Here is a 55,940-nt window from a genome sequence, read left to right as displayed (position 1 = left end):
AAGGGTTGCCCGATCGCCAGCCCGATCGCCGGGAGGCGGTGAAAGGGCCGCCGGCCAGTGCTGCCTTCAAGGATGGGCAACCCACCAAGGCCGCCGAAGGATTTGCGCGCAAAAACGGTGTGGCCCTGAGCGATTTGGAGTTGCGAGCCACGGACAAGGGTGAATTTGTTTTTGCGGAAGTGTTCACGGCGGGGCGATCGACCCCCGATCTCTTGCAGGAATTGGCTCCCCAATGGGTGCTGGCCCTTGAAGGCAAGCGGTTTATGCGCTGGGGAGATGGAGAATTTCGATTCCCCCGGCCCATTCGCAGCCTGATTGCCCTTTGGGATGATCAAGTATTGCCGGTGTCTTTGACCGTGCGAGCGGCCACCGAAACGCGCTCGGCGGAAGTGCTGACGGCCGATCGAGTCACGACCGGCCACCGGGTGTTGCATCCTGCATCGGTTTCGATCGCCCAGGCCACGGACTATGTGGCTACCTTGGCAGCGGCTTCCGTGCTGGTGAATCCCGAGCAGCGGCAGGCGCTGATCATTCAGCAGACCCAGGCCGCTGCGGCCCAACTGGGTGGAGAAGCGGAAATTGACCCCGATTTGCTGGAAGAAGTGCGGGACTTGGTGGAGTTTCCCACGGCGGTGATTGGTGGTTTTGATCAGGAATTTTTGGAGTTGCCGTCGGAGGTGACCAAAACCGTCATGGTCACCCATCAGCGCTATTTCCCCGTCCATCAACCGGGCCAGCCCGATCGACTGTTGCCCAACTTCATCACCATCAGTAACGGGGATCCGACCAAGGCCGCCATCATCGCTGAGGGCAATGGACGAGTGGTGCGGGCCCGCCTCAGCGATGGCCAGTATTTCTACAAGGCCGATATTGCCAAGCCGTTAGAAAGCTACTTGGCCAAGCTGGAAACGGTCACCTTCCAAGACCAATTGGGCAGTATGCGGGCCAAGGTCGATCGAATCGTGTCCATGGCCGATCGACTCTGCCACCAACTGCAACTGTCGGCGGACGATCGGGACTTGGTGAACTGGGCCGCCCTGCTCTGTAAAGCAGACTTGGTGACCAGCATGGTCTTCGAGTTCCCAGAGCTGCAAGGCATCATGGGCGAGAAGTATGCCCGGGCCAGCGGGGAACCGGAAGCGGTGGCGGTGGCGATCGGGGAACATTACCTACCCAAGGGCGCGGGCGATGCTTTGCCCACCAGTCAAACCGGGCGTATTGTGGCCCTGGCCGATCGCCTCGATACCCTGTGCAGTCTGTTCCGAATTGGCCTGTTGCCGAGCGGATCCTCCGATCCCTTTGCCCTGCGCCGGGCCGCCAACGCTGTGGTGAACATCATTTGGGATGCCGGTTGGTCTCTGAATTTGGAATCGCTGATTGAGCCGGAATCGGTCGATCGTTGGGCAGATTCTGGCATGGGCACGCAACTGGCAGAATTCTTTGTGCAACGGTTCCGCAGCCTGCTCGAAGATGAACAGGGCATTGATTACGACCTGGCCTTGGCAGTGGTCGGGGAACCGGGCGATCGCGATGCGGCCCTACGCGCCCTCTACGACCCCGCCGACGTGCTGCAACGGGCACAGTTCTTGCAATCCCTGCGGCGATCGGGGCAATTGGCCAACCTCTATGCCACCATCAACCGCGCCTCCAAACTGGCCGCCAAAGGCGATCTCAACTTCAGCGATTTGGATCCCGCTGCTTCCGTGAAATCTGCCTTGTTTGAGCAACCCTCAGAACAGGCGTTTTATGATGCCCTGGTTGCCCTGTTGCCCATCACCCAAGCCACGCGCCAAACCCGTAACTACCAGCCCCTGGCCGATCAACTGGCGCAGGCGGCGGCCGTGGTGGCGAACTTCTTTGATGGTTCCGAAAGTGTGATGGTGATGGTGAATGATGAAGCGGTGCGGCGTAACCGGCTGAACCTGCTGGGCCTGTTGCGGAACCATGCCAGGGTGCTCGGAGATTTCGGGGCGATCGTGAAGGGGTAAAGCATTCATCCCCATTTCCGGCCTAAGGGCCAAGGGGTGTGCTGCCAGTTTTGTAGCAAAATCATCAATTGCTAGACAAAAGACGGCCACACCCCTATAATATTGAACCGTTGCCAAAACTGTGGTTCCCTGCGCTACGCAACCTTAAAACCGCAACATTTGCCGATCTGGCAAATTTTCCAGGCAACTTTTGCTGAACCGGATACTGAGCAGGTCGCTGCTTAAGTCCTAGCAAGCAAACGCGCTGCAACGATGCAAACCGCTCCAGCGCAAAATCTTCCCTCGGTTGACTGACATCCGAGCCTTGAGATTCTCAATGATTTCTCAGTGCAGATAAGCGGTCAGTCTACGTCAATCAGAGTGCCCAAAACTCAAAGTCCGTCGGGAAAGTGCTTCTAGCCCTTACGCGCTAGAGGCGCTCTTGTTACGGCTGGTTGACGCTAGGGGGAAGGACTCTCCTAACCATCCCTAGTCTAAGGAGAACGCCATGTCTCTTGGCATTCTAGGTACTAAGTTGGGCATGACCCAAGTCTTTGATGAAACGGGCCGGGCCATCCCGGTAACGGTCATCCAAGCTGGCCCCTGTACCGTTACGCAAATCAAAACCAAAGAGACTGATGGCTACACGGCCGTTCAGTTGGGTTTTCAAGAAGTCAAAGAAAAGGCCCTCAGCAAGCCGGAAATCGGACACCTGAGCAAGGCCAACGCGAAGCCCCTGCGCCACCTGCGGGAATACCGTTTGGTGGATGTGGCTGGCTTTACCCTTGGTGAAGAAATCCGCGCCGATCGCTGCATCGAAGTCGGTCAAATCGTTGACGTGACGGGTAACAGCATTGGTCGTGGTTTCGCGGGTTACCAAAAGCGCCACAACTTTGGTCGCGGGCCGATGTCTCACGGTTCCAAAAACCACCGTCTGCCCGGTTCGACGGGTGCGGGTACGACCCCCGGTCGTGTCTATCCCGGTAAGCGCATGGCTGGCCGGATGGGCAATGAGCGTGTGACGGTCAAGAAGCTGACGGTTGTGCGGATCGACCCCGATCGCAACATCGTGTTGATCAAGGGTGCGGTTCCGGGCAAGCCGGGGACGCTGGTCAGCATTGCACCGTCCAACCTGGTGGGTCGTCAAAAGTAAGCGCGATCGCCCGTAAGTCCGTCGAACGTGGAGCACAGCAATGGTCAACTGCATTGTGAAAGATTGGGACGGTAAGGAAGCCGGCAAGACCGAGCTGGACTTACGCGTCGCCCGTGAAGAAAACGCTCAGCACATTGTGCACCGGGCTTTGGTGCGTCAATTGGCGAATGCTCGTCAAGGTACTGTCAGCACCAAGACCCGTTCGGAAGTGCGCGGTGGTGGTCGCAAGCCCTGGCGGCAAAAGGGAACCGGTCGCGCCCGTGCTGGCTCGAACCGCTCTCCCCTGTGGCGTGGTGGTGGTGTGATCTTTGGCCCCAAGCCCCGCGACTATTCGCAAAAGATGAACCGGAAGGAACGCCGCCTGGCCCTGCGCACGGCGTTCCAAGGTCGCTTGGATGACTTGGTGGTGGTGGAAAACTTTGCCAGCCAACTCAGCCAGCCCAAGACCAAAGACCTGTTGGCCGCGCTCGCCCGTTGGGATGTGGATGCGAACCAAAAGGTGCTGTTGATTGTGGCTGACCAAGACGAAAACGTTTGGCTGTCGGCCCGGAACGTCCAAAGCCTGCGGTTGATTTTGGCAACGAACTTAAATGTGTTCGACCTGCTGAACGCCGACAAGGTGGTGGTGACGGCGGACGCGCTGGAGAAGATCAAGGAGGTTTACGGCGATGATTAAGCGCACTCCTAAGTACAAGACGCGCTTGGACGATCGCACGTTGGCGGATGTGGTTCGCCGGCCGATCATCACCGAAAAGGCCACGATTCTGCTGGAAAACAACCAGTACGTGTTTGATGTGGATCCCCGCGCCAACAAGCTGGACATCAAGGCAGCGATCGAAGGTCTGTTTGAGGTGAAAGTCCAGAGGGTCAACACCTACAACCCGCCGCGCAAGACCCGGAAACTGGGTCGGCTGTCGGGTTACCGTCCTCAGGTGAAGCGGGCGATCGTCACGCTGGCCGAAGGCAGTTCGATTCAACTGTTCCCCGAAGTCTAGCGCTGAAGGAGTTTTAAGACGATGCCAATTCGTACCTTCCGTCCTTATACCCCCGGGGTTCGTCAAGCCAGCGTGGCTGACTTTGCGGAAATCACCCGCAGCGAACCCGAAAAGTCTCTGACTTCTTACAAGCACCGCCGCAAGGGTCGTAACAACCTGGGTCGGATCACCTGTCGTCACCGGGGTGGTGGCCACAAGCGTCTGTACCGGAAGATCGACTTCAAGCGCGACAAGCTGGGCATGACCGCTGAAGTGCTGTCGATCGAGTATGACCCCAACCGGAATGCGCGCATTTCGTTGGTGCAATACGAAGATGGCGAAAAGCGCTACATCATCACCCCCGTTGGTCTGAAAGTGGGCCAAACGATCGTGGCGGGCCCCGATTCCCCGATCGAAGTGGGTAATGCCCTGCCCTTGGCCAACATGCCTTTGGGTACGACCGTCCACAACATTGAGTTGGTGGCGGGTCGCGGTGCGCAAATGGCCCGTTCCGCTGGCTCCGGTGCTGAAGTGGTCGCCAAAGAAGGCAACTACGTCACCCTGAAGCTGCCTTCCACGGAAGTGCGCAAGGTTCGTAAAGAGTGCATGGCTACCATCGGCAGCGTCGGCAACTCCGAACACCGCAACCTGAGCCTGGGTAAAGCCGGCCGCAAGCGTTGGTTGGGTCGCCGTCCGGAAGTGCGCGGTAGCGTCATGAACCCGGTGGATCACCCCCACGGTGGTGGTGAAGGGCGCGCGCCCATTGGGCGTTCTGGCCCGGTCACCCCTTGGGGTAAACCCGCTTTGGGTCGCAAAACCCGCGACAAGCGGAAAGCCAGCACCAAACTCATTGTGCGTCGTCGTCGTAAGTCGTCCAAGCGCGGTCGCGGCGGTCGCAACGCATAGGTTTTTTCAGTGTGGCGATCGCCCGCCCGTTGGTCTAACCCTCCAGCCCTGGGCGATCGCCGCTTGAGATCGCGAATCCCTAAGAGTTCCTAAAGCGTATGTCTCGTTCTCTGAAAAAAGGTCCCTTCGTTGCTGACAAGCTGCTCAAAAAAGTAGAAGCGCTGAACGTCAAGGGCGAAAAGCAAGTGATCAAAACCTGGTCACGAGCCTCAACGATCCTGCCGCAAATGGTGGGTCACACGATCGCCGTCCACAACGGCCGGCAACACGTCCCCGTGTACGTCAACGAGCAAATGGTGGGCCACAAGCTGGGGGAATTTGCTCCCACGCGCACCTTCAAAGGCCACACCAAGGGCGACAAGAAAGGACGCAAGTAACCCCCGGAGAATCGCTCAGATATGGCACTTAGTCCCAACGAAGTCAAAGCAAGCGTGCGCTTCGTGCGGATGTCCCCCCGCAAAGTTCGCCGCGTCCTCGACCAAATCCGTGGTCGGAGCTACGCCGAAGCGCTGATTATTCTGCAGTTCATGCCCTATCGCGCCTGCGAAATCGTTCGCAAGTTGCTGCGATCGGCCGCGGCCAACGCAGAAAACAACAACGGTTTCGATGCCACCTCCTTGGTGGTGAGCACGGCCTTCGCTGACCAGGGCCCCACCCTGAAGCGATTCCGCCCTCGCGCCCAAGGTCGCGCCTACCAAATCCGCAAGCCCACCTGCCACATCACCGTGGCGGTTGCTCCGGCGGCAGAAGCCTAAGCATAAGGAGACGAGGAAACCATGGGACAGAAAATTCACCCCGTCGGCCTGCGACTCGGCATTACCCAAGAGCACCGCTCGCGCTGGTTTGCAGATCCGTCGCGTTATTCCAGCCTGTTGCAGGAAGACCACAAAATCCGGCAATACGTTGAGAAGAACCTGAACAATGCCGGCATTGCCAAGGTGCGGATTGAACGCAAGGCTGACCAAATCGACCTGGAAGTTCACACCGCCCGTCCGGGTGTGGTGGTGGGCCGGGGCGGCAGCGGGATCGAAACCCTGCGGGTCGGTCTGCAAAACCTGCTCGGGAGCCGCGATCGCCAGATCCGAATCAACGTGATCGAAGTGGCCCGCGTCGATGCCGATGCCACCTTGATTGCCGAGTACATCGCTCAGCAACTGGAGCGCCGGGTGTCGTTCCGTCGGGTCGTCCGCCAGGCGATCCAACGGGCCCAACGCGCTGGAATCGAAGGGATCAAAATCCAAGTCGGCGGTCGTTTGAACGGTGCAGAAATTGCCCGATCGGAATGGACGCGGGAAGGTCGCGTGCCCCTGCATACCCTGCGGGCGGACATCGACTACAGCTACCGCACCGCCAGCACCATCTATGGGGTGTTGGGGATCAAGGTGTGGGTGTTCAAGGGCGAGATCATTCCTGGACAAGAGGAAGTGGCTCCGGCGAATCAGCCTGCGCCGCGTCGTCGCCAACCCCGTCGTCGTCAGCAGTTTGAAGACCGCTCGAACGAGGAATAATCCATGCTCAGTCCAAGAAGAACAAAATTCCGCAAGCAACAACGCGGCCGGATGCGGGGCCTCGCCACTCGGGGCAGTTCGCTGAATTTTGGGGATTTTGCCCTGCAATCGCTGGAATGCGGCTGGATTACGGCTCGCCAAATCGAAGCCGGTCGTCGGGCCATGACCCGCTACATCCGCCGGGGTGGCAAAATCTGGATCCGCGTCTTCCCTGACAAGCCTGTGACCATGCGCCCCGCAGAAACCCGGATGGGTTCCGGTAAAGGGGCACCGGAGTTCTGGGTGGCCGTGATCAAACCCGGTCGGATCCTGTACGAAATCAAGGGTGTTGCTGAAGAGACGGCTCGCGAAGCAATGCGCCTGGCCGCGTTCAAGATGCCCGTGAAGACCAAGTTTATTGTTCGCGAAGACATCCAGTCGTAATGCCCTATGGCTCTCCCGAAGATTGCTGACGCGCGCGCCCTTAGTGACACCGAACTGGGCGATCGCATTTTGGAACTCAAGCGCCAACTGTTCCAATTCCGGATGAAGAAGGCGATTCGCCAAGAGGTGAAGTCGCACGAAATCAAACATGTAAAGCATGAGTTGGCGCAACTGCTCACGGTGGAGCATGAGCGCAAGCTCGCGGCTGCATCTGAAGCAGCAACCCAAGCGTAGTTCTGGAGTTAACCCCCTATGGCTGCCAAAGAACGTGTTGGCGTTGTTGTGAGCGACAAGATGCAGAAAACGGTGGTGGTGTCGGTGGAAAACCGCTCGGCCCACTCCAAGTACGGCAAGATTGTGGTTCGCACGCGCCGCTTTAAGGCCCACGATGAAGACAACCAGTGCAAGGAAGGCGATCGGGTTCGCATCCGCGAAACTCGCCCCCTGAGCAAAACCAAGCGCTGGACGGTCGTTGAAGTTCTCGAAAGCGCGACCCGGTAAGGGAGGCTCGATCGCCCATGATTCAACAGCAAACCTATCTGAACGTAGCGGACAACAGCGGCGCGAAGAAGCTGATGTGTATTCGCGTCCTGGGCGGTGGCAACCGTCGCTACGGCCATGTCGGTGATGAAATCATCGCCGTCGTCAAAGATGCCATTCCGAATATGGCAGTGAAAAAGTCCGACGTGGTGCGAGCCGTGATCGTTCGCACTCGGAAAACCATCCGACGCGATAGCGGCATGTGCATTCGCTTCGACGACAACGCCGCCGTGATCGTCAACAAGGATGGCAACCCCCGTGGGACGCGCGTTTTTGGCCCCGTAGCTCGTGAGCTGCGTGACAAGAACTACCTGAAGATCGTTTCGCTGGCTCCGGAGGTGCTGTAATGGCCAAGCCCGGCAAGATTCAAGTGAATGCAAACGGCAAAGCCGTGCGCTTCAAAATGCATGTCAAAGCGGGTGACACCGTTCAGGTGATCTCCGGTCGTGACAAGGGAAAAGTTGGCAAGATTGTGCGCGTCTTCCCCAAAACGAGCCAAGTGATCGTGGAAGGGGTGAACCAAAAGACCAAGCACACCAAGCCAACCCAGGAAGGCGAATCGGGCAAAGTCGAGGTGCGCGAGTTCCCGATCCACAGCTCGAACGTCCTGCACTATTCCGAAAAAGAAAAGGTCGCCAGCCGCGTTTGCTACACCTTCACCGACCAAGGCAAGAAGGTGCGCAAGCTGATTAAAACTGGCGAAATCATCGACTAACGTTGCGCCCGATCGCTGAAACAGCCATGCCAGCACGACTGAAAACCATTTACAAGGAAACAATCGTGCCGAAACTGATGGAACAGTTCCGGTACGAGAACATTCACCAGGTGCCCAAAGTGGTGAAGATCACGGTGAACCGTGGTTTGGGCGAAGCGTCGCAGAATGCCAAGGCCCTGGAGTCTTCTCTAGTGGAATTGGCCACCATCACCGGTCAACGCCCCGTCGTGACCCGCGCCAAAAAGGCGATCGCCGGCTTTAAGCTGCGCCAAGGGATGCCCGTGGGCATGATGGTGACCCTGCGCTCCGACAAGATGTATGACTTCCTCGATCGCCTTGTGCGATTGTCCCTACCCCGAATCCGGGACTTTCGTGGTGTCAGCCCTAACAGCTTCGATGGTCGTGGCAACTACTCCCTAGGTCTGCGTGAGCAGCTGATCTTCCCTGAAATCAGCTACGACAGCATCGACCAAATCCGCGGGATGGACATTTGCATCACGACCACCGCCACCACCGACGAAGAAGGCCGCGCGCTGCTCAAGGAAATGGGCATGCCGTTCCGGGACAAGTAGCGTTGCAAGGAGCGAACTATGGTTAACGATCCCATCGCAGATATGCTGACGCGCATTCGCAACGCCTGCCTGGCGCGTCACCAAAAAACGGAAGTTCCGGCCACCAAGATGACCCGCAGCATCGCCGAGGTGCTCAAGTCTGAAGGCTTCGTCGCCGAAGTGGAAGAAACCGGTGAAGGTGTGAAGAAGACGCTCGTGATCTCTTTGAAATACAAGGGCAAGCAGCGCCGTCCGATCATCTCGAACCTGAAGCGCGTGAGTAAGCCGGGCCTCCGTGTCTATTCCAATCGCCGCGATTTGCCCCGCGTGTTGGGCGGCATTGGCATCGCGATCGTCTCGACCTCTCGAGGCATCATGACCGATCGCGACGCGCGTCAGCAGGGCATCGGTGGCGAAGTCCTCTGCTACGTCTGGTAATCCCTACGACGAAGGAGTTCTCAATCGTGTCCCGCATTGGCAAGCGTCCCATTCCCATTCCCAAAGGGGTGACGGTGACGATCGACGGCCAAACCGTCTCGGTCAAAGGCTCCAAAGGCGAGCTGACCCGCACCTTTCCCCCTGAAATTCTCTTCTCCCAAGAAGCAGATCAATTGCTCGTGACGCGCCGGGATGAATCACGTCCCGCCCGTCAGCGCCATGGTCTCTGCCGCACCCTGCTGGCCAACATGGTCGAAGGGGTGTCCCAAGGCTTCCAGCGTCGTCTGGAAATCCAAGGGGTCGGTTATCGGGCCGCTGTTCAAGGCACCACGCTCAACCTGAGCATGGGCTACAGCCACCCGGTGAATATCCCCGCCCCCGACGGGATTCAGTTTGCGGTAGAAAACAACACCAACGTGATTGTCAGCGGCATTGACAAGGAATTGGTGGGTAACACCGCCGCCCGTGTCCGTGCTGTGCGCAAACCGGAACCCTACAAGGGCAAAGGGATTCGCTACCAAGGTGAAGTCGTTCGCCGCAAGGCAGGTAAGACAGGTAAGAAATAATGAAAGCCACTCGCAAGGATATGGTGCGCCGTCGCCACGGGCGGGTGCGCCGCAAAGTTTCGGGAACGCCCGATCGGCCTCGCCTGTGCGTGTTCCGCTCGCACCAACACATTTACGCCCAGGTGATCGACGACACCCAACATCACACGTTGGTAGCCGCTTCGACCCTGGAACCCGATGTCAAATCGCAGCTTGAAAGCAGCCGCGATTGTGACGCAGCCGCAGCGGTGGGTAAGCTGCTGGCTGAGCGCGCCCAAGCCAAGGGCGTTACCCAAGTTGTGTTCGATCGCGGCGGTAATCTTTACCACGGTCGTGTCAAGGCTTTGGCCGACGCGGCGCGCGAAGCCGGACTGAACTTCTAGGCGAGAACTCAGGAGTATTCACTATGGCAACTCGTCGTAAAGGCAATCGCACCCGCGAGAAAGAGTCCGAATGGCAAGAGCGCGTCGTCCAAATCCGCCGCGTCACCAAGGTGGTCAAGGGCGGTAAAAAGCTCAGCTTCCGCGCCGTGGTCGTGATCGGTAACGAACGCGGTCAAGTGGGCGTTGGGGTTGGCAAAGCCGCTGATGTGATCGGAGCCGTCAAAAAAGGCGTAGCCGATGGCAAAAAGCACCTAGTTGACGTGCCCCTGATCAAGGGCGACACGATTCCCCACCCCACCAACGGTGTCGGTGGTGGTAGCTCCAAAGTGATGATGCGCCCCGCCGCTCCCGGTACTGGGGTAATCGCCGGGGGTGCTGTCCGTACCGTGTTGGAATTGGCTGGGGTGAAAAACATCCTTGCCAAGCAACTGGGTTCCGACAACCCCTTGAACAACGCCCGTGCTGCTTTGGATGCCCTGTCTTCCCTGCGGACTTTCGCAGAAGTGGCCGAAGACCGGGGTGTGACCCTCGAGCACCTGTACAAATAGTTCCGGTCATCGACGGAGACCAAATCCATGAAAATCACGGATGCACAGCCTAAAAAAGGCTCCAAAAAGCGCGGTCGTCGCGTCGGTCGGGGCATTGCTGCCGGTCAAGGCGCGAGCGGTGGCTTCGGGATGCGCGGTCAAAAGTCGCGCTCCGGTCGCAGCACCCGCCCCGGTTTTGAAGGGGGTCAAATGCCCCTTTACCGCCGGGTGCCGAAGCTGAAGCACTTCACGGTGATCAACCGCCAAGCCTACACCGTGGTCAACGTCGGCAGTCTGGCTGGCCTGGCGGCCGGTTCGACCGTCAACTTGGCCTCGTTGATGGAAGCCGGGATTGTTACCACCAACGATGGCCCGCTGAAGTTGCTGGGCGATGGTGACCTGTCGGTGAAGCTGACGGTGGAAGCCGCTCGCTTCACGGCTAGCGCCAAGGAAAAGATCGAAGCAGCCGGCGGAACTTGCACGGTTGTCTAAGATTGAAGTTGGGAAATCCGGTTGCTGAAATTTGCCTGAGGTGTACCAACCATGGTCGTCAGTCGAGATAAAGCGCCAACAGCCCAAGAAACCTTCATGCAAATGGCCCAGGCGGCTGGCCTGCGGGGGCGGTTGCTGGTGACCGTCGGCCTGCTAGTGCTGGTGCGCCTTGGGATCTTTTTGCCGGTACCGGGAATTGATCGTGCAGCCTTTGGCAACGCGATCCAAAACAGCGGTCTAGGTGGGTTGGTTGGCTTCTTAGATATCTTCTCCGGGGGCGGTCTATCGCTGCTGGGGATCTTTGCGTTGGGAATTCTGCCCTACATCAATGCATCCATCATCATCCAATTGCTGACGGCGGCGCTGCCTTCTCTGGAAGACCTCCAGAAAAATGAAGGGGAGGCGGGCCGTCGCAAGATTGCCCAAATCACCCGCTATGTGTCCGTTGCTTGGGCCGTGATCCAAAGCGTGGGGATCGGTCTCTGGGTGTCGGCGTTGGGGGCCACGACGGAGCCAGCGGGCCTGTTTGTGGTGAAGACGGCGCTGGCCCTGACGGCTGGTTCGATGTTTGTGATGTGGATTGGCGAGCTAATCACGGAGCGTGGCGTGGGCAATGGTGCTTCGCTGCTGATTTTCGTGAACATTGTTTCGACCTTTCCGAAGTCGGTGGGTCAAACGCTGGAGCTGGCTCAAAGTGGTGATCGATCGACCATTGGCGGCATTGTGCTGTTGATGTTGGCGTTTATGGCCACCATTGTCGGCATTGTGTTTGTTCAAGAAGGGGCCCGTCGCATCCCGATCGTGATGGCCCGCCGCCAGGTGGGTCGCCGCCAGTATCAGGAGCGCAGCAGCTACTTGCCCTTGCGCCTGAACCAAGGGGGCGTGATGCCCATCATCTTCTCGACGGCGGTGTTGGTGGTTCCGGCCTCGCTGGCCCAGTTCACGAACAATGAAGCCTTGGCTCGGGTGGCCACCTATCTGAGTCCGACGGGCCCCACGCCCTGGCTGTACGTGTTGGTTTACCTGGCACTGATTCTGTTCTTTAGCTATTTCTATTCGTCGCTGGTGGTGAACCCGGTGGATATGGCTCAGAACCTGAAGAAGATGGGAGCGAGCATCCCCGGGGTGCGCCCAGGCCAAGCCACGAGTAAGCGGGTGCAGCAGATTTTGAATCGGCTGACCTTCTTGGGGGCAATTTTCTTGGGCTTGGTGGCCATTGTGCCGACGGCCGTGGAAAGTGCCACCAATGTGCGGACGTTCCAAGGGTTAGGAGCAACGTCGTTTCTGATTTTGGTTGGGGTCGCGATCGAAACGGCGAAGCAAATCCAAACCTACGTGATTTCACAGCGCTACGAAGGAATGGTGAAGCAGTGACGCGATTGATTTTTTTCGGCCCACCGGGTGCTGGTAAGGGCACGCAAGCCAAGATTTTGTCTGAGGAATATGGCATTCCCCATATTTCCACGGGTGATATCTTGCGCGCGGCCGTTGCCCAAGGCACTTCCTTGGGACAGGCGGCGAAGTCCTTCATGGATCGCGGTGAATTGGTACCCGATGAATTGATCATTGGGATCATCAAAGACCGGCTCGCAGAACCTGATGCTCAACAGGGCTGGATCCTGGATGGCTTCCCGCGCAATGTGGCCCAGGCCGAAAAACTCAATGACATGCTGGCGGCAACGGGTCAGGCCTGCGATCGAGTGCTGAATTTGGTGGTTGCCGATGATGTACTCAAGGCCCGTCTCCTGAGCCGAGGCACAGCGGAAGGTCGCTCGGATGACAATTTGGCGACCATTGAGCATCGCCTGGCGATTTTTCACCAAACGACGGAACCGCTGCTGAAGTTCTACAGGGCCCAGCAGGCGAACCTATTGGCGGAGGTCAATGGTGACCAGCCCCTCAGCGATGTGACTCGTGACCTGAAACAGGCGATCGCCCTAACGGCTTAGTTCACCTCCGCTGAAGTTTGGTGCTGAAGCTTCGTGCTGAAGCCGGGAACCGAACCAGAACCCCAGACCCGATCGCCCATTGTGCTAGTTTGGCAGTGAGATAGCACTTAACAGCAATTTCACTGATTGTCAACCAACTCGACGTTCATACAGGAGAGCTGATCCTTGTCCAAGCAAGATCTGATCGAAATGGAGGGAACCGTAACCGAATCACTCCCGAACGCAATGTTCCGGGTGGATCTCGATAACGGTTTCAACGTCCTAGCACATATTTCTGGCAAGATTCGCCGTAACTACATCAAGATTCTGCCGGGCGATCGCGTCAAGGTTGAGCTGACCCCCTACGACCTGACCAAGGGGCGCATCACCTACCGTTTAAAGAACACAGGTGGCAAAAAATAACCCCCAAAATAGCCACCCGATCGCTGGTCTAGCCAAAGACTTGCCCCGATAGGTTGATCCGGTACTCATTTTTCTCTAAAATTCCAAGTTTGGAGATTTTAACCATCATGAAAGTCCGAGCCTCCGTCCGCAAAATGTGCGAAAAGTGCCGCGTGATTCGTCGTCGCGGTCGCGTCATGGTCATTTGCCAAAACCCCAAACACAAACAACGCCAAGGGTAAAAGACAGCGTTAGGGTGGTTGTGTTTGCCTGGCACCCATCTAAAGACAGAGCATTAAAACGTTAGGGAGAACCAACGTGGCACGTATTTCCGGTGTAGATTTACCGCGCGAGAAGCGCATTGAAATTGGGTTGACCTATATTTACGGCATTGGTCTAACCCTGTCGAAGAAAATTTTGGCCGCAACGGGTGTGAATCCGGATACGCGCGTCAAAGACCTCGGCGATGCAGACATCTCTGCCCTGCGGGCCGAGTTGGATAACTACCAGGTGGAAGGTGATCTGCGCCGCTTTGAGGCAATGAACATCAAGCGCCTGATGGACATCGGTTGCTATCGGGGTCGTCGTCACCGCGCAGGTCTGCCGGTGCGGGGTCAACGGACGCGCACCAATGCCCGGACTCGCCGTGGTGGTCGTCGTACGGTGGCCGGGAAGAAGAAGGCTCCTCGCAAGTAATCGACTGGTTCTGTCCCCTTTCTACGAACGTTTTAGTTCTGTTCAACAGCTATGGCAAAGCAACCCAACAAGCGCTCTGGCCCGCGTAAGCAAAAGCGCAACGTCCCCAGCGGTGTCGCCCACATTCAATCGACTTTCAACAACACGATCGTGACGATCACCGACCTCAAGGGTGATGCAATCTCTTGGGCCTCGGCTGGTTCCAGCGGTTTCAAGGGAGCTAAGAAGGGTACGCCCTTCGCCGCCCAAACCGCCGCTGAAGCTGCTGCCCGTCGTGCCTCTGAACAGGGGATGCGGCAGGTGGAAGTGATGGTGAGCGGCCCCGGTTCGGGTCGGGAAACGGCAATTCGGGCCCTGCAAGCGTCGGGTCTGGAAATCACGCTGATTCGTGATGTTACGCCGATTCCGCATAATGGTTGCCGGCCGCCGAAGCGTCGTCGGGTCTAAATCACCCCGCGATCGACCCGCGCTAACTCACGGGCGCTGCGATCGCATCCTGCAAGCCAGCGGTAACCCTTGGTCACCGCGAATTTTTTTCTGTTACGGGGCGGCTTCACTGCCGCATATGGATCGACTAGGCCGGTTGGGAGGCACAAAGCGTGTCGCAATTTCAGATCGAGTGTGTTGAATCGAGCACGGAAAGCAATCGCAATCTCTACAGCCGTTTGGTGCTGTCCCCCCTCGAACGTGGGCAGGGCACAACGGTGGGGAACGCTTTGCGTCGGGTACTGCTGTCGAACCTCGTGGGTTCCGCAGTGACGGCCGTCCGGATTGCGGGCGTGAACCACGAGTTCGCGACGGTTCCCGGTGTGCGGGAGGATGTGTTGGACATCCTGCTGAACATGAAGGAATTGGTGCTGCGCAGCCACACGGATCAGCCGCAAATTGGTCGCTTGTTGGCCAAAGGGCCGCGGGTGGTCACGGCAGACCTGTTCGATTTGCCTTCAGAAGTGGAAGTGGTTGACCCAACCCAGTACATTGCCACCTTGGCCGAGGGGGCCACGTTGGAAATGGAGTTCCGAGTGGAACGTGGGGTGGGCTATCGGGCGATCGATCGGGGTCGTGATGATGCGTCGGCGATCGACTTTTTGCAGATCGACTCGATGTTTATGCCCGTCCGCAAGGTGAACTACACCGTTGAGGATGCCCGGGTGGGCGAATCCCTGGAGAAGGATCGCCTGGTTCTGGAAATTTGGACGAACGGCAGCATCACCCCCCAACAGGCGCTTAGTCAGGCCGCCACGCTTCTGGTGGATCTGTTCAACCCGCTCAAGGACTTCACCATCGAAGCCACCAAGAGCGATCGCCCAGAGTCCCAAGACCCCAGCAGCCAAATTCCGATCGAAGAATTGCAACTGTCGGTGCGCGCCTACAACTGCCTGAAGCGGGCGCAAATCAACACCGTTGCCGATCTTCTGGAATTCACCCAAGAAGATTTGCTGGAGATCAAAAACTTCGGAGCCAAGTCGGCTGAAGAAGTGATCGAAGCGTTGCAGCGGCGTTTGGGCATCACCCTGCCGCAAGAAAAGGTGGCCAAAGCCTAGCTGCCACCGTTCACCCCCGGCTCTAGCCCGTTCTAGATCCGACCCCCCTAGTTACTAATCAGTTGAGTAGAGATCGGAGCTATGCGTCACGGTCGTCGCGTTCCTAAACTTGGTAAGCCCGCTGACCAGCGTCGCGCCCTGCTGCGGGCCCTGGCCACGGAAACCATCCGCAATGGTCAAATCACCACCACCAAAGCCCGGGCCCGGGCTGTTCGCGCCGAGGTTGATCGCATGATTACCTTGGCCAAGGACGGTTCCTTGGCTTCCCGTCGTCGGGCCTTGGGCTATCTGTATGATGCCGATTTGGTTCATGCCCTGTTCGAGCAGGCTCCCCAGCGCTATGGTCAGCGGAATGGCGGCTATACCCGCATTTTGCGCACCGTGCCCCGGCGTGGTGACAATGCCGAAATGGCCATCCTGGAATTGGTCTAGGCCAAGACCAATCGCTGGGGTGTAGAGCAACAATCATGGCCGACTGTCCCGCCGATCAGCAACGTGTTGCTTTGGTGATTCAGTACCTGGGAACAGGGTTCTGTGGTTGGCAGCGGCAGATCCGCGATCGCAGCGTTCAAGCCACGATCGAAGACACGATCGCCGAGATTCTGGGGCATCCCGTTGTCATCCATGGTGCTGGACGCACCGACACCGGAGTTCATGCCTCTGCCCAAGTGGCCCACTTTGACGTGGCCAGCCCGATTCCCCCTCACCGTTGGGCGAAAGTCCTCAACACAAGGTTGCCAGATGATATTCTGATTCTGGCCTCCTGTGCGGTTCCGGGGAACTGGCACGCTCGGTTCTCGGCCTCGTGGCGGCGTTACCGCTATGTTCTCTACACCGATCCACAGCCGAACCTGTACCTCAAACCCTTCAGTTGGCACTATTACGAGCCAATTCAAGTGGAAAAGATGCAGGCGGCGATCGCCCCCCTCGTGGGTCGGCATCACTTGGCCGCTTTCCACCGTGCCGGATCAAAACGTCCCCATTCTTGGGTGGATGTTCAAGAAGCCTGGTGTCGGCGGCGCGGGCCGATTGTGGAACTTGAAGTTCAAGCCAGTGGCTTTTTGTACGGCATGATGCGGCTGCTGGCGGGGATGTTGGTGTTGGTGGGGCGCGATCGCCTCAGTGTCGAAGAGTTCACCCAAATTTGGCAGAGTGAACGCCGAGACCTGGTGAAATATGCCGCGCCACCCATGGGACTGTGCCTACTGCGCATTGGCTACCCCAACTCGCCCCTGCCAGAGATTGCTCGCACCAACACCCTGCCTTGGTTTGACCTGACCCAGGACGGCCCGGCAACCTTCAGCCCTCCCGTTACATAAAGATTCTAGGCTTAACGCACTACGCGATCGCCCTAGTTATAACTTCCCCGATTCAGCGATTTTCGCAACCCAACCAACCCCTATGTCCATTCCCACCAAGACTGCCCTGCCCTCCGTAAACGACGTTGACCGGCAATGGTACGTCGTTGATGCCGCTGGTCAACGCCTTGGCCGCCTGGCCACCGAAGTGGCTTCCGTCCTGCGGGGCAAAAACAAGCCCACCTATACGCCCCACCTGGATACCGGTGACTTTGTGGTGATCGTGAACGCCGACAAAGTGGAAGTGACCGGTAAAAAACGGACTCAAAAGGTCTACCGTCGTCACTCTGGCCGTCCCGGTGGGATGAAGACGGAGAGCTTTGAAAAGCTGCAAAATCGTCTGCCCGAGCGGATTGTGGAACATGCCATTAAAGGGATGCTGCCTAAAAATGCCCTCGGTCGGCAACTGTTCCGCAAGCTGAAGGTTTATGCCGGTGCAGACCATCCCCACACGGCACAACAACCCCAAGTCCTGACGATCAACACCATTCCTGGAGGTGAAGGCTAATGCAAGCAACGGATAACAACGGGCGCGTGATGTATCGCGGCACGGGCCGCCGTAAAACCTCGGTCGCTCGCGTGCGCCTGGTGCCTGGCTCTGGCCAACTGACCATCAACGGTCGTCCTGGCGATAACTACCTGCAATACAACCCGGTTTATCTGGCTGCGGCCAAAGCACCTCTGGAAACCCTCGGTTTGGAAGGGGATTACGACGTGCTGGTGAGCGTGGTGGGCGGCGGCCTGACTGGCCAGGCTGACTCGATCCGCTTGGGTGTGGCTCGGGCCTTGATTCAGCTTGATCCTGAAAACCGTAAGCCCCTGAAGGTTGAAGGCTACCTGACCCGCGACCCCCGCGCCAAGGAACGTCGCAAGTACGGTTTGAAGAAAGCCCGGAAGGCTCCTCAGTTCTCGAAGCGCTAATTTTCCAAGCGCCGACTTTCGAGGGGGAGGCCTCGGTGGCTTTCCCCAACGAATGGGCAGGCTGGGGGCTGGTGATCAAAAGACCCCGTTTGGAAGTCGCGATCGCCAGCTCTTTCGTGCAAATCCCCGCGATCGAATCCATGCACTTGAATGCGGTTCGATCGCCCTTAAATTTCCTAAACCTTGGTTGAGGTTCACATCATGGCAAAAGAAGGCATTCACCCCGAGTGGTACCCCGATGCAAAGGTCTATTGCAACGGCGAATTGGTGATGACGGTTGGTTCGACCCAACCGGAATTGCATGTGGACATTTGGGCTGGTAATCACCCGTTCTTCACCGGCACTCAGCGGATCATTGACACTGAAGGTCGTGTGGAGCGATTCCTGCGCAAGTATGGGATGGCAACCGAAACCAAAAAGGACTAGGGTTCCTTGGTTTGGTCGGCCAACTAATTGGCCAACTAAAATTGGCAAACTCAAAATTCTTCAACCAGAAGAAACAGAAAAAAGGAGCAGTTACTGGTTCAGCAACTGTTCCTTTTTATTTTCTGGGCTATTTTAGGCTCTATTTTTTCTAGGCTCTACGTTTGGCTAGAGATTACCCATGCGATCGAGGGGCCAAAACCGCCAAACTGCATGGCCAACAATCAAATCTTGCGGAACGACTCCCCAGCAACGGCTGTCGTAACTGCGGTTGCGATTGTCGCCGAGCACGAGATAGGAGTTGGGGGGCACTCGCACCGGCCGGGCCAGAAAAGGTTGTGGATCCCCTACGCAAACATTGGTATCCGTGCGCTGCACTGCATTGCCATCCGCGCTAAGGCTGGCTGGGCGCTCCCCTGAGCCACTCGCAGGACTGGGGCGACCGGTTGTTAAGACGGACTCGCGGGCAATATAGGGTTCGTTCAGGCGCTGGCCGTTGATGTAAACCTGGCCATCTCGCAACTCCACCAGTTCACCCGGCAGACCAATCACGCGCTTAATAAAAGCATCTTTGAGGTTGTGGCGGCGCAGTTCGGCGGTCGGCATGAAGACGATGATGTCGCCGCGCTTGGGGCTGCCGCCAAACCGGTATTGCAGTTTTTCGACAATCAACCGATCCTTCACCAGCAGCGTCGGCACCATTGATTCAGAGGGAATCCAGCGAGCTTCGGCCACGTAGGTACGAATGCCCAGGGCCAAGATAATGCTGAGACCAATGGTTTTGAGGACTTCAACCCAAGCGCTGTCGGTGGGGGGATTGGTGGATGGCTCTTTATGCGAGGAAGCGGGTTGATCGGTCACGAGAAAAATCCTAAATGCACTAAAGCAGTAGACGAGGGCGCTTCTTGAAACGCTGGGCGCTGAGCACCTTGGGCCAAGCCCGGGAAACGCAAACCAGGAGAAGCGCGATCGGGGTTCAGGATCCAAGACTGGGACTTGGGGAATGTGGGCGTTTCGGCATGATTGACCATTCTGCTTGAAAACTGGGAATCAATCCGTGCGCCGTTAGCCAGAAACTGAAAACTCTCAACTCCTATTACAGGCTATTACAGCGGTGAAAATTCCGGCTGGTCTGTTGTTGAGAAGATATACCGCAAAACCGCGAAAAAACCGCGAACGATCGCCGTTGACTATTGAGGGACTGGATCCGGCGAGGCTGTGGGGGTGATCGGTGCCCCCCAGCGATCAAGAGGAAAAAACCGCCACATCACCCGCCCCACCAGGGCTTGGCGCGGCACGTAACCGTAGGTGAAGGTCAGGGCTGGGGCAGTACCTAAGGCGGAACCATCGCTCATGACAAAGTAGGTGGCGGCGGGAACTCGCACGGGGGCGAGATCACCAATTTCGATCGCCAGGGACTGGCCATGGGCGATCGGGCGCTGATTGACCAAGAGTTGACCGCTTTGGATTTCAACCCGATCGCCGGGCAAACCAACGGCCCGATTGACCAACACTCCCCGAGGTTGATTCGGCGCGCTGGGCGGCATGAAGGCCACTAACTCGCCTCGATCGGGGTTGCGCCACTGGTAGCTCGCTTTGTCAATGAGCAGGCGATCGCCCGGTTGCAGCGTGGGCCTCATGGTCGGCAGGGTCACCAGATAGGAATCGATGACGAGCGATCGCATGGCCCCCATGGTCAGGAGCACCACCAATCCCGATCCCCACCAATGTCGCCGTTGCCAAGTCCAAGCGGGTGCTTGCCGCAGGGTTGCCGTCAGGGAAGGGAGCCAATGCTGCCAATGCCACCGCCCGCCCTGGTTGCCCTGGGGAGCCGTGGCGGATGCTGCGTTGCGGGAAAAGGGGCGCAATGGTTGCCCGTTTCTCAACCGCTTGGACTTTGGGGGTTGCGTTGACATGGGCGTGACGCTTGATTGTCGGTTGACCTAGGGACTGGTCAACCTCATTCAGGATACCGAATCCAGACCGGGGGATCTGCTGGAGGGTGGTGGTTGATACGGCCTGGGTGCGATCGTGATTCCCGACGATCGGTGGCCAGCACAAGGGGCGATCGCCCCGCCGGAGTGATCGCCCCTATCCAAGATCTTGGATGCTTCCCACAGTCCAAAAACTGTCCGTGCTGACGCTGAGCGGGAACTAACCCCCCACGCGCAGCAATTCCACGTCAAACACTAGGGTGGCGTTAGGAGGAATCACCCCGCCAGCTCCCCGGGCCCCGTAGCCCAAGTCCGGCGGAATCACCAGCTTGCGGCGACCACCAACCCGCATGGACAGGACACCTTCGTCCCAACCCTTGATCACTTGACCCACGCCAATGCGGAAGCTGAAGGGCTGACCCCGATCGCGCGAGCTGTCGAATTTTTTGCCGTCAGTGAGCGTGCCGGTGTAGTGAACCGTGACGTTCTGACCGGGAGTGGGGGCTGCGCCGGTTCCCACGGTGAGGTCTTCGTATTGCAGGCCAGAATCGGTGGTGGTCAGGTTGCTCGCGTCGGCCACGAGGGTTGTCTCCTGGGTATTGGTGGGCAGGGTGGCGATCTCAGGCGATCGCAGTTGGGCGGCCGCGTCGCTAATGAGACGGGCCGCCAGTTTGGAACCGTTGGCAGTGGCTTCGGCCGCCGGTTGACTGGATAGGGGGTTCGCTTCGGCGGTGGGGGTTTTGCCCGTGAAGGTGACCATCAACACGGCCACTAGGCAAACCAACATCACCCCAAAGCTGATTAACACATCACGCAAGGGTCTAGTCTCCTCGATCAATCTGCGAGCAAAGTGGGTCGTTCTTGATCCTAACGAGCGATCGCCCTAACGCCACAGTCGATTTTCCAGGTCGCGCACTTGGCGCTCTAGCCGATCGATCCGGCCGCGCAGTTCGTCCACCTCTGAGCGATCGGGCACACCAAAATCCTTCATCACCTTCCGAAACTGCTGCTGAATCAGGGAATCAAAACTTTCGCTAGGGGAGGGATTGCCGCCGGACTGCAAACGCTGCATCAGGTCATCCACCACCTTGCGGGCCTGTTCTGGATCCAAGCGGCCGCTGCGAACCCATTCATCGCTGGCTTCCTTGAGGCGTTCTGCAACAATGGCCGTTGTGCCCAGACCAATGGTCAGCAGTTGTTGCAGCCAGTTATTTCCATCCATCGGACGATCGACTCCGTATGCCTACCAGGGTTCATCAACAGCTCGGGCTGACGCTCGGACTGAGTGGCCCCGCCAATCATCGTTAGGCTAACACGGGCGATCGACCCTTGTGGGATGAGGATCAGTCGCGATCTCCGCCCGATTCGCCCCAGGATTGCCCCCGGCCTAACCCAGGGTGCTGGAAACGACGGGCATCGGTTCCGGCAGGGTCAACCCATCCCGATAAATCAACAAGTCAAACCAAAAAATCGTCCCCACGCCCACTTCACTGATCAATTTGACGCTGCTTTGGTGCTTGTCAATGATGTTACGGACGATCGACAAGCCCAGCCCTGTGCCTTCGAGGGTATGCACCCGGTTTTCGACCCGATAGAACCGATCAAAAATGGCATTACAATCTTCGGGGCCAATGCCAATGCCGGTGTCGGCCACTTCCACCCGCACCACGCTCACCACCTCGGGCTGAGATTTGGCTGGACCGGTTGCCGCATTCACTGGGCAGGTATCCCAGAGGGCCGGTTGAACGGCGGGGTCTTGGGGAACATAGGCTCGGATCGCCACCTGGCCGCCCTTGGGGGTAAATTTCAGGGCATTGCCCACCAAGTTGGCGAACACTTGCAGCAACAGATCATAGTTACCCAAAACGGGCGGCAGGCTGGGGGCCAGCTCTTGGGTCAGTTCAATTCCCTTGTCGCGAGCATTGAGCTGGTAGGTGCGCAGGGTTTGTTCGATCGGCTGTACCAGGTCGATCGCGTCAAAAGTGTAGCTACGGCTGGATTCCAACCGAGAGAGATCCAACACGTCATTGACCAACCGGGTCAGGCGATCGGTCTCGCGGTTGGCGGTGTCCAAAAACTCCCGCTGTTGCTCCGGCGACAGCTCATCGCCATAGTCATGGAGCGTTTCAATAAAGGACTTGATGTTAAACAGCGGCGTGCGTAGCTCGTGGGAAACATTGCTGATGAATTGGCTTTTGGCCTCATTCAGCTCCACTTCCCGGGTAATATCCTGCACCGTGACGGCAATCCCTCGGATGCTTTCGCGGTAGCGATCGCCTGGGGCCTCACCATCTTGATCGGCATAGAGATTACATTCCCTGGCCAGGGGCCGTTGGGCATCGCTGCACTGATCCTGCTGATGGTGCTCGCAGGTGTCGCACAAGTGCCCGTCCCCGATCGCCCGTTGGGATAGCACTGGCGACAGCAAAATGCGCACCGTTCGCTTCACCGGCTCCATCAGGGTAATGCGAAATTCTTCGCCCTCGTCGGCCTTGCCTTCCGCCAACTGGTAGAGCGGGCGCGTGAGCTTCACCTGCACCTCGGGCGGAAACTCATAGAGCACATTTCTGCCAATGATCGGCTGGCCGTCCGTTTCGCGATCCCAGCCAAAAATCTGGCGGGCCGTGGGATTCACCAACACCACGCGCAGATCCGTATCGAGCAGCAGGGCCCCATCAACGATCGTGGCGATGAGGGTTTCGAGCTTGGCCTTGCTGGCCGTCAGCTCTTCAATATTCTGTTCTTCGTAGCGCTCTAGGCGCTCCGCCATGTCATTAAAACTGGCAATTAGCTCCCCGAGTTCACCGCCAAACGGCAGGGTAATTCGCTGCTTAAAATCCCCGGAGGCGATGTTTTTGACACCGATCAACAATTCCTTAATCGGCTTGGTGATGGTGAGGGCGTTGAACACAGCCCCCAAAATCACCATCACCCAAATTGACACGAACACCGCGATTGTCACGTCGCGAGTCAAGCCCGACGAGGCCACCACCGTTGGATTGGGATTGGTACCCACGGCCAACACCCCCAAGTATTCCCCCTCGTGGGTTAGGGGCACAAACACATCCGTGACCTGACCGTTGGGGGTGAGGTGTTGACGCACCAAGGGGCGATCGAGATCGGCCGCATAGTCCGGCGGCAACTGAATCCGACGACGCAAGGTTAGGGAGTTCTTCACCTCCGTGTCGGAAAAGGGGATGCCGTAGAAGATATCCCCGTCCACGTCGGCATAGAGCAAGTACCGAACGCTGGAAGTGCTGTTATAAAACCGGCGCGAGAAGCCAGCCAAACCGCCCAAGTCTTGCTCCGCCACCAGGGGCGCAGTGTTGGCGGCCAAGAGCAGCCCCAAATCTCGCCCAAAACGGGTGTCGTTGAGCCGGGCATCCTGCTGGATGGTGTTGACGGCCCAAAAGGTTAGCCCGCTGGTCAGCAGCGACACCACCAAGGTTGCCACCGCCATCAATCGGGTTTGGAGGGTGAATTCTGACCACCAGCGACGCAGGATTTGCCGCAACGTAACGATCGCCTCAAGCATGGTCTCGGGGAGCGTGCAGATTGATTCGATCTTAAGGGGCTTCGGTGGGCATAGGGTCACTGGCGGCGATCGCACCGGGCAAGGGCAGGGTTTCCCAAGGTTGTTGGCGCACTTGATAGCCAATGTCGCGACGATAGGTTTTTTCGGTGTAGTCAATGGCCTCGATCGCCCGGTAGACGGTTCCGAAGGCTTCGTCAAAATCTGCCCCGATCGCCGTGACCCCTAGGACGCGCCCTCCATCGCTGACCAGTCGATCGGTGTTGCCGCTCGATCGCACCAGCCGCGTTCCCGCATGAAACACCATGGCCCCCACCGCTTCCGCCTCTGCTAAGCCCGCGATCGGAGTGCCCTTGGCAAAACTGCCCGGATAGCCCTGGGCTGCCACCACCACACAGCCGGCCACGCCCGATTTCCAGGCGATCGGGGGAAACTGGGCCAGCCGCTGTTCCACACAGGCCAACATCAGCTCATGAAGCGGCGTTTCCAGCAGCGGCAACACCACCTGGGTTTCCGGGTCGCCAAAGCGGCAGTTAAATTCCACCACCTTGGGATCCCCTTCAGGCGTGATCATCAACCCCGCGTACAAAACCCCTCGGTAATCAATGCCGCGTGCCGCCAGGGCCCGCACTGTGGGCTGCAACACTTCCGTTTCAATGCGCGCCATCAGATCCGGCGTAACCAAGGGAGCCGGGGCATAGGTTCCCATGCCGCCCGTGTTGGGGCCGGTGTCTCCCTCGCCAATCCGTTTATGATCTTGGGCTGGAATCAGAGGGCGCACGGCTTTGCCATCGGTCAGGGCCAGGACGGATACTTCCCGCCCTTCCATAAATTCTTCGATCACCACGCTGGAGCCAGCGGAGCCGAATTGGCCGCCAAAAATAGACTCCACCGCCTTGAGTGCCTCATCCAGGGTCATGGCCACGGTCACGCCCTTGCCCGCCGCCAGACCATCGGCCTTCACCACGATCGGGGCCCCGGTCTGCTGCAAATAGTCGCGGGCGGGGGCCAGCTCCGTAAAGGTGGCGGATTGGGCCGTGGGCACACCCGCTTCGGCCATGAGCGTCTTGGCCCAAGATTTGCTTGCTTCGATTTGGGCCCCCGCTTGGGTGGGGCCAAACACGGGAATTTGTCGCCCGCGCAAAAAGTCCACAATCCCGACGGCCAAAGGTGCTTCGGGGCCCACCACCACCAGGGAGACCCCTTGGGTTTGGGCAACGCGGGCGATCGCTTCAAAATCAGTTGCAGCGAAGGCAAAGTTTTGGCAACGGGGATTCAGGGCCGTTCCCCCATTTCCGGGAATACAAAAGACCCGCTCCACCTGTTCCGACTTCAACAACATGTGGGCGATCGTGTGTTCACGGCCACCATTGCCAACCACTAAAACCTTCACAGAATCTTTAACCCGCAGTTGTGAACAGAACTCGGCCAGGAGCCAGTATCTCAGAATATCGCACGTCCGCTCCTCTCACCACCGATCCCCGCTGGGAGGCTGGATCTTGTCCAATTTCGACTCAATCGCGGTTGATCGCCAATCATCAACGACCATTTCCGGGTTGGTTGTTTCCACGTTTGGGTGCAAAACTTCCTAGACTGGGCTAGGCGCTGGGCCAAAACTTGGGCTAAACCTAGACCAGCGATCGGGCGATCGCGCCAATTTCCCCTCAACTATTGCAAAACGGCGATTTCTGAACTCCCCATGACTACCAGCATCGTGACCGGCGCGGCCGGCTTCATTGGCTCCCACCTGGCGGAAACGCTGTTACTGCGAGGCGACCGGGTCATTGGCATTGATCACTTTAATGACTATTACGACCCGGCCCTCAAACGGCAAAACGTTGCGCCCCTGTTGGATCATGGCCAATTCCAACTGCTGGAGGTGGATTTGCGAGCCATTGACTGGGCCCCTCTGCTGGCGGAAGCGGATGTGGTCTATCACCAGGCGGCCCAGGCGGGGGTGCGGGCCAGTTGGGGGACTGGGTTCCAGGACTACACCGATCGCAACATCACGGCGACCCAGCGCCTCTTAGAAGCCGCGAAGCAGGCCCCGAATTTGCAACGGTTGGTCTATGCGTCCACGTCGTCCATCTATGGCGATGCGGAAACCTTTCCCACCAGTGAGTTGGTCTGTCCCAAGCCCGTGTCGCCCTACGGGATCACGAAATTAGCGGCCGAACAGCTCGGGCGACTCTATTGCAACAATTTTGGCGTGCCCTTTGTGGCCCTGCGCTACTTCACGGTTTATGGGCCCCGACAGCGGCCGGATATGGCGTTCCACAAGTTCTTTAAGGCGGCGATCGCCCATCAGGCCATTCCCATTTATGGCGATGGGCAACAGACCCGCGACTTTACCTATGTCAGCGATGCGGTGGCGGCGAATTTGGCGGCGGCGGTGGTTCCAGCGGCGATCGGGGAAATTTTCAATATCGGTGGCGGCAGTCGCGTGGTGTTGACGGAGGTGCTGGAGCAAATGGAGGCGATCGTGGGTCACCCGATCGCGCGTGATTATCAGGATCGGGCGATCGGGGATGCTCGCCACACCTCCGCCGACGTGACCAAGGCTCGCAATCTTTTGGGCTATGACCCTCAAGTCACGATTCGCAAGGGTCTTGAACAGGAATGGGAGTGGATTAAAACCCTCTACGCCGCTTGACCATTGCTCGCTCGACCATTTTAAAAAATTATTGCAAACCATTGCCAAACCTTGACTGATACTGGGCTTGACAGTCTTGGATAGATCTGGACTAAATGGGTCTGAAGCATTTCATGGCTTCAGTACTGACTGACAGGATCAAGGACAATGAAACGGTTTGTATCTTGGGCGATCGCTCTGGTTGCTGCTTGGTTGAGCTTTGCTGGTGCTGCCCATGCGGCTGATGTGGCCAATGGAGCCAAAATTTTTAGCGCCAACTGCGCCGCTTGTCATGCGGGTGGCCGTAACGTGGTGATGGCAGACAAGACCCTGAAGAAGGATGCCTTGGAAAAATACGGCATGAACTCGATCGAGGCGATCGTGAAGCAGGTCACCAACGGTAAAGGTGCGATGCCGGCCTTCAAGGGCAAGCTGACGGCAGACGGTATTCAAGATGTGGCATCCTTCGTGCTGTCCAAGTCGGAAGCCGGTTGGTAATTCATGGAAGCCGGTCAAGGCAACATTCCTCCACAGATGCCTTGACCGGTTTTGAGCGCCGGGCAGCCCTGGCGCTGTTCCCTCTGGCTAACCCACCCAATTGAACCCGAGTGTTGAATTGCCTTTCGGTCATTCAACAGGCTTCTGACCCTATGTCCGAACCCGATCGAACCGGGCGCTGGGCGATCGCGCTGCTGCTGAGCGTGGTTGTTTGGGGCCTCGCAGCTACTACCTACTGGCCATCCCGACTGACTCCGGCTAGCGTCCCGGTTTCTAGTCCGCAAGACCCGATGGCGCTGGGTGCATCAGCTTTTAGCCGTGGTGATTACGCAGATGCGCTAGCGGCCTTCGCGATCGCTGCCGATCAGACCCCGGATGCCCACCGGCAAGCCCGGGCCCACCACAACCGCTGCCTGACCTGGCTGGCGCTCGCTGACTGGGCGGCTGCGATCGGGGACTGCACAACGGCGCTGGAACTCAACCCCCAGCTTTGGGATGCATACCTGAACCGTGGTTTGGCCTATCGCGGGCAACAAAACCGGGCCGCCGCCACCCAGGATTTTGAAACGGTGCTGCATCAACATCCCTTGGATGGACGCGCTTGGTATAACCACGGGCTGGTGATGGCTGAACAACAGCAGGGGCGCGAGGCGATTGAAGATTTCAACCGAGCCATTCTGCAATTCGGCCACGAATCACTCGATCGCCTCGCTCAGGTGTATTACGACCGGGCGATGACCTGGCTGGATCAGGGCGATCGGCCCCAAGCCCTAGCTGATCTCGATCGCAGTTTACGCTACGGCCCCCAACAAGCCAATGGCTTTCATCTGCGCGGTTTGGTGCTACAAGCCCTGGGTCGTTCCACGGAAGCGATCAGCAGTTTTGACCGGGCGATCGCCCTGGCTCCCATGAACGGCCTGTCCTACATGGCCCGCAGTCAGCTTCACCAACAAATGCATTGCCATCAAGCGGCGATTCATGACTTGGAATGTGCTGTCCGTTGTTTCTATGACTGCGGCGATTGGGGGGCTTTGCAAACGGCCTTAACGGCCCTGCGCCAACTCCAGCAGAGCAGCTCCGTAGCGATCGGCTAAAGCTGCTAGTTAGACCGCCCGTTGCTTAGTTTGTTCACGCGTTGAATCATTGCGCTGAATGAATGCGTTGAGCTGTTGGGTGGGTCGTTAGTTGGGTTGTTTGCTGAGTTGTCCAGTTGTGTGCGCCTTACCCCGCCGTCCCCTTTGAGAAGGTTGGTCACCGGTTCACGATTTCCTCTGAATCCCCAAACTACCCTTCGCCTGCTATGCCACTGAAGTTATTTCGTTCTCCTGTTGCCTTGCGATCGGTTGGCTTAACTCTGGCGGTGACGCTCCTCAGCCCGATCGCCCAATCGATTTACCAGCCCGCCCGGGCCGATGGCAATCATCACCATCACCAATCCAGCCCCCCGGCCAGCCCTTCAGCCAGCCCGCACAGCCCCCACAATGGCAGCGGTCATGGCGGCGAGCATCAGCACGGTCGCTTTGATATTCCTGCTGGTCAGCCAATTCCCACCGTCAGTCTTTCCGTATTTCCGGATCCCAAACAGGGTTGGAACCTGCAACTTACGGTTCAAAATTTCCGATTTGCCCCGGAGCAAATTAACCAACCCGGTGCTTGGAACCAAGGTCACGCGCACCTATACCTCAACGGGCGCAAACTCACCCGGCTCTACAGCAACTGGTATTACTTGGAATCTCTGCCGAGTGGCAGTAACCAAATCCAGGTGACCTTGAATACAAATGACCACAAGGATTTGTATGCCAATGGTCAACGGGTTGAAGCCCAAACGGTGGTTCAGGTTCCCTAGTAAATGGCTGGTTTGGAGACTATGAAAAGCAGGGTGGAGGGCTTTAAAAACAGGCTTCAAAACCAGTCAAAATAGCCCTGAAATTCTGTGACCAATTCAGAGTGGGAAGTGTTACATGGCGTTGCAACTGATGGCGTTGCATAACGTTCAATATCGATCGCGTCACACTCGAAACCACCGCGCCTCGTGATCTTTAGGATCAAAAGGAATGGGGTTGGTTTCGGGTTGATCGCTTCACACACCTCCAACCGGCCCCTCCCCATTCATGGAGACCAATGCGCTTGCGGGTTCCCGCTTTCTGGCCATAGACCGGGCGATCGAACCCGCATCCGAGAGCCATTCAGGTTCGTAGGAGGGCAGGGATGATGGATCGGATCATGCAACACCTCATGCAACACCAGCCGCCAATCAACACCGGGAAAGTTGGGGGTGAAGGAACCTGGCTGAGAAAAACCTGGCCGCGATCGAGCGCCATTGCTTTGTTGACGGGGTTGTTGGTGCTGGTGCTGGCCCAGCGTGTGGCCAGCCAAACGCCACCGCCCCCCGAGGGCAAGGCCCAAGACCTGACGGCGGCGGGCGGTTTGGAGTGCGATCGCGCGGCCATTTTGCCCATGTTGGCGCAGCTTGAGTTGCCCTACAGTGAGCTAGCCACTTGCCAGCAATGGGTGGAATATGGGCTAGGGGGCCCCGAAGAAATCCCGCCAATCGTGGATCCAGGGGACGGCTTGGAAGTCTACTACGGGCCCGAAGGGGAATCCGTGTTGTTGCTGAGTGCTGGGGCCAAAACCGAGCAGCAGGCTCGCTATGCCCAAGGAATCAGCACCGAAGACAGCGGGCAATCGAACCTATGGCTATTTGGTCGCCAGGGCGATCGCACGCGGCCCAGCAGTTGGGCGGCCACCCAGTTGCGATCGAATCTGGGCCGCCAAGAACCCCTGAGTCAATTTGCCCCCGACGATGACCAAACGGCCCTGCGGCTGGAATGGTTTCTGGGCCGCCCCACGCCCTAGGTGCTTCTAGGGTTAATTGTCCGTGACCCAATCGCCGGAACAAGGGGCTGAAGCCCCTTGTCGTTCACGATCTGCCACGATCTGTCGCGATCTATCGCGATCTGCCAGCGGTGACGTGAGGGTTTTAGGCGAGTTAACGATCAGCCCTACACCGTCGGTTCAAACCTCAAGGCCCGACCACGCACCGATTCATTAACCTGGCCGTTTTCATAGGCCACCTGACCGCCCACGATCGTGTAAACCGGCCAACCCGTGAGATTCCAACCCTCAAAGGGACTCCAACCACATTTGGACAGCATTTCCTCCCGCAGCACCGGACGGTAGTTATCGAGATCCACCAACACCAAGTCCGCATCCAATCCGGGAGCGATCGCCCCCTTGTTGGGAATGCCAAACCCCTTCGCCACATTGGTTGACATCCACTGGGCCACTTGAGCCACCGTGCAGCGCCCCGCCGCCGCTTGGGTCAGCATCAGGGGCAAGGAGGTTTGCACCCCTGGCATTCCGCTGGGACTGTTGGGATAGGGTTGCGCCTTTTCTTCCAGGGTGTGGGGGGCGTGGTCAGTGGCAATGAAGTCAATGACTCCATCCAGCAGGGCTTGCCACAAAATTGCGCAATCTTCGGGCGATCGCAGGGGGGGATTCATTTGCGCAAAAGTGCCGATCGTTTCGTAAGCACTCACATCCAGCAGCAAATGTTGGGGGGTAACTTCACAGGTCACCCATTCGGGCTTGTCCTGACGCATCAGGTTCGCCTCATCACCCGTAGACATGTGCAGGATGTGCAGCCGCCGCCGATGCTTCCGCGCCAGCTTGAGGGCCAGTTGTGTGGCCTCCAGCGCGGCTTGGTTGTCTTGAATTTGAGAATGGATTGCCGGATCGGTAATGCCTGCAAATTGCTCTCGGCGCTGACGAATCCGGTCTTGGTTTTCGGCATGGACAGCAATTAAGCGCCCATAGCCCGTTTGTCCCGGCTGTTGCCCCATCGCGAAAATTTGATCGAGGATTGGCTCCTCATCCACCAACAAGGGGCCATGCATAGACCCCATAAAGATCTTGATGCCGCAAACGGGGTTCGCCGTGATCAAATCCGGCAACCGATCAGCAGTCGCTCCAATGAAAAAGCCATAGTTGACCACGCACTTACTCGCCGCGCGATCGAGCTTGTCTTGCAGCGTGGCTTGAGTAGTGGTTAGGGGCTTGGTGTTCGGCATCTCCAAAAACGAGGTGACACCGCCCTTGGCGCAGGCATGGCTGGCGGTTCGGAGATCCTCTTTATGCTCTAAGCCCGGTTCGCGGAAATGAACTTGGGGGTCGATCGCGCCCGGCAACAGAGTCAAACCCGTTGCGTCAATTTCACGGGCGATCGGCCCGATCAGGTCGGGGGAAATTTCAGGAGCCACCTGCCGAATCTGATCGCCTTCGATCCACACATCGCCTTGCAGGAAATCTCCGTCAGGCAACAGGATGCGAGCGTTCCGAATCAGCAGCGCAGGTCGATCGGTCATGGTTTTAACCCACTGAAGGAAGAGAGAACCAAGCGGCAGAAACCCGAGCTGGGAATCTTTCCAGCTTGGCATTGTCTCCGATTCCTCTCGATCTCTTGCAGGTGCTTCTTTAGATTTCCTGCGATCTCCCCGATCAGTGATCCCGTGGCACAGCTTCGGTGTGCCTATTAATCAGCCTAGTCAGTGCGGCGACGACGCAGCCCCAGGACTCCCATCGCCCCCACCACCAACAACGCCCCGATCGATCCCGGTTCTGGCACTGACACCGGATCCGTGGGCTGTGTGGGTTGCGGCGTAGGCGTTGCGGAGGGGCTGGGGGTTGGGCTAGGGCCGGGTTCCGGAGTCACAGTGGGTTCAGGACTGGGTTCCGGAGTCGGCTCAGGAGTTGGCTCAGGACTGGGCTGAGGGGATGGCTCCGGAGTCTTGACCTGAGACAGACCGCCCACCGTCATGTTGTCAAAGGCAAAAACATCGCCTTGACCCGTTGACATGCTGAAGGAAACGCTACTGAAAGCCTCCTCCATGGTTTCCGCAATAATGCCAAAAAACAGCACAGAACCGTCCGTACTGCCCGACGAGCCGATCGTGTTATTAACCGTCACCTGTTTTGTGGTGGACGCGCCCGCCAAAGTCAGGGTTAATTGGCCACCAAAATCACCAATATCAACCCCATAAAACCCAAAAGCTCCTACCTGCTGACTGAAATTGATTGTGAAGCGCCCCCCAGCGTCCACTTCCCAAAATTGAGTCCCGGAAACGGCATAGCGACCCACGCCATTTGTCCAGCCCACGGGCACGCTTGAAATTCGACCATTTCCCGAGAGTGTTGCGGTTCCAGCTCCGGGAAATGACACATTCAGAAGATTGTTAGTACCGGTGATTTGACTTTCAAAGGTCTCAGTACCCACACCGGTCAAATTTGACAAAAAAGCGGCTTCCGCTGCCTGAGAGTTGGTGAGATTGGCAGCCGGAACCCAAGGATTTGAATTTAAATCTTCGCCTAAAAACATTCGATAGGCTTGGGCTGGTGCAGAAACTGCCAAGCAGGTGGCCACTGAAGAAGTGACAATCGCAGTCAAGCTCAGAGCCGTTTTAAGAAGCTTCATAGATCTATGGGGGGAATATCAAGATGAAGACAATTCAATGACTGTCACCCTGCATTGATTATATCGATAGATCCGGAGATAAATAAGCTTTGATGTATCAATTGAAACCTGAAAAACAGCCGCCAAATCAGGCGTTTTCGAGTCTATTTTTCACAAAACCTTTAATTCAATCAACTAAAAGCCTTTTTTCAGACAATCCTTCATTTAATCTTTAATAAAAGCCTTTAATCGTTGCAAGAACGGGGGCCAGCAGACCAAGCAAGGGCGATCGCTCCCCCATTGAGTGGACAAAACCGCCATAGGAGATAGTGACGGTGATGGCGACTAAGGGCGATCGGGTGGGCTGGTGTCCAATGGAGGATGACTAGGCAGGGCGATCGCATTGCGATAAAGCTGTGTCAAGGTTCCTGTGAAATCAACGGATTTCAACTGAAACTGATCGGCGCGATCGGGACTGTAGGTGGTTAGCACCCAATCATCCCCCGTGCTGCGGCGAAAGCATTCAACGCGTTGGCAACTGGTGTTAATCAAGGCATATTCTTGGAGGCTTTCGATTTGCTGATAGTCAAAAAACTTGCTGCCGCGATCGTGCAGTTCTGTGGTGTCTGACAGCACTTCAACAATTAAGGTTGGGAACTGTTTATCGTAATTATTTTCAGGCGTAATGACCGTATCTCTGGGGTCACAAGTCACCAACAGATCCGGATAAAAATAGCGATTTTTGTGGACAATTTGCAGGCGCATATCGGTCATATAGAGCCGACAGGGTGGCGCAATATGCCCCAACAGTGCCGCAAACAGATTCCCCACGATCGCCACATGGGCATCGCTCGCCCCAGCCGTCGCCACCAGATAGCCATCCCAATACTCATGCTTGGTGGGACTCACGGCTTCTAGGGCGAGGTAATCAGCAACGGAGAGGCGATCGGGCAGAGCAACCATCGGGGTGAGCAACGCTGCAAACTAAGGGAACTCAACCCCAGTCTAGCAAGGGCGATCGCTCCCCCATCGAGTGGACAAGGCAACCACAGGAGAGATACTAACAGTTGTGGAGTGGGGCGATCGACTAGCTCTGCATCCCTCGCATCGCAATTGTTAGTTTCTTCGAGTAACTGTTCCTTAATTGTTAATCTGACTTTAGTAATAGAACAGACTGGGTGGCTGTGGCGATTAATAACGATGACTCTAATTCTAAACAAGACTTCGCTGTGCGGCGCGATCGCTTGATTGAGGCGATATCCCTAGCATTCTGCGATGTCCAGCTTGAAGATGGGATTACGCTTCACGAAGCGATCGTGCTGGATGACTACGGCACACTTGAAGAACAGAAACGCGCCAGATTGTTAGATACAGAACAGCATTGGTCAGAGGTTTCTGAACGTAAGATTTTGGACTGTCCTTCTGCACTTTCATTTCTGGATCAAAAGGGCTTTTTATTTTATTTGCCTGCTTTCATGACCTTGGCATTGCGAAATTTTGTAGCCGATCCGCAGGGGATTCGATCGTCCTGTGAATATCATCTGACCCACGACTATCCACACGGCTTGCAGCGATCGCAGCCGGCCGAGATGGCCCAAAAACGCGGATTTTCGCTGGCTCAAGTGGCCGTGGTGGCGCAGTTTTTGCGGTTAGTTGTGGATTTTGATTTGGGTTATGAGGGCATGGCCTTTGTGGAGGCGGTGGAGCGGTGGGAAGCGCTGGCCGATCGCCTCCACTAGCTGCTGTCAGCTAGGAGCGATCGCCCATGTTATGTCCAACCCCCGGCCGTTTTGGTTTCGACAATCAAGGTGCGGGCGATCGCTCCCCCATCAACTGGACAAAACAGTCATAGAACCGCTTCCGGGCCGCAAAGTAATCCGATTGAGGGGAACGGTGACGACCATGGCGGCTAGGGGCGATCGGCTATGAATTCCAGTCTAGCAAGGGCGATCGCCCCAAGATAGGTCACGATCATAGTGTTACGATCGCCTTATCAAACTCGGATTACGGTTATGACTTTTGCGGAGTTACGGGCAGCAACCTTGCGCCTATCGTGGGGCGATCGCTGGCGGCTTTGGTGGTCGTTGGGGCGATCGTTGCTGGGCGCTTTATTGCCTGGTCAACAGGGGCAGTTAAATGATGAAGATTCAGCCCCAGGATTAGCCAATCATCTATCAACCATTCATCCCAGTTGGCCGGCTGAGTTTGCCCAAAAAACGGCTGGTCAATGGCAAGGTGAGCCTTTAATCAGGCCTAGTCAAGAGGCTGCTGATCATCGAGATGCGATTAATTGGTAATGTATCTGCTCGACACGAATGTTTGTATTCAATATCTCAATGGAAATGCTCAGATTCAGCAGCGGCTATTGAGTTGTGAGAGAAGTCAGATCAGCACTTGCGAAATTGTTCGCTTTGAGCTGTACTACGGCGCATTCAGTAGTCGCCGCGCTCTGGAGAATGTTGCACTGCTGAATACATTCTTTGAACCGTTGATTGTTTTTCCGTTTGATGCCGCTGCGGCGATCAAATGTGGCGAGATTCGATCCCAACTCAAGCGCCAGGGGCAGCCCATTGGCCCCTACGACCTCCAGATTGCAGCGATCGCCCTTTCGCGGAATTTGGTTTTAGTAACGCATAATGTTCGTGAGTTTTGCCGCGTTGAGGGGTTGCGTTGGGAGGATTGGGAAGGCTAGACAATGGGTCAGAACGACTTAAAAGTACTGAACTGAACTACTCGATCGCGCCAGGACAGGTGGGAAGTTTGGGCAGTGGCGCGATCGAGCCGGGTTAATGTCATGGTGGTTGAGGCGATGTTGTCTTTGTCCTTAGTCTAGCAAGGGCGATCACTCCCCCATCAACTGGACAAAACAGTCATAGAACCGCTGCCGGGACGTAGAGTAATCTAGTTGAGGGGAATGGTGACGACCATGGTGGCTAAGGGCGATCAGCTAGTTCGGTCACTAACCTGGATCATAGTCTGTCATCATGTTGAATGCCCTATCTCCGCATTGCTATACAGCAAATAGGAAATAGGGCATCGGAATAAGCGGCGCTTCTACCTGTATCTTGCAAGTGTCATCCAGACGCAGGTTACTGCTTTTGCTGACGACGAGTTGTGGCTAAACCACCTAGAGCAAATAGCCCTAAACCTAAAATAGTGCCCGGTTCAGGTACTGACACAGACTCAGATGGAACACTGACGTTGACAGTAGTCCGACCATATCCTGTGGCAGTCAGATAAAGTGTGTCATCTTTACCACGACCGTCGGCAGCTAGATCGCGCAACGTAACGTCGAATTTCGCACGATCTCCAGCGGGTACATCAAGGTCTGTTCCAGTCTTTTCACCCGAGATATCACTAGCAATTTGACGAACGTAGTTATAGTCGTCACTCTCAACAAACAGCTTCACGTCACTCAGTGCGTTCTTGATACCCGTTTGGACGGCATCAACTAGGTTTGAGCTGTCTGCACTCAGAGTCACAACTTGACCAAAACCCAATTGACTCACCAGATCCTGATAGATCGAGGTTACGTTGGTCGTAGCGGCAAAAATTGGAACAATTCCTGAATCAAGCAATGCCTTACGAACCTGCTCCACAAAGGGATAATCCTCGTTAGCGTCGATATTTGCGTCCCCATTGTTAGGGAGTAAACCAACGCTAGTGCCATCACCAGCCTTGTGATAGCTCGCATCCGTCTGCAAGATCACAGCTTTGAAAGCACTGTCACGAAACCCAATTTCTGATTTGCTCCGTAAAGCAACTTGGAACAGCGCTTCTAGCTGCGACTCAGGTTCATCGAATCCGTTACGAATGGCTAGACCGTTCACGGCGGTTTGTAGTGCAGATCCATCGCTGCCAAGGGCTAGATCGGTCTTGTAAACATAGTCTCCTGAACCTGCATCTCCAAAGGAAGCAATGGGCTTATCTACAAACGAACCCAATCCAAAACGCACGCTGGAAGAGATGCTACTTAGACCACTAAGCAATCCGGGAACCGATGCCCTAACATTCGGCAGGTCATCGCCAAAAGAACCAGATAAATCATTAAGCAAAAAGACATCAAGTTCTGATGGGGCTTTAGTTTCCACTTCAACACGGAAAGTCAAGGGATCTTCTGGTTCTAGAAAAACATTGACAGTAGATGGGGTTACAGGTGTGCCAGGTGTAGTGCCAGTGATCATGCTACCGGCAAGAGAAATAGGCGCAAGTGATGTCCAAACAGTTGCTCCTGTAAGCAGTGACACCAAACTCAGGTGGATCTTATGCATGAGGGTTCTCGTTTTGAGGGTTGTCTTGTGTGTAACTGCTGCTGACTTGAGCTGAGACAGGCTTGCTCACAGTGATTGGCTAGTATGACTTCGCTCACCAAGGATGGATCGACATCAGCAACGAGTTACAGACTTGATTGAGAAAACGGCACAATTCAGGCTCTGATCCCCAACGATGGTTAACACCCATACCATTAAGCATCCGGTCTTAATCCATGTTCTACCCAGAATCCTAGAAACCTGGTTAGTAAAAATAATTAGTCCATGGATTAACCTAGCTTGGCATTGTTACCAGGAGGGAGTAGCTTTCTGTAGATGTGTGCTTATGACAACTTTAGGTGATCAAAAAATCAGATCACAAGACTTATAAACAAAAACTGTCGGGATCAAAAACTGGATTAAATAAATTGAAGTCAAAATTGCACAAATTTGGCACGAGGCGATCGATAGAGATAATCCTGTGCGGTTTGGTAATTTAAAGGCCGATCGAGTCTGGATTTTGCGACAGGCGTTGCGAGGTCACCGGCAGGGGCTAAGGCGAAGACTGAGAATTCTGGTCTCAGAATGGGTTTGGCGGCATTGAGTCAGCAAAATTAGCACCTCTAGAGAAACTGAGGAGCCTGTGATTGGATAATGTTAATGTCCAATCTCGGGTATTTTTAGTCACATCGCTGGTCACATGGATTGATCGCCCCGGTGATTTAACTCGGATTGACGAAGGCTCGCAGATGAACCATGAACTGGCTATTGCTTGGGTGTGGATCGCTTGATCCGAGATTGAAGTTTTGTGAATTGTTGAATTAGGGAGAGCACCCAGGTGATTTTCTGGAGATTCGCTTCGAGGGCTGGTTCAAAGGCCCGGTAGGTTTGGCGAAATCCATAGATGCCGCGCTGGCCGATCGCGATGTTTTGCGGCGCATTCCCCAGGACGGCATGGGTGCTGCGGGCGGCGGATTCCAGGCCCTGAGCGGTGTTCCGGAGGGTGCGCCGTAGTTGCCACAGTTGCCAAGCCAGCCACAGCAGGCCGATCGAGAGGAGGCCGTCAATTCCCACAACCGCCCACAGGCCGATCGCGCTGGGAACCGAAGGCACTGTGCCCACAACAGGCTGAAGAAGGTGCAAAACCATGGCGGCCAAGGGCGATCGGGACAGAAAACAGCAGTTCCCCGTAGGCTAGCACGGGTGGCAGGGGCGATCGCGCCTTGTGTTTGCTTGGCTCAAGTCCCCGTCAAGTCCCCAGTCGATCAAGGGAGGATAACGGGTTCATCTGTTCACTTGGCCAGCGGGCGGTTGGGGAGCAAGGCCTGTTGATGGAGGGTGGCTTGCACCAACTGTCGGAAATAGCTGATGGGTTGTAATTGCAGTCGATCGCGCGTGGTCACCAACACCACTTCTCGCTCGATCGCTGGATCCGCCAGCGGTAGCACTCGCAAACCTGGATCCTCCTTCGCCTCCAGCACGGCCGACTCTGGGAGAAGGGCCACACATTTTCCCTGGCGGACAACTCCCCGAAAGGCATCGAGGGTGTTCAACTCCAAGGCAACCCGCAGGGTAATTCCCTCGCGGGCAAACTGTTCCTGCACCAACCGCTGCATTCCGTAGCCATCCTTGAACACCACATGAGGATATTCCCCCAGATCCAGCCAGGACACTTGCCCATGGTTGGCGAGGGGATGGGATGCGCTGACGAGGGCCACCACGGGTTCCTTGTAAAGGGAATCCACCACCCAATCGGTGTTATTGGTCAAAAACCGGTTATTCATGACCACGGCCACATCCACTAGCCCATCGCGCAACACCTTGAGCGATCGATCGCTGCCCAAGGCCGTCACCCGTAACTGCACTTGGGGATAGGTTTGAATAAAGTCCTGCAAAATGGCGGGCAGTCGGTAGGCACAAACGGAGTGAATGGCGGCGATGCAGAGTTCCGGTTGTTGCCCTTCGCGCAGGTTGGCGATCGCCCGATTTGCCAAGTCCCACTCCTGCACCATTCGGCGGGCGTGGGGTAACAGTTGGTTGCCAGCAAGAGTGAGTTGGATGGGGGTGCTGCGACGAATCAGGGTTAGCCCCAGGGTAGACTCCAGGCTCTGAAGTTGGCGGCTGATGGTGGATTGGGTGACTCCGCAACGCTTAGCGGCGGCCTGGAAACTACCGGTATCCGCGATCGCGAGGAAGGCCTGTAACTGTTCGAGTCGCATGAGCTGGGGCAAGCAAGGAACCCAAGGGCGCGATCGGGGACGTTGGGAAAATAATCCACATCAAGACCCGATCACGGCCTAAGCCAGCAAACTTTGCCATAGTTCCCCGTTTCCTTGCGCGATCGCCCTGAACATTGCGCGACTCCGGCCCATGCTGTTTTTGAATGATGGGTTAATCAACGGTCGATTAATTACGGTTAATTACGCCTGATTACCCCTCATCACTCCCACTCGCTCCTAATCATTCATGGGCCAGCCCAGTGGTTGTTGATCGACCCCGTGATCGAATGAGGCGCTGCACTGCCGCGATCGCGGGATTCAGTTCTGGCCCCTTGCGGTGAGGATCTGCCTCAAACGATCGTTGCTCCTGCTCAATCATCAACACATCCTGCTCCACCAACCCTTCCAGCAACTTGGCCGCCGCATTAAACATCCGATCTTTCACCCACTGGCGGATCGCCACCGGCAACTGATGCAGTCGCTCGAAGGCGTGTAGGGAGGTGAAATGCACCAAATAGGCCCGGGTGTGGGTGGCGCTGACGGGACAAAACAGGCAATAAATCTTGAACTCTTGGCCCAAGCTAGAAGCCCAGTGGGGATAGACATAGCTCACCCGGAGTGGTTCCGGGTGTAGTTTGCGCATGGCGGGGATAAACAGTTGCGCCACCGCCCAAATTTTGTCAATTCGGTAGTAGCTTTGGGCTTCGTAGAGAGCATCGACTCGATCGGGCAATTCGGTGAGCTGCTCCAACTTCGCGGAAGCCCAAGCCTGGTAGTCCTGATGCAAATGCCCATGGTACATATCCATCAGGTTTTCGATCAGAAAAGAAAAATGCCCCTGACAATCGATCGTGGTCATGGAAGCGATGTAGTTTAAATGGCTCCATTCCGGCAGTCCCATCGGTTCCGGCAACACCTGCCCTGGTTGTAATTTCCCTGGCCACAACCAAATGAACCCATCCAATTCCCGCACCGGGTAGGTACGAATTCGGCAAGTGGGCAGCTTTTGGTTATCTCCCAGGTAGGGCACATCCACGCAGGCCCCAGCATTGTCGAACTGCCAACCGTGGTACATACACTCGATCCGATCGCCCACCAAGCGCCCATCCGACAACTTCACCAGTCGGTGGGGACAGCAATCCTCTAGGGCTTGCACTTGCCCTTGGGTGTCGCGGTAAAGCACAATTGCCCGCCCCCAAAGTTCCACGCCCAGCGGCTGGCGAGTGACTTCCCGATCGCTCGCCACCACGTACCAATGGTTGGGGTCGATGCCGGTTGCGCGTAGGGGCACTGTCTTGGCTGGTTGAGCAGTCGTGGGGGTGGCAGTTTCAGGAGACATAGGCAAAGGAAAAGGGAACTAGGCAGCGCAACGGGCCAGGAACTGACGATATGCTGTGGGGCCCGTGACTGAGATTCGGAAAATCTCGGCGCTTTCAAAGCTAGCAAATCATCGCTCAGAGACCAATTTGCGAGACTGGACGCTGTTGGTTGCCGCTGCCCAATCCATGCCTTGCGATTGAATTTGGGAGCCAATCCAGAAGATCGCTATGATTCCGGTGGGCAGTCGATTCCTACCTTGGGTGAAGTTCTGCAACGAATTCCTCGGCGGGCCCGATCGCCTTTTGCCTGATCGCCCAGGCTTGTTTGTGGCTTGTTTGCGGCTTGTTTGTGGGCTTGCGTGGCCTGACGAGCTTGTTGTTGGTTGGCTGGTCATTAGCTGTTAGTTGGTTTTTGAACTAATTCGCCCTAGCTCTCACCTTGTCTGATCTACCCGACTGGATTCGTTTGCAAAAGGCCCTGGCCGTGGAAGCGGAACGGGGCTTTGGGGATTTGGCTGGGCGGGAATATCGATTCAGTGAATTTTTGTGTTTGCAGTTTGGCCGGCCCCCCCAGGGATTGTCTGCGAGCGATCGACGGCGGTGGCGAGAAACGGCGGCCCAGTTTGCGGAATATCCCAATTTGGACTTGGCCCAACGCAAGCGGATTGTGGTGAACACGCGGCAGTTTTTGCATCAGGTGCAGCGTGCCTGCGAGGGGGCGATCGCCGAGGCCGCGGCTCCAGAGGCGGCCCCCCGATCGCCCAAGCGCCCAAAAACGAAGGATTTGAACCAACTGCAACCGGCAACCATTGCCCGATTGCTGACTTTGGATCTGCCCCTGTCGCAGGTACGGGCGATCGGGACGCGATCGGGGGGGCGGTTGGCCAAGTTGGGGCTGTTGACGGTGCAGGATTTGCTGTGCCATTACCCTCGCGACTATATCGATTACGCCCGTCAGGTGAATATCCGCGACTTGGAAGGGGGCGAAACGGTGACGATTGTGGGGACGGTGAAGCGCTGTAATTGCTTTACCAGTCCCAAAAACTCAAAACTCACGATTTTTGAACTGATTCTGCGCGATCGCACGGGCCAAGTGCGAATTAGCAAGTTTTTTGCAGGAACCCGCTTTAGTTCGATCGCCTGGCAAAAGAGCCAACAGAGTCTTTACTCCTCGGGCACACTGGTGGCCGCGTCCGGCCTGGTGAAGCAAGATAAATATGGCATTACGCTCGATAATCCCGCTTTGGAAGTGATCGACAGCGCCGACGGGACGATCGCCTCCTTAACGGTGGGGCGGGTCGTGCCGGTCTATGCCCTCACGGAAGGGGTGACGGCGGATTTGGTGCGGCGATCGGTCTTGGCCGTGTTGCCCGCCGCCAGCCAAGTGCCGGAAGCCTTGCCCCGTACCTTTCGTGAACGCTACAACCTGATCAAAATTGCCGACGCGATCGCCCAAGTGCATTTTCCCGCCGACGATGATCAGTTGGCGGCGGCCCGACGGCGGTTGATTTTCGATGAATTTTTCTACCTCCAGTTGGGATTGCTCCAGCGGCGATCGCAACAAAAACGCCAGGAAACCAGCGTGGTTTTGGCCACCACCGGCCCTCTGATTGACCAATTTCATCAGGTGTTGCCCTTTGAACTGACCGGGGCCCAAAAGCGCGTGGTGGGCGAAATTCTGGAAGATTTACAACGGCCCACCCCCATGAACCGTCTGGTGCAAGGGGACGTGGGATCCGGAAAAACCGTCGTGGCCGTGATCACCATCCTGGCGGCCATCCAAGCGGGCTACCAAGCGGCCCTGATGGCTCCCACGGAAGTGCTGGCGGAGCAACATTACCGAAAAATTGTCGGTTGGTTTAACCTGTTGCACTTGCCCGTGGAGTTGCTGACGGGTTCCACGGGAGCCAAAAAACGGCGCGCCATCCATGCCCAATTGCAAACGGGAGAGTTGCCCCTGTTGGTGGGAACCCATGCCCTGATTCAAGACAAGGTGGAATTTTCCCGTTTGGGCCTGGCGGTGATTGATGAGCAGCACCGATTTGGGGTGCAACAGCGGGCCAAGCTGCAACAAAAGGGATTTCAGCCCCATGTGTTGACCATGACTGCCACGCCGATTCCGCGCACCTTGGCGCTGACGATCCATGGGGATTTGGATGTGAGCCAAATTGACGAGTTGCCGCCCGGTCGGCAGGCGATTCAAACCACGGTGCTGCGATCGGGCGATCGCCCGGCGGCCCATGACCTGATGCGCCGAGAAATTGCCCAAGGTCGCCAGGTTTATGTGGTGTTGCCGCTGGTGGAGGAGTCGGAAAAGCTCGATTTGAAATCCGCGATCGAGGAATATCAATACCTTTCTGAGGTCGTGTTTCCGGAGTTTCAGATGGGGTTGCTCCATGGGCGCATGAGTTCGGCCGATAAAGACCGGGCGATCGAGCAATTTCGGCAAAACGAAACCCAGATTTTGGTGTCCACCACGGTGATTGAAGTGGGGGTGGATGTGCCCAACGCCACGGTGATGGTGATTGAACATGCAGAGCGCTTTGGCTTGTCTCAGTTACACCAGTTGCGCGGTCGGGTGGGGCGGGGGGCGGCCCAGTCTTTTTGTTTGTTGATGAACACCAGCAAAAGCCCGGAAGCCAGCCAGCGGCTGGAGGTGTTGGCCCAATCTCAGGATGGCTTTTTCATTTCAGAGATGGACATGCGGTTTCGTGGCCCCGGTGAAGTGTTGGGCATGCGCCAATCGGGGTTGCCGGATTTTGCCCTGGCCAGCTTGGTGGACGATCGCGATGTGTTGAACTTGGCTCGATCGGCCGCTGAGGATTTGATCAACACCGACCCAGATTTGGCAAACCATCCTCGAATTGCTGCCGAACTGGGCTATCGGTATCGCAAGCTGTTGGGGGGTATGATTTTGACCTAGGCAACTTGGCGGCGGCGATCCAAATGCGCTCTACCGCTCAAAGCCCAATCTTTCACGATACCGAATCATGCCAGGTGCTGTGGATCGCAGTGGGACAGTGCGGCGTGTTTGTCGGCATCTCTGTACACATCCATATATATGTATTGTTGAACACAACTGTTGGGCCGGCTCAGGAAGCAATCACCGGTTGTCGTTCGTGGCCGTGGACTGGGGGCCTGATCCAAGCGGGGTTGGATGGGCAGCACAGGGGTGGTCGGGCCGCTGTTTGCCTGGGGAAGTTCCTTTGGGGCCTGCTGAGGGGCGATCGCGATCGATTCACGATTGATTATGTTTTTCAATCGTGATTAATGATTGGCAATCATGATAATTAACGAGTTTTAAATTATTTTTGATAATCAATTGAGATTCCCGGTCAGTGATTAAAAAAATCTATAGTTGTCAGCCTCCCGGGGCAGGCGAATCAGGGTGAAAAATCTTGGTTCGTTTGACGATCGCAATTGAGCGGTTTGGGGTGCATTTCCCTGAAATACCGTCGTCTCAGTTCCTCAGTCGCTAAGAAATTGTATGCAACCGCAAATTGTGTTGGTTAATCCGCAAATTCCGCCTAATACGGGCAATATTGCCCGTACCTGCGCTGCCACCGGTACGGAACTGCACCTGGTAGGCCCTTTGGGCTTTGAAATTACCGATCGCTACCTCAAACGGGCTGGACTGGACTACTGGCCGTTTGTCAAGCTTCGCTATCACGCCGATTGGTCGGTCTTTGCCGAATTTCACCGCCCGATCGGGGGACGACTGATTGGATTTTCCAGCGGTGGCAGCACGTCTTATCACCACATCGCCTACGCCCCTACGGATTGGCTGCTGTTTGGCAGCGAAACGGAGGGGTTGCCGACTTCGGTGCTGGAAACTTGTGACCTGATTGCTCGTATTCCCATGGACTGCGCGGGTGTTCGTAGCCTGAATCTATCGTCAAGCACCGCGATCGGGCTGTTTGAGGCTCGGCGGCAGTTGGGATTGTTGGGGTAAGTCCTGTTGCGAGTACAGGCCCTGGGTAATGAGGAGGTTGAGGGGTAATGAGCAGCGAGGACGGTCACGGGATGGCGATCGTCTGGAATTGGCTCATCTTGCCCAGTGCTGACGGGGTTCATGGATAGCCAACTGTCTGAATTTGACCATCCAGGCAGATGGGAGCCGATCGCGATCGTCCGTCAGGGGCTAAATAAAGTCGATTAAGGCGGCTTCTGACTCCCGATCGCCGGTCGATCGCGGCTGAACCATGGCTGGGCCGTGATTGCTCAGGCTTAGTCAGCCTTTCACCTTTTCGGGGCGATCGCCGTGGCGGGACTTTCGTGCCTTAGTCGGGGCGATCGGGAGTCTGATTAATAAGAAAATCCTATCGATGAATCGTCCGAATTTTGCAGCGAATTTTACATTTTTTTTAATTCATCAGGCTCTAAAACGACATATTCCCTCCTCGGAAATCTTGACTAGGCAATCCAAGACACAGCGTAGGATTACGGTGATCCTGACCTGTCGGCTAAGTCTTGAAAGGCAGGTAATCCGATACTCGTTGTCAATGGTTTGAGCGCCTGAAAGTCTTTTGAGACAAGGACTTTGGAAAAATGATGATCAAATAAAGGGCGCAATCCTGAACGGCAAAACATCACCGAAAGGCCCAATATTCATCAAGAAAACAAATACCGAAACTGTCACAAATCAGTTGCCAATCTGGTTAAACTTGCCTAAACCACAAAAGCAGGGTAGTCTTGCCTAAGCCTTAACTCGTATTAAGACCCCGGTCTAACCGAGCTTATCGCTGGCCGCCGCGTCGCACCTGAGCGGTGATCTAGCCATCCAAGGCGCTTGGGACGGCAAGGCTGATTCAATCGCAGTCCAATGGGCAATCAACGATTGAGCACCCCACCCACGACCAGAGTCGAGGCGAGTTCTGTGGTTTACCAGCCCAAGGCTTGCTGACTGCTGAGTTGCCAGCGCCCCAATGACCAACAATCCACATCGTGCGATGACCGAACAGTACCAACAAGCTCCCACGGAGACTAGTCGGAAGACCCGCGCCTCGATCGCGACGCTAGGGTTGGCAATCTCAATGGGTGCAACAGGGTTGCTGTTGCCCCGCCAAGGCGACCACGCGATTGCGGCAGAACCCAACCAGGCTCCGTCCCTCAGTAGCCAAACCGTGGCGGCGGCCACCAGCAAGACCCATACGGTTCAAGCCAACGACACGATCGCGACCATCGCCCGCCAATACGATGTTGCGCCGGAAGCCCTAGCGGCGGCGAACCACCTGTCGATTGATGCTGTCCTGAGCGCTGGTCAACAACTCACCATTCCAGCCCGCAGCATTCCCCAACGCACCGTTGTTAGCGCGATCGAGCCAATCACCGCCGAAGTGGAAACGGCGACCTTGAGCGCGCCCACCGTCGAAACGAGTCAGACAACGGCTGAAGCGAATTCCGAGCAATTTTCCGCCTCCCTGGCCCACGGCGAAAGCGAAGCCGACAGCCAGCCCACAGCAATCACTCTCGATCGCAGCCGAATCCCAGCCCTCCCGGAAAACCAGGTTGAAGTGGCTGCGGTTGCCCCTGAAGCGGCGGTTGTGATTGATGCTTCGTCCACTGCGGCCGAGTCGCCTAGCGCCAACAGTCCTGCTGTGACGCAAGTTCCCGTCGCGGAAGCCCCCTCTTCGCCCAACACGATCGACCTGCTGGCGGATGCTGCTGCTATCCGGAGCATCGATCGCTTGCAGGCTCAGAGCGATCGACTGAGCCAAGCACTGCAATCGCTGGCGGCGAACACCGGAAACCTCCTGGGTTCGACCACCGAGGCGATCGAGCTGCTGGCCCTGGAGCCGCAACCAACCACTGAATCAGCTGAATCAGTAGAGCGTCCCACGACCGATCGCACCGAAGAAACCGTTGCACTGCAACCGGCGACTACGGCCGAGCGTGCTTCTGCAGATGCGGTGACCCCCACTGTCAATGACCTGGTGGTTAGCATCCCCACCGCCGCTGACTATCGACTCACGGCCGTTGCGGTTCCCACGCAGCGCCTCGATCGCCCGGCTGTGCCCGTGAGTGCCGCAGCCGCCCGCACGGTTGCAACGGAAGAAGCCGGCGGTGGTGCGGTCAATCTTCTGAGCCATGCTGCCACTGCTCAATCGCTGGCCGGCGCTGCCGATGTGCCCACCGCCAGCAGCCGCCTCCAACAGGGGACGGCCAACAGCGACCTAGCCAGCCCGCGCTACAGCCCCTACATTGACGGTCTGCGAGCTGAAATTCAGGCCCTGCAAGCTCGCTACCAAAACCAAACTGGTGAATCGAGCCGCAGCGGTGCAATCAGTCTGTTGGCTCCGGCCGCCGCCACCGCCGTGGCCGCCAGCCAAGCCAGCACCGTGGCCAATCAGGCGGCAACCGTGGCTGTGCAGCCGCCCTCTGCGCCCCTGAGCGATCGCCCGTTGGCCCTGAGCCAACCGATGCCGGAAGCGGATCCGCGCCGCAGCCAACTAATTGCAGCCGCCTCTGAACCGCTGAACGCCCGTAATCCCCGCGTGCAAACACTGCTGAATGCCAGTGTTTCACCGCAACTACCGCCTCTGTCGGATCCTTCGGCTTACCTACCGGGCGCACAGCCCCAGGCCATGCGCGGCTACATCTGGCCGAGCCAAGGCATTCTAACCTCTGGCTATGGCTGGCGCTGGGGCCGGATGCACCGAGGCATTGATATTGCAGCCCCTGTGGGTACACCGGTTGTGGCAGCGGCTGACGGTGTGGTGTCAGTTTCCGGTTGGGACAGTGGTGGCTACGGCAACAAGGTGGACATTCGCCACCCGGACGGCAGCTTCACTCGCTACGCCCACAACAGCCGTCTTTTGGTAAGGGCTGGTCAAACCGTCCGCCAAGGTCAATTGATTGCAGAAATGGGTAGCACCGGCCGCAGCACTGGCCCCCACCTGCATTTTGAAATTCGCCCATCGGGCAAAGGCGCAGTGAACCCGATGGCCTTCTTGCCGAGCGGTGGACTACGGGCGGCTCGTTAGATTAACTGACGCTCCAATCCCTGCTTAGGTTCCCCTAAACTAAACCCGTGCTGGACGCGATCGCTGCATCCGGTATGGGTTTTTTAGTTGGCATTTTTATGGGCATTTTTAGTTGGCATTAACTTTGGGTGTTCGGGGTGAGTCTTGCTGGAGGTGCTTTTGGGGAACCGGTTGAAGTTTTCGAGTTTAAACTGAAAAGCATTGTCCCTAACGGGCCATGCATCAGGCTGACCTTGCTAGTGGCTTTGCTTGCTAGTGCCTTTGCTTGTTCGTGGCTTTGTTAGATCGAACCGTTTGCGGGAGAGAACCATGCGACTACTTCACACCATGCTGCGGGTGGGCGACTTGCAGCGATCGCTCGATTTCTATTGCAATGTGTTGGGGATGAAACTCTTGCGCCAAAAGGATTATCCCGATGGCAAGTTCACGCTGGCCTTTGTCGGCTATGGGGACGAGTCGGAAACGGCCGTCATTGAGCTAACCCACAACTGGGGCGTGGAGTCCTACGAACTCGGAACGGCCTACGGTCACATTGCTCTGGGGGTAGATGATATCTATGCCACCTGCGAGGAAATCACGACGCGGGGCGGGCGAGTGACCCGCGCTCCCGGCCCCATGAAACATGGCTCGACGGTGATTGCCTTTGTGGAGGATCCAGACGGTTACAAGGTGGAACTCATTCAGCTCAAAAATCAAGATGCTGCCCCATCTCCATCCCTAGCGACGGCGGCTTCTTAAGTGTGGGTGGTGCAGACGGAGTGCGGAGCCCGTTGAAAGTACCCGGGCCCCGCGCGGCAGGCGGTTAAGAATCCATCAACCCGGCGGCCAGGCGAGCGATCGCCCACCCAGCACATGGAAATGCAGATGAAAAACCGTTTGTCCGCCATCTTCGCCGGTGTTGGCCACCACGCGATAGCCCTGATCTAGGCCTTCCTGTTGGGCAACTTTTTGGATCACAAGCATCAAATGCCCCAACAGGGCTTGGTCTTCCGCCGTGGCCGCCGCCAGGTTCTCGATCGGCTTTTTAGGAATCACCAACAGGTGGACGGGGGCTTGCGGATTCACATCCCGAAAAGCCAAGGCCAAGTCGTCTTCATACACGATCGCGGCGGGAATTTCGCGGCGGATGATTTTGCCAAAGATGGTGTCGCCACCGACAGTCATGGGAATAGGCTCCTTCGGAACGCAGAAATAATGCAGAAATTGGGAACATGAAGGCGTGGGGGTGCGAGCAGCCCTGGTGCGGGAAACCGCTCGCCGGCCGGGCGATCGAGTAGACTCTAGCACTCTGTTGTGGGTTCGATGACGGTTCGATCGCCCCCCCCAATTGGGCTGCGTCTCAGAATGGATCGGAAAGCCGATCGCGCTGGCGGCCGCCCTGAGCCGAGATGACCAACCAAGATCATGGATCATGATCAAGGGAGGCAATTAATCAACCGTTGCGGTTAATCCTCAGATTTCTTTAAGATTTGCGGCGAAAACGTTACATCTGGTAATATTCAGATGAGCGAGAATCCTTAGCCCATCAAGACCTTGACCCATTGTTGGTCAATGCAACCAACCGGAATTGATCTCAATCAGTTGTGATCCATTCCCTAAACCGTCGGTTGCTGGTGACTTGTCAATCCATTGGGTTGAAGGGCGATTGCGTTCAGACCGCACCGTATTTGACAGACGTGCATTCACGTTTCTTAATTTTTCTTTGGCGACTGAATGACACCATTCAACCGTCGAAGCCCCTTCTCCGTTGATTGCTGAAGTGTTCATCAATCGGCTGCGATCGGCTGATTTTGCTCGAATTGTTCTGACACAATTCATGAATCAAAATAACCAGCCCAATCGGCAGCCAACGTTGATGAATAACTGCAAGCTTTTTAAATGAAATCAACAAAAATGTTGGCAGAAAATTCCTTGCAGACGATCACAGAATCAGGGCGATCGCGCGGCAAAATCCTGATTGTCGATGATGAATCGGCGTTGCGGATGATCCTGACTACGCGCCTTTCGCTGGCGGGGTATGAAGTCGTGTCGGCGGCGGATGGAGAGGAGGCCCTCGAGGTATTTGACCGCGAGGATCCCGATCTGGTGGTGTTGGATGTGATGATGCCGAAAATTGACGGCTATGGCGTTTGCCAAACCCTGCGCCAAAACTCCGATGTGCCGATCATTATGTTGACGGCCTTGGGCGATGTGGGCGATCGAATCACTGGCTTACAAATGGGAGCCGATGATTATTTAGCTAAGCCTTTTTCCCCTAAAGAATTAGAGGCGCGAATTGCCTGTGTGCTGCGCCGGGTGAAGGACAAAACCACGCCGCCCCCGATCGGGAATGGCACGATTCAAATTGGTTCCCTGCGAGTCGATACTCGAAAGCGCCAGGTTTATCGCAGCGATCGGCGGATTCGTCTGACCCATACGGAATTTAGCCTGTTGGAATTGCTGTTTAGCCGCAACGGGGAAGCCGTGCCCCGGGGCGAAATTCTGCAAACTCTCTGGGGTTATGCCCCTCGGATCCAAGCGGACATGCGGGTGGTGGATGTGCATGTGGCGCGGCTGCGGTCAAAACTGGAAGACGATCCGCGTAACCCGGAAATTATCTTGACGGTACGCGGCACGGGCTATGCGGCTCCTCGGATGACCGACAGTTCTGAGGCGATCGGGGCTTAGGGATTCGCCCAAAGGGATCTGCCTAAAAGAATCTGCCCAAAAGAATCTGCTCAACCCATGGCTCATCGATGGTTAATCAACCGAGGGCGCGGGGTCAGGGCATTTCATGATCGTGCTATTTGCATGATCGTGCTTTGATCGCCTTTTTCGATCGCCTTCTTTAATCTCCTTTCTTGATCGCCTTGCTCCTTCTGGGCTGCTAGCTCGATCGCAATCCAGTGCGCCCGTTTGCGAGGTCGGTTGCTACGATCGAAGGGCGGGGCAAGCTCGATCGCTCCGGCTGGATCAGAAGGCAACATCATGACATTTGACTACGACCTCTTCGTTATTGGTGCAGGCTCCGGCGGGTTGGCCGCTTCCAAGCGAGCCGCCAGCTATGGCGCAAAAGTGGCGATCGCAGAAAGCGACCTCGTGGGCGGCACTTGCGTGATTCGCGGTTGCGTGCCCAAAAAACTCATGGTCTATGCATCCCAGTTTGCCCACTGGTACGAGGATGCCACGGGCTACGGTTGGTCAGCAGTGGAGCCAGAGCACGACTGGTCTAAGCTGATCAACGCGGTGCAGGCGGAAGTGATGCGCCTTAACAAACTACACATCAGTTTTCTGGAAAAAGCGGGCGTAGAGCTGATTTCGGGTCTGGGGCGCTTTGTGGATGAGCACCGGATTGAAATCATTAGCCCCAGCGGCACTCGCGAAGTGACCGCCCGCTACATCCTGATTGCTGTGGGTGGCGAAGCCGTGCGCCCAGATGTGCCCGGCATTGAACATACGATCACCTCTCGGGAGATGTTCCTGCTGAAGGAGCTGCCCCAACGGTTTGTGGTCTTAGGCGGGGGCTATATCGGTGTGGAATTTGCTGGAATCCTCAAGGGTTTAGGCTCTGAGGTGACGCAGGTGTTGCGGGGCGATCGAATTCTGCGCGGCTTTGATAGTGACATTCGGGATCAAATCCAGCAAGCCATGGTCGATCGGGGCATTGCTGTCCATACCCACGCCGATATCGCCACCCTTCAAATTGAAAAAACCGATGCCGGTCTGCGAATGCAGTTCAAAACCGCCGATGGTGTGGCCCATGAGTTGATGGCCGATGCCATTCTGAGCGCCACAGGCCGCAAACCCAAACCCCAAATTGAGCCGCTGAATCTGGAACTTGCCGGGGTGGAAGTGGTGAATGGGGCGATCGCCGTGACTGCCGACCATTGCACCAACCAGCCCCACATCTACGCCGTGGGCGACTGCACCGATCGGGTCAATCTCACCCCCGTGGCGATCGCGGAAGGGCGTGCCTTTGCCGACACGGTATTTGGTCACCAGCCTCGCACCATCAGCCATCGCAACATTCCCTCCGCTGTGTTTTCGCAACCGGAAGCCGCCACCGTGGGCATGACCGAAGAAGAAGCCCGGGCCGTCTATGGCGATCGGGTGAAAATCTACCGTGCCCGCTTCCGCCCAATGATCTACAGCCTGACCGATTGCACCGAAAAGGTGTTGGTCAAACTGGTGGTAGAAGGTGAAGACGAGCGTATTTTAGGCGTGCATATGGTGGGCAAAGATGCGGCGGAAATTATCCAAGGCATGGCTATTCCTGTGGTGATGGGGGCAACGAAGGCCGACTTCGATCGCACCATGGCCATTCATCCTTCCACCGCTGAAGAGTTCGTGACTTTGCGATAGATTGCCCAGAGCGATCGACCCATTCTTGATTAATGGATCATTGATTAATGGATCATTAACTCATGCGCAACTCATGATTGATGTGCGATGTGTCGATGATCAATTCATCCATGGGTTGATTGTGCTTGATTCATTCATGAACAATCAGCAGCTTATGGCCAATTAATTTGCAGTTAATTTGCAATTGGTTTGCAATTCATTCATGATCAAGATCACGATCAACGCAATCATGATCAACCCACGATCAATTCATCATCGATCGGTTAGCAACTCATTGGCGACTGATCAATGATTCGGTAATTGATTTGGGGTTGGTTTTCCCGATCGGTTCCCGATCATCACCTTCCAAACACCCTAACTCTGGATCGCTATGACCCTCGCTCAAGATCGCGCCCAAGAAACCAACGCTCGGGATTTGTTTCGGGCCGCCTACGAAAATCGCTATACCTGGGATGCTAACTTTCCGGGTTACACCGCCGATGTGGAACTATGCCAAGGGGAAGAAAGCTATCGGGGATCCGTGGCGATCGCGGCTGATTTCAGCGTCAGCGTCACCGGCATTGATCATCCCGAAGTGTTGAAAACGTTGGAACATCAACTGCGCGATATTGTCACCCATCGTCAGCGCAGCAGCTTTGACAAAGCCCACGGCCAAAACGAATTTACCTTGGGAGCCACTGACGAAACGGGCGCGGTGGAGGTGTTGGTTTCTGGGAAATCCATGGGATCCAGCTACAAAGTGCGCGATCGGGAAATTTGCCATGTGGAGCGTCCCGTGGGCCCCATGAAATTCATCATTGACACCCAAGCAACGATGGATACCGGTGAAGGCTATTTGCCCACCTTGACCGATGCCAACTTCTATAAGCTGCCGGAAAACCAACTGGTGAAGCAGGTGCGCTATGAAGACACCCACGAACGGGTGGGCAATTACGTTTTGATGAGTTCTCAAGCCATTCGAGTCAAGGAAGGAGACCAAGAAATCGTCACAACCATGACGTTCTCCAACTTGAAATTGCAAGGATAAACCGGATCAAACTTTCTCTTGGCTATCCCTTGTCGATGTCGGTTGCTAGTGATTGTCTAGTTGATGATCAGTTGATTGCTAGTTAGTGACCAGTAAATGACTAGCGATTTTCCGATTGCTTGCTAATCACTGGCTAATTACGAGTTGTTCATTTGCTAATGATCGAATAACCATTGACCAATCATTAGTTCATGGCGCGGGTGGAATTTTTCCGCCCGCGTTTTGTTGTGCATAACATTGTGAACAACATCAAGCGTGAATCACATCAAGGATGAATCACAAGGGCCCTCAGCCATTGCTCCGGGAATTGACCTCGCGCCTAGAATGGGAGAAAGATTGGTTCGATCGCCCCCTATGCCTTACCCGCTGCACGTTGCCTTTGTTTGGCATCAACATCAGCCCCTCTACAAAAGCCGTGGCAACCTGGCCGAAACAGCCTTGGCAGACGTGCCCCAACAGTCGGAAGAAGCGCAATATCGACTGCCTTGGGTGCGGTTGCATGGCACCAAGGACTATCTCGATTTGATTTTGATGTTGGAACGGTTCCCCCGGTTGCGTCAAACCGTGAACTTGGTTCCTTCTTTGATTTTGCAAATTGAGGATTATGTGGCGGGCCGGGCGATCGACCCCTACTTGGCCTTGGCGCTCACCCCTGCTGAACAACTGCAACCGACACAAAAGCGCTTTGTGCTGGAGCATTTTTTTGATGGCAACCACCGCACTTTGGTGGATCCCCATCCTCGCTATTGCCAATTGTTTGAACAACGCAATGATTTGGGAATTCCTTGGTGTTTAGACCATTGGAAACCCGAGGATTTTGGGGATCTGTTGGCTTGGCATAACCTGGCTTGGATTGATCCGCTGTTTTGGGATGATCCAGAAATTGCCCGTTGGTTAGAACGGGGCAAGGATTTTTCGCTCACCGATCGCCAGGAAATTTGGGCCAAGCAGCGGGAAATTTTGGCGCGAATTATTCCCAAACACCGATCGATGCAGGAGTCGGGCCAGTTGGAAGTGACCACCACGCCCTACACCCATCCCATTTTGCCCCTGCTGGCCGACACGGACGCGGGCCGGGTGGCCATTCCCCAAATGCAACTGCCCGCGAGCCGGTTCCAGTGGGCGGAAGATATTCCCCGGCATCTGGAACGGGCCAAAACCATGTACCAAGAGCGGTTTGGCTGCTTGCCTCGGGGGCTGTGGCCTTCGGAGCAGTCCGTGAGTCCGGCAATGTTGCCCGATGTGGCGGCGGCCGGTTTCCAATGGTTAATTTCCGATGAGGCGGTGTTGGGCTGGACGATCGAGCATTTCTTCCACCGCGATGGATCTGGCAACGTTCTAGAGCCACAGTATCTTTACCAGCCCTATCGCCTAGCCACGGATCAAGGAGATTTGGCGATCGTCTTCCGTGACCACCGCCTTTCGGATCTGATTGGCTTTAGCTATGCGGGCATGGAACCCCAAAACGCTGCCCAAGACTTGATTGGCCATTTGGAAGCGATTACTCGGCAACTGAAACAACGCCAAGGGGACGATCGCACCAGCCTAGAGCAGCCTTGGTTGGTGACCATTGCCCTGGATGGGGAAAACTGCTGGGAATATTACGATCGCGACGGGCTGCCGTTCTTGGATGCGCTCTATAGCCGCCTCAGCCAGCATCCTGAAATTGAGCTGGTAACCGTGGGCGATTATCTCGATCGATTCCCACTCCGCGAAACCCTGCCGGTCGATCGCCTGCACAGTGGCTCTTGGGTGGATGGCTCCTTTTCCACCTGGATTGGCGACCCGGCCAAAAACCGCGCCTGGGATTTGCTGACGGCGGCCCGCGAAACCCTGGCTCGCCACCCGGAAGCCACCGAAACCACCAATCCGGCCGCTTGGGAAGCGCTTTATGCGGCGGAGGGTTCCGATTGGTTTTGGTGGTTTGGGTTTGGCCACTCGTCGAATCAAGATGCCATTTTCGATCGCCTGTTTCGGGAGCACCTGTGCGCCATTTACCAAGCCCTGAACGAACCCATTCCCCCGGAATTGTTGGAGCCGGTGGAAGTCCATGAAGCCACGGGCGATCGCACTCCCCAAAACTTCATTCACCCAATCATTGACGGTTGTGGCGACGATCAAGACTGGAACCAAGCGGGCCGAATTGCGGTGGGTGGTTCCCGGGGCACGATGCACCAATCCAGCCCGATCCAAACCATTTGGTACGGAGTGGATCACCATCACTTCTATGTCCGGCTAGATTTCCAAACCGGCAAACAGCCCGATGAAATTCACCTGTGCTGGTTCTATCCCGATCGCCCCGCCCACAACAGTCCCGTGCCCCTGGAGCAATTGCCCGATTTGGCCCCGGCCAACTATCATTACCGGCATCACATTGGCCTGAAGTTGCCCACCAAAACCCTCTGGTTCTCGGAAGCGGCGGAATTTAACACCTGGCGGGCCCGACCCAGCCGCGCCCGCTTCGCCGTGGATAGCTGCTTGGAGTTGGCGGTTCCTTGGGATGACTTGCCCGTGGAGCCTGATTGGGGGCTGCGCCTAGCCCTGTTTGTGGCCCATCGGGGTGAATTTAGCGAAGTGTTACCCGGCGAGGACTTAATTCAAATGGGCGTGCCTTAGGAATAGTACCTGGGGCGATCGCCTGGTCAGCGCCCCAAATCCTCAAACAACGGGACTGAAGTTCCACTGAAGCTCCACCTCGGGAAGTGCAAAGCCCAAAAAAACAAAACCCAAAAAACTCGAAACCCAAAAAACAAAACAAAATCGGCTAGACCGGTTGTATTGCCTCAGGTCTAGCCGATTTCGTTTGTTTGACTGCAACTGAATTGCGGGTCAGTTTTGATGATCAGTCTTGGATGATCAGTCTTGGATGATCAATCACTTTGGGTGCGAAAAAACAGGGAACCGGCAGAACCATCCTGCTATTGCAGAGGCTCCACCAACCGATCCCAATCGGCGAGGATGGCGGATTGGCGCATCCCGGCTAGAGGATCGCTAGCGGTGACGGGCACGTTATAGGTGGCATAGGCATTGCGATCGACCGAGAGCAAGTAGCGCAGCGAACTGTTGCCCAGGAAGTAGACCACCACCAGGGCTGCCGCTGCTGAAGCAACGAGGGTTCCGGCCAGCATCAGCGAAAACTCCTTGTTGCTGAGGGCCTGTTGCATCAGGTGCAATGACCAAGCTACTAGGGCGATCGCCAGCAGCAGAACGACAACCATGGACAGAGTGCAGATCAAGATTTATGAGTGTGTTTTTACGTATTGTAAAGGAAATCTTGACAATCTGCCAGCAATTTATCGTTTCCTAAGGTTTTCTACAGAGTTGCGATCGCCCCAGTGTGACGCACTGGCAAGCCCGCTTGC

61 protein-coding genes and 1 pseudogene (2 of these 62 running past the window's edge) are annotated in these 55,940 nt (G+C 56.4%); 46 read left to right on the top strand and 16 right to left on the bottom strand.

What is annotated here, in order from left to right:
- From glyS to rpmE, 31 genes are all read left to right on the top strand, one after another.
- Window positions 1–1,988, top strand: the 3' portion of a protein-coding gene (gene glyS, locus ACZA91_RS03190) for a glycine--tRNA ligase subunit beta (RefSeq protein WP_463184630.1). 169 nt of this gene lie to the left of the window's left edge; the window shows 1,988 of its 2,157 coding nt (coding positions 170–2,157); its start codon lies beyond the left edge, outside the window; it ends in the stop codon at window positions 1,986–1,988.
- A gap of 487 nt (window positions 1,989–2,475) precedes the next feature.
- Window positions 2,476–3,120, top strand: a complete 645-nt coding sequence (gene rplC / locus ACZA91_RS03185; protein ID WP_099534696.1) for a 50S ribosomal protein L3 — start codon at window positions 2,476–2,478, stop codon at window positions 3,118–3,120.
- A gap of 40 nt (window positions 3,121–3,160) precedes the next feature.
- Window positions 3,161–3,796 (top strand): 50S ribosomal protein L4, encoded by a 636-nt coding sequence (rplD, locus tag ACZA91_RS03180; protein WP_099534697.1) that lies wholly within the window; start codon window positions 3,161–3,163, stop codon window positions 3,794–3,796.
- Window positions 3,789–4,115, top strand: coding sequence for a 50S ribosomal protein L23 (locus tag ACZA91_RS03175; protein WP_099534698.1), 327 nt, complete (start codon window positions 3,789–3,791; stop codon window positions 4,113–4,115). The genes rplD and ACZA91_RS03175 overlap by 8 nt, the downstream gene beginning before the upstream one ends.
- A gap of 21 nt (window positions 4,116–4,136) precedes the next feature.
- Window positions 4,137–5,000, top strand: a complete 864-nt coding sequence (gene rplB / locus ACZA91_RS03170; RefSeq protein WP_099534699.1) for a 50S ribosomal protein L2 — start codon at window positions 4,137–4,139, stop codon at window positions 4,998–5,000.
- 98 nt (window positions 5,001–5,098) lie between these two features.
- Window positions 5,099–5,377, top strand: coding sequence for a 30S ribosomal protein S19 (gene rpsS / locus ACZA91_RS03165; protein WP_099534700.1), 279 nt, complete (start codon window positions 5,099–5,101; stop codon window positions 5,375–5,377).
- Between the two features lie 21 nt (window positions 5,378–5,398).
- The gene (gene rplV, locus ACZA91_RS03160) at window positions 5,399–5,755 is read left to right on the top strand and encodes a 50S ribosomal protein L22 (RefSeq protein WP_099534701.1); all 357 of its coding nucleotides are present in this window, start codon (window positions 5,399–5,401) and stop codon (window positions 5,753–5,755) included.
- 21 nt (window positions 5,756–5,776) lie between these two features.
- The gene (rpsC, locus tag ACZA91_RS03155) at window positions 5,777–6,508 is read left to right on the top strand and encodes a 30S ribosomal protein S3 (protein WP_099534702.1); all 732 of its coding nucleotides are present in this window, start codon (window positions 5,777–5,779) and stop codon (window positions 6,506–6,508) included.
- Between the two features lie 3 nt (window positions 6,509–6,511).
- Window positions 6,512–6,931, top strand: a complete 420-nt coding sequence (gene rplP / locus ACZA91_RS03150; protein WP_099534703.1) for a 50S ribosomal protein L16 — start codon at window positions 6,512–6,514, stop codon at window positions 6,929–6,931.
- A 6-nt stretch (window positions 6,932–6,937) separates the two neighbouring features.
- Complete coding sequence (gene rpmC / locus ACZA91_RS03145; RefSeq protein WP_463184624.1) at window positions 6,938–7,165, top strand: 50S ribosomal protein L29; 228 nt, start codon at window positions 6,938–6,940, stop codon at window positions 7,163–7,165.
- Window positions 7,166–7,183: 18 nt separating this feature from the next.
- Window positions 7,184–7,432 carry a 30S ribosomal protein S17 gene (gene rpsQ / locus ACZA91_RS03140; protein ID WP_099534705.1) on the top strand — a complete coding sequence of 83 codons (249 nt, stop codon included), beginning with the start codon at window positions 7,184–7,186 and terminating at the stop codon, window positions 7,430–7,432.
- A 17-nt stretch (window positions 7,433–7,449) separates the two neighbouring features.
- Window positions 7,450–7,818, top strand: a complete 369-nt coding sequence (gene rplN, locus ACZA91_RS03135; RefSeq protein WP_099534706.1) for a 50S ribosomal protein L14 — start codon at window positions 7,450–7,452, stop codon at window positions 7,816–7,818.
- Window positions 7,818–8,186, top strand: coding sequence for a 50S ribosomal protein L24 (gene rplX / locus ACZA91_RS03130; RefSeq protein ID WP_099534707.1), 369 nt, complete (start codon window positions 7,818–7,820; stop codon window positions 8,184–8,186). The genes rplN and rplX overlap by 1 nt, the downstream gene beginning before the upstream one ends.
- Before the next feature lie 26 nt (window positions 8,187–8,212).
- Window positions 8,213–8,758 carry a 50S ribosomal protein L5 gene (gene rplE / locus ACZA91_RS03125; RefSeq protein WP_099534749.1) on the top strand — a complete coding sequence of 182 codons (546 nt, stop codon included), beginning with the start codon at window positions 8,213–8,215 and terminating at the stop codon, window positions 8,756–8,758.
- Between the two features lie 18 nt (window positions 8,759–8,776).
- Entirely contained in the window at window positions 8,777–9,175 is a 399-nt protein-coding gene (rpsH, locus tag ACZA91_RS03120; protein WP_099534708.1) for a 30S ribosomal protein S8, read from the top strand.
- Between the two features lie 26 nt (window positions 9,176–9,201).
- Window positions 9,202–9,741: a 50S ribosomal protein L6 gene (gene rplF, locus ACZA91_RS03115; RefSeq protein WP_099534709.1), complete on the top strand. Its 540-nt coding sequence runs from the start codon at window positions 9,202–9,204 to the stop codon at window positions 9,739–9,741.
- A complete protein-coding gene (rplR, locus tag ACZA91_RS03110; protein WP_099534710.1) occupies window positions 9,741–10,103 on the top strand; it encodes a 50S ribosomal protein L18 in 363 nt (120 codons plus the stop codon). The genes rplF and rplR overlap by 1 nt, the downstream gene beginning before the upstream one ends.
- Window positions 10,104–10,126: 23 nt before the next feature.
- Window positions 10,127–10,651, top strand: coding sequence for a 30S ribosomal protein S5 (gene rpsE / locus ACZA91_RS03105; protein ID WP_190356081.1), 525 nt, complete (start codon window positions 10,127–10,129; stop codon window positions 10,649–10,651).
- Between the two features lie 27 nt (window positions 10,652–10,678).
- Window positions 10,679–11,122: a 50S ribosomal protein L15 gene (gene rplO, locus ACZA91_RS03100; protein WP_190356080.1), complete on the top strand. Its 444-nt coding sequence runs from the start codon at window positions 10,679–10,681 to the stop codon at window positions 11,120–11,122.
- Between the two features lie 51 nt (window positions 11,123–11,173).
- Window positions 11,174–12,496 carry a preprotein translocase subunit SecY gene (gene secY / locus ACZA91_RS03095; RefSeq protein WP_190356079.1) on the top strand — a complete coding sequence of 441 codons (1,323 nt, stop codon included), beginning with the start codon at window positions 11,174–11,176 and terminating at the stop codon, window positions 12,494–12,496.
- A complete protein-coding gene (locus ACZA91_RS03090; protein ID WP_463184620.1) occupies window positions 12,493–13,071 on the top strand; it encodes an adenylate kinase in 579 nt (192 codons plus the stop codon). Before secY ends, ACZA91_RS03090 begins: the two co-directional genes overlap by 4 nt.
- Before the next feature lie 165 nt (window positions 13,072–13,236).
- Window positions 13,237–13,473, top strand: a complete 237-nt coding sequence (gene infA / locus ACZA91_RS03085) for a translation initiation factor IF-1 (protein WP_099534715.1) — start codon at window positions 13,237–13,239, stop codon at window positions 13,471–13,473.
- Window positions 13,474–13,580: 107 nt separating this feature from the next.
- Entirely contained in the window at window positions 13,581–13,694 is a 114-nt protein-coding gene (rpmJ, locus tag ACZA91_RS03080) for a 50S ribosomal protein L36 (protein WP_015186054.1), read from the top strand.
- A gap of 76 nt (window positions 13,695–13,770) precedes the next feature.
- Entirely contained in the window at window positions 13,771–14,148 is a 378-nt protein-coding gene (rpsM, locus tag ACZA91_RS03075; RefSeq protein ID WP_099534716.1) for a 30S ribosomal protein S13, read from the top strand.
- 51 nt (window positions 14,149–14,199) lie between these two features.
- On the top strand, window positions 14,200–14,595 hold the full coding sequence (gene rpsK / locus ACZA91_RS03070) for a 30S ribosomal protein S11 (protein WP_099534717.1): 396 nt from the start codon (window positions 14,200–14,202) through the stop codon (window positions 14,593–14,595).
- Between the two features lie 152 nt (window positions 14,596–14,747).
- The gene (locus ACZA91_RS03065) at window positions 14,748–15,692 is read left to right on the top strand and encodes a DNA-directed RNA polymerase subunit alpha (protein WP_099534718.1); all 945 of its coding nucleotides are present in this window, start codon (window positions 14,748–14,750) and stop codon (window positions 15,690–15,692) included.
- Between the two features lie 81 nt (window positions 15,693–15,773).
- Window positions 15,774–16,124 (top strand): 50S ribosomal protein L17, encoded by a 351-nt coding sequence (rplQ, locus tag ACZA91_RS03060; protein ID WP_099534719.1) that lies wholly within the window; start codon window positions 15,774–15,776, stop codon window positions 16,122–16,124.
- Between the two features lie 35 nt (window positions 16,125–16,159).
- On the top strand, window positions 16,160–17,011 hold the full coding sequence (gene truA / locus ACZA91_RS03055; protein ID WP_190356077.1) for a tRNA pseudouridine(38-40) synthase TruA: 852 nt from the start codon (window positions 16,160–16,162) through the stop codon (window positions 17,009–17,011).
- Window positions 17,012–17,093: 82 nt separating this feature from the next.
- Window positions 17,094–17,558 carry a 50S ribosomal protein L13 gene (gene rplM, locus ACZA91_RS03050; RefSeq protein ID WP_190356076.1) on the top strand — a complete coding sequence of 155 codons (465 nt, stop codon included), beginning with the start codon at window positions 17,094–17,096 and terminating at the stop codon, window positions 17,556–17,558.
- On the top strand, window positions 17,558–17,971 hold the full coding sequence (gene rpsI / locus ACZA91_RS03045) for a 30S ribosomal protein S9 (RefSeq protein WP_099534722.1): 414 nt from the start codon (window positions 17,558–17,560) through the stop codon (window positions 17,969–17,971). Before rplM ends, rpsI begins: the two co-directional genes overlap by 1 nt.
- A 201-nt stretch (window positions 17,972–18,172) precedes the next feature.
- Window positions 18,173–18,397, top strand: coding sequence for a 50S ribosomal protein L31 (gene rpmE, locus ACZA91_RS03040; protein WP_099534750.1), 225 nt, complete (start codon window positions 18,173–18,175; stop codon window positions 18,395–18,397).
- 165 nt (window positions 18,398–18,562) lie between these two features.
- On the opposite strand, the gene lepB (ACZA91_RS03035) is transcribed toward rpmE, so the two are convergent.
- The 6 genes from lepB (ACZA91_RS03035) to purD form a co-directional block, all read right to left on the bottom strand.
- A complete protein-coding gene (lepB, locus tag ACZA91_RS03035; RefSeq protein WP_099534723.1) occupies window positions 18,563–19,255 on the bottom strand; it encodes a signal peptidase I in 693 nt (230 codons plus the stop codon).
- Window positions 19,256–19,584: 329 nt separating this feature from the next.
- Window positions 19,585–20,310, bottom strand: a complete 726-nt coding sequence (gene lepB, locus ACZA91_RS03030) for a signal peptidase I (RefSeq protein WP_463184615.1) — start codon at window positions 20,308–20,310, stop codon at window positions 19,585–19,587.
- A 238-nt stretch (window positions 20,311–20,548) separates the two neighbouring features.
- Window positions 20,549–21,145, bottom strand: a complete 597-nt coding sequence (locus ACZA91_RS03025) for an FKBP-type peptidyl-prolyl cis-trans isomerase (RefSeq protein ID WP_190356074.1) — start codon at window positions 21,143–21,145, stop codon at window positions 20,549–20,551.
- A 66-nt stretch (window positions 21,146–21,211) separates the two neighbouring features.
- Complete coding sequence (locus tag ACZA91_RS03020; protein ID WP_099534726.1) at window positions 21,212–21,550, bottom strand: phasin family protein; 339 nt, start codon at window positions 21,548–21,550, stop codon at window positions 21,212–21,214.
- A gap of 165 nt (window positions 21,551–21,715) precedes the next feature.
- The gene (locus tag ACZA91_RS03015) at window positions 21,716–23,863 is read right to left on the bottom strand and encodes an ATP-binding protein (protein WP_463184612.1); all 2,148 of its coding nucleotides are present in this window, start codon (window positions 23,861–23,863) and stop codon (window positions 21,716–21,718) included.
- A 31-nt stretch (window positions 23,864–23,894) separates the two neighbouring features.
- On the bottom strand, window positions 23,895–25,253 hold the full coding sequence (purD, locus tag ACZA91_RS03010; protein WP_190525897.1) for a phosphoribosylamine--glycine ligase: 1,359 nt from the start codon (window positions 25,251–25,253) through the stop codon (window positions 23,895–23,897).
- Window positions 25,254–25,559: 306 nt separating this feature from the next.
- Here purD and ACZA91_RS03005 point away from each other — a divergent pair, with 306 nt between their 5' ends.
- The 5 genes from ACZA91_RS03005 (at window position 25,560) to ACZA91_RS02985 (ending at window position 29,846) form a co-directional block, all read left to right on the top strand.
- Window positions 25,560–26,513, top strand: a complete 954-nt coding sequence (locus ACZA91_RS03005) for an NAD-dependent epimerase/dehydratase family protein (protein ID WP_190356071.1) — start codon at window positions 25,560–25,562, stop codon at window positions 26,511–26,513.
- Window positions 26,514–26,660: 147 nt separating this feature from the next.
- A complete protein-coding gene (petJ, locus tag ACZA91_RS03000) occupies window positions 26,661–26,990 on the top strand; it encodes a cytochrome c6 PetJ (RefSeq protein WP_099534730.1) in 330 nt (109 codons plus the stop codon).
- Window positions 26,991–27,142: 152 nt separating this feature from the next.
- Window positions 27,143–28,084 carry a tetratricopeptide repeat protein gene (locus ACZA91_RS02995; protein ID WP_463184609.1) on the top strand — a complete coding sequence of 314 codons (942 nt, stop codon included), beginning with the start codon at window positions 27,143–27,145 and terminating at the stop codon, window positions 28,082–28,084.
- Between the two features lie 206 nt (window positions 28,085–28,290).
- The gene (locus ACZA91_RS02990; protein WP_463184606.1) at window positions 28,291–28,836 is read left to right on the top strand and encodes a hypothetical protein; all 546 of its coding nucleotides are present in this window, start codon (window positions 28,291–28,293) and stop codon (window positions 28,834–28,836) included.
- A 362-nt stretch (window positions 28,837–29,198) separates the two neighbouring features.
- On the top strand, window positions 29,199–29,846 hold the full coding sequence (locus tag ACZA91_RS02985; RefSeq protein ID WP_463184604.1) for a hypothetical protein: 648 nt from the start codon (window positions 29,199–29,201) through the stop codon (window positions 29,844–29,846).
- A gap of 146 nt (window positions 29,847–29,992) precedes the next feature.
- Here ACZA91_RS02985 and ACZA91_RS02980 read toward each other — a convergent pair whose 3' ends face one another.
- From ACZA91_RS02980 to ACZA91_RS02970, 3 genes are all read right to left on the bottom strand, one after another.
- Entirely contained in the window at window positions 29,993–31,354 is a 1,362-nt protein-coding gene (locus ACZA91_RS02980; protein ID WP_463184602.1) for a dihydroorotase, read from the bottom strand.
- Window positions 31,355–31,530: 176 nt separating this feature from the next.
- Window positions 31,531–32,460, bottom strand: coding sequence for a PEP-CTERM sorting domain-containing protein (locus tag ACZA91_RS02975; RefSeq protein WP_463184600.1), 930 nt, complete (start codon window positions 32,458–32,460; stop codon window positions 31,531–31,533).
- A gap of 324 nt (window positions 32,461–32,784) precedes the next feature.
- Window positions 32,785–33,402, bottom strand: coding sequence for a Uma2 family endonuclease (locus tag ACZA91_RS02970; RefSeq protein WP_463184599.1), 618 nt, complete (start codon window positions 33,400–33,402; stop codon window positions 32,785–32,787).
- A gap of 221 nt (window positions 33,403–33,623) precedes the next feature.
- On the opposite strand from ACZA91_RS02970, the gene ACZA91_RS02965 reads away from it, so the two are divergent.
- Entirely contained in the window at window positions 33,624–34,178 is a 555-nt protein-coding gene (locus tag ACZA91_RS02965) for a DUF6714 family protein (protein ID WP_463184597.1), read from the top strand.
- 557 nt (window positions 34,179–34,735) lie between these two features.
- Complete coding sequence (locus ACZA91_RS02960; protein WP_463184596.1) at window positions 34,736–35,131, top strand: PIN domain-containing protein; 396 nt, start codon at window positions 34,736–34,738, stop codon at window positions 35,129–35,131.
- A 397-nt stretch (window positions 35,132–35,528) separates the two neighbouring features.
- Here ACZA91_RS02960 and ACZA91_RS02955 read toward each other — a convergent pair whose 3' ends face one another.
- From ACZA91_RS02955 to ACZA91_RS02940, 4 genes are all read right to left on the bottom strand, one after another.
- Window positions 35,529–36,710 (bottom strand): PEP-CTERM sorting domain-containing protein, encoded by a 1,182-nt coding sequence (locus ACZA91_RS02955; protein ID WP_463184595.1) that lies wholly within the window; start codon window positions 36,708–36,710, stop codon window positions 35,529–35,531.
- 744 nt (window positions 36,711–37,454) lie between these two features.
- Window positions 37,455–37,847 (bottom strand): hypothetical protein, encoded by a 393-nt coding sequence (locus ACZA91_RS02950; RefSeq protein WP_463184593.1) that lies wholly within the window; start codon window positions 37,845–37,847, stop codon window positions 37,455–37,457.
- 134 nt (window positions 37,848–37,981) lie between these two features.
- Entirely contained in the window at window positions 37,982–38,908 is a 927-nt protein-coding gene (locus tag ACZA91_RS02945; protein ID WP_099533410.1) for a LysR family transcriptional regulator, read from the bottom strand.
- A gap of 241 nt (window positions 38,909–39,149) precedes the next feature.
- Window positions 39,150–40,247 carry an aromatic ring-hydroxylating dioxygenase subunit alpha gene (locus ACZA91_RS02940; RefSeq protein ID WP_463184592.1) on the bottom strand — a complete coding sequence of 366 codons (1,098 nt, stop codon included), beginning with the start codon at window positions 40,245–40,247 and terminating at the stop codon, window positions 39,150–39,152.
- Window positions 40,248–40,666: 419 nt separating this feature from the next.
- Between ACZA91_RS02940 and recG the strand changes: the two genes are divergently transcribed.
- The 4 genes from recG to gloA all read left to right on the top strand — a co-directional run bounded on the left by recG (window position 40,667) and on the right by gloA (window position 47,948).
- Window positions 40,667–43,150, top strand: coding sequence for an ATP-dependent DNA helicase RecG (recG, locus tag ACZA91_RS02935; protein WP_463184590.1), 2,484 nt, complete (start codon window positions 40,667–40,669; stop codon window positions 43,148–43,150).
- Between the two features lie 564 nt (window positions 43,151–43,714).
- Window positions 43,715–44,179 carry a tRNA (cytidine(34)-2'-O)-methyltransferase gene (locus ACZA91_RS02930; protein ID WP_099533406.1) on the top strand — a complete coding sequence of 155 codons (465 nt, stop codon included), beginning with the start codon at window positions 43,715–43,717 and terminating at the stop codon, window positions 44,177–44,179.
- Between the two features lie 997 nt (window positions 44,180–45,176).
- The gene (locus ACZA91_RS02925) at window positions 45,177–47,210 is read left to right on the top strand and encodes a LysM peptidoglycan-binding domain-containing M23 family metallopeptidase (protein WP_463184588.1); all 2,034 of its coding nucleotides are present in this window, start codon (window positions 45,177–45,179) and stop codon (window positions 47,208–47,210) included.
- Window positions 47,211–47,519: 309 nt separating this feature from the next.
- A complete protein-coding gene (gene gloA, locus ACZA91_RS02920; protein WP_099533404.1) occupies window positions 47,520–47,948 on the top strand; it encodes a lactoylglutathione lyase in 429 nt (142 codons plus the stop codon).
- Window positions 47,949–48,023: 75 nt separating this feature from the next.
- On the opposite strand, the gene ACZA91_RS02915 is transcribed toward gloA, so the two are convergent.
- Window positions 48,024–48,374 carry a histidine triad nucleotide-binding protein gene (locus ACZA91_RS02915; RefSeq protein WP_190525925.1) on the bottom strand — a complete coding sequence of 117 codons (351 nt, stop codon included), beginning with the start codon at window positions 48,372–48,374 and terminating at the stop codon, window positions 48,024–48,026.
- A gap of 729 nt (window positions 48,375–49,103) precedes the next feature.
- On the opposite strand from ACZA91_RS02915, the gene rpaB reads away from it, so the two are divergent.
- The 4 genes from rpaB to ACZA91_RS02895 all read left to right on the top strand — a co-directional run bounded on the left by rpaB (window position 49,104) and on the right by ACZA91_RS02895 (window position 55,194).
- The gene (rpaB, locus tag ACZA91_RS02910) at window positions 49,104–49,877 is read left to right on the top strand and encodes a response regulator transcription factor RpaB (RefSeq protein WP_099533402.1); all 774 of its coding nucleotides are present in this window, start codon (window positions 49,104–49,106) and stop codon (window positions 49,875–49,877) included.
- A gap of 300 nt (window positions 49,878–50,177) precedes the next feature.
- Window positions 50,178–51,551 carry a glutathione-disulfide reductase gene (gene gor, locus ACZA91_RS02905; protein WP_463184585.1) on the top strand — a complete coding sequence of 458 codons (1,374 nt, stop codon included), beginning with the start codon at window positions 50,178–50,180 and terminating at the stop codon, window positions 51,549–51,551.
- 370 nt (window positions 51,552–51,921) lie between these two features.
- Entirely contained in the window at window positions 51,922–52,578 is a 657-nt protein-coding gene (locus ACZA91_RS02900) for a DUF3386 domain-containing protein (protein ID WP_099533399.1), read from the top strand.
- Window positions 52,579–52,932: 354 nt separating this feature from the next.
- Complete coding sequence (locus tag ACZA91_RS02895) at window positions 52,933–55,194, top strand: glycoside hydrolase (RefSeq protein ID WP_463184583.1); 2,262 nt, start codon at window positions 52,933–52,935, stop codon at window positions 55,192–55,194.
- A gap of 419 nt (window positions 55,195–55,613) precedes the next feature.
- Here the strand turns inward: ACZA91_RS02895 and ACZA91_RS02890 are convergent.
- Both ACZA91_RS02890 and hisF read right to left on the bottom strand, forming a co-directional pair.
- Window positions 55,614–55,796 (bottom strand): annotated as a pseudogene (locus tag ACZA91_RS02890) (hypothetical protein); the annotation flags it as partial.
- A 95-nt stretch (window positions 55,797–55,891) separates the two neighbouring features.
- Window positions 55,892–55,940 carry the final stretch of an imidazole glycerol phosphate synthase subunit HisF gene (gene hisF / locus ACZA91_RS02885; RefSeq protein ID WP_463184581.1) on the bottom strand. The gene runs 752 nt beyond the window's last position, so the window shows 49 of its 801 coding nt (coding positions 753–801); its start codon lies beyond the right edge, outside the window; the stop codon is at window positions 55,892–55,894.

The organism is Limnothrix sp. CMB-01 (assembly GCF_055193175.1).
The sequence above is the reverse complement of the archived record's forward strand: the minus strand, read 5'-3'. Positions and strand labels throughout refer to the sequence as shown.

Bases quoted from the DNA above. Each gene is read 5' to 3' on its own strand.
- rplC (WP_099534696.1), top strand. From the start codon at position 2,476: ATGTCTCTTGGCATTCTAGGTACTAAGTTGGGCATGACCCAAGTCTTT.
- rplD (WP_099534697.1), top strand. From the start codon at position 3,161: ATGGTCAACTGCATTGTGAAAGATTGGGACGGTAAGGAAGCCGGCAAG.
- ACZA91_RS03175 (WP_099534698.1), top strand. From the start codon at position 3,789: ATGATTAAGCGCACTCCTAAGTACAAGACGCGCTTGGACGATCGCACG.
- rplB (WP_099534699.1), top strand. From the start codon at position 4,137: ATGCCAATTCGTACCTTCCGTCCTTATACCCCCGGGGTTCGTCAAGCC.
- rpsS (WP_099534700.1), top strand. From the start codon at position 5,099: ATGTCTCGTTCTCTGAAAAAAGGTCCCTTCGTTGCTGACAAGCTGCTC.
- rplV (WP_099534701.1), top strand. From the start codon at position 5,399: ATGGCACTTAGTCCCAACGAAGTCAAAGCAAGCGTGCGCTTCGTGCGG.
- rpsC (WP_099534702.1), top strand. From the start codon at position 5,777: ATGGGACAGAAAATTCACCCCGTCGGCCTGCGACTCGGCATTACCCAA.
- rplP (WP_099534703.1), top strand. From the start codon at position 6,512: ATGCTCAGTCCAAGAAGAACAAAATTCCGCAAGCAACAACGCGGCCGG.
- rpmC (WP_463184624.1), top strand. From the start codon at position 6,938: ATGGCTCTCCCGAAGATTGCTGACGCGCGCGCCCTTAGTGACACCGAA.
- rpsQ (WP_099534705.1), top strand. From the start codon at position 7,184: ATGGCTGCCAAAGAACGTGTTGGCGTTGTTGTGAGCGACAAGATGCAG.
- rplN (WP_099534706.1), top strand. From the start codon at position 7,450: ATGATTCAACAGCAAACCTATCTGAACGTAGCGGACAACAGCGGCGCG.
- rplX (WP_099534707.1), top strand. From the start codon at position 7,818: ATGGCCAAGCCCGGCAAGATTCAAGTGAATGCAAACGGCAAAGCCGTG.
- rplE (WP_099534749.1), top strand. From the start codon at position 8,213: ATGCCAGCACGACTGAAAACCATTTACAAGGAAACAATCGTGCCGAAA.
- rpsH (WP_099534708.1), top strand. From the start codon at position 8,777: ATGGTTAACGATCCCATCGCAGATATGCTGACGCGCATTCGCAACGCC.
- rplR (WP_099534710.1), top strand. From the start codon at position 9,741: ATGAAAGCCACTCGCAAGGATATGGTGCGCCGTCGCCACGGGCGGGTG.
- rpsE (WP_190356081.1), top strand. From the start codon at position 10,127: ATGGCAACTCGTCGTAAAGGCAATCGCACCCGCGAGAAAGAGTCCGAA.
- rplO (WP_190356080.1), top strand. From the start codon at position 10,679: ATGAAAATCACGGATGCACAGCCTAAAAAAGGCTCCAAAAAGCGCGGT.
- secY (WP_190356079.1), top strand. From the start codon at position 11,174: ATGGTCGTCAGTCGAGATAAAGCGCCAACAGCCCAAGAAACCTTCATG.
- rpmJ (WP_015186054.1), top strand. From the start codon at position 13,581: ATGAAAGTCCGAGCCTCCGTCCGCAAAATGTGCGAAAAGTGCCGCGTG.
- rpsK (WP_099534717.1), top strand. From the start codon at position 14,200: ATGGCAAAGCAACCCAACAAGCGCTCTGGCCCGCGTAAGCAAAAGCGC.
- rplQ (WP_099534719.1), top strand. From the start codon at position 15,774: ATGCGTCACGGTCGTCGCGTTCCTAAACTTGGTAAGCCCGCTGACCAG.
- truA (WP_190356077.1), top strand. From the start codon at position 16,160: ATGGCCGACTGTCCCGCCGATCAGCAACGTGTTGCTTTGGTGATTCAG.
- rplM (WP_190356076.1), top strand. From the start codon at position 17,094: ATGTCCATTCCCACCAAGACTGCCCTGCCCTCCGTAAACGACGTTGAC.
- rpsI (WP_099534722.1), top strand. From the start codon at position 17,558: ATGCAAGCAACGGATAACAACGGGCGCGTGATGTATCGCGGCACGGGC.
- rpmE (WP_099534750.1), top strand. From the start codon at position 18,173: ATGGCAAAAGAAGGCATTCACCCCGAGTGGTACCCCGATGCAAAGGTC.
- lepB (WP_463184615.1), bottom strand. From the start codon at position 20,310: ATGTCAACGCAACCCCCAAAGTCCAAGCGGTTGAGAAACGGGCAACCA.
- ACZA91_RS03020 (WP_099534726.1), bottom strand. From the start codon at position 21,550: ATGGATGGAAATAACTGGCTGCAACAACTGCTGACCATTGGTCTGGGC.
- ACZA91_RS03015 (WP_463184612.1), bottom strand. From the start codon at position 23,863: ATGCTTGAGGCGATCGTTACGTTGCGGCAAATCCTGCGTCGCTGGTGG.
- ACZA91_RS03005 (WP_190356071.1), top strand. From the start codon at position 25,560: ATGACTACCAGCATCGTGACCGGCGCGGCCGGCTTCATTGGCTCCCAC.
- petJ (WP_099534730.1), top strand. From the start codon at position 26,661: ATGAAACGGTTTGTATCTTGGGCGATCGCTCTGGTTGCTGCTTGGTTG.
- ACZA91_RS02995 (WP_463184609.1), top strand. From the start codon at position 27,143: ATGTCCGAACCCGATCGAACCGGGCGCTGGGCGATCGCGCTGCTGCTG.
- ACZA91_RS02990 (WP_463184606.1), top strand. From the start codon at position 28,291: ATGCCACTGAAGTTATTTCGTTCTCCTGTTGCCTTGCGATCGGTTGGC.
- ACZA91_RS02985 (WP_463184604.1), top strand. From the start codon at position 29,199: ATGATGGATCGGATCATGCAACACCTCATGCAACACCAGCCGCCAATC.
- ACZA91_RS02980 (WP_463184602.1), bottom strand. From the start codon at position 31,354: ATGACCGATCGACCTGCGCTGCTGATTCGGAACGCTCGCATCCTGTTG.
- ACZA91_RS02975 (WP_463184600.1), bottom strand. From the start codon at position 32,460: ATGAAGCTTCTTAAAACGGCTCTGAGCTTGACTGCGATTGTCACTTCT.
- ACZA91_RS02970 (WP_463184599.1), bottom strand. From the start codon at position 33,402: ATGGTTGCTCTGCCCGATCGCCTCTCCGTTGCTGATTACCTCGCCCTA.
- ACZA91_RS02960 (WP_463184596.1), top strand. From the start codon at position 34,736: ATGTATCTGCTCGACACGAATGTTTGTATTCAATATCTCAATGGAAAT.
- ACZA91_RS02955 (WP_463184595.1), bottom strand. From the start codon at position 36,710: ATGCATAAGATCCACCTGAGTTTGGTGTCACTGCTTACAGGAGCAACT.
- ACZA91_RS02945 (WP_099533410.1), bottom strand. From the start codon at position 38,908: ATGCGACTCGAACAGTTACAGGCCTTCCTCGCGATCGCGGATACCGGT.
- ACZA91_RS02940 (WP_463184592.1), bottom strand. From the start codon at position 40,247: ATGTCTCCTGAAACTGCCACCCCCACGACTGCTCAACCAGCCAAGACA.
- ACZA91_RS02930 (WP_099533406.1), top strand. From the start codon at position 43,715: ATGCAACCGCAAATTGTGTTGGTTAATCCGCAAATTCCGCCTAATACG.
- ACZA91_RS02925 (WP_463184588.1), top strand. From the start codon at position 45,177: ATGACCGAACAGTACCAACAAGCTCCCACGGAGACTAGTCGGAAGACC.
- gloA (WP_099533404.1), top strand. From the start codon at position 47,520: ATGCGACTACTTCACACCATGCTGCGGGTGGGCGACTTGCAGCGATCG.
- ACZA91_RS02915 (WP_190525925.1), bottom strand. From the start codon at position 48,374: ATGACTGTCGGTGGCGACACCATCTTTGGCAAAATCATCCGCCGCGAA.
- rpaB (WP_099533402.1), top strand. From the start codon at position 49,104: ATGTTGGCAGAAAATTCCTTGCAGACGATCACAGAATCAGGGCGATCG.
- gor (WP_463184585.1), top strand. From the start codon at position 50,178: ATGACATTTGACTACGACCTCTTCGTTATTGGTGCAGGCTCCGGCGGG.
- ACZA91_RS02900 (WP_099533399.1), top strand. From the start codon at position 51,922: ATGACCCTCGCTCAAGATCGCGCCCAAGAAACCAACGCTCGGGATTTG.
- ACZA91_RS02895 (WP_463184583.1), top strand. From the start codon at position 52,933: ATGCCTTACCCGCTGCACGTTGCCTTTGTTTGGCATCAACATCAGCCC.